At 44.4% G+C, this 57,671-nt stretch carries 41 protein-coding genes (1 of these 41 running past the window's edge); 15 read left to right on the forward strand and 26 right to left on the reverse strand.

Annotation, left to right across the window (positions count from 1 at the left end; genetic code table 11):
- Positions 1–552 precede the first annotated feature (552 nt).
- Together AC23P2_RS19740 and AC23P2_RS19745 are read left to right on the forward strand one after the other, a co-directional pair.
- The gene (locus AC23P2_RS19740) at positions 553–915 is read left to right on the forward strand and encodes a hypothetical protein (RefSeq protein ID WP_487774795.1); all 363 of its coding nucleotides are present in this window, start codon (positions 553–555) and stop codon (positions 913–915) included.
- A 130-nt stretch (positions 916–1,045) separates the two neighbouring features.
- A complete protein-coding gene (locus tag AC23P2_RS19745; protein WP_487774796.1) occupies positions 1,046–1,861 on the forward strand; it encodes an RpnC/YadD family protein in 816 nt (271 codons plus the stop codon).
- A gap of 506 nt (positions 1,862–2,367) precedes the next feature.
- On the opposite strand, the gene AC23P2_RS19750 is transcribed toward AC23P2_RS19745, so the two are convergent.
- Positions 2,368–5,805 (reverse strand): glycosyl hydrolase, encoded by a 3,438-nt coding sequence (locus AC23P2_RS19750; RefSeq protein WP_487774797.1) that lies wholly within the window; start codon positions 5,803–5,805, stop codon positions 2,368–2,370.
- A 206-nt stretch (positions 5,806–6,011) separates the two neighbouring features.
- Between AC23P2_RS19750 and AC23P2_RS19755 the strand changes: the two genes are divergently transcribed.
- The 3 genes from AC23P2_RS19755 (at position 6,012) to AC23P2_RS19765 (ending at position 8,638) form a co-directional block, all read left to right on the forward strand.
- Complete coding sequence (locus tag AC23P2_RS19755; protein WP_487774798.1) at positions 6,012–7,679, forward strand: 7TM diverse intracellular signaling domain-containing protein; 1,668 nt, start codon at positions 6,012–6,014, stop codon at positions 7,677–7,679.
- A gap of 112 nt (positions 7,680–7,791) precedes the next feature.
- On the forward strand, positions 7,792–8,154 hold the full coding sequence (locus AC23P2_RS19760; RefSeq protein WP_487774799.1) for a hypothetical protein: 363 nt from the start codon (positions 7,792–7,794) through the stop codon (positions 8,152–8,154).
- Between the two features lie 58 nt (positions 8,155–8,212).
- Positions 8,213–8,638, forward strand: coding sequence for a nuclear transport factor 2 family protein (locus tag AC23P2_RS19765; RefSeq protein WP_487774800.1), 426 nt, complete (start codon positions 8,213–8,215; stop codon positions 8,636–8,638).
- A 77-nt stretch (positions 8,639–8,715) separates the two neighbouring features.
- On the opposite strand, the gene AC23P2_RS19770 is transcribed toward AC23P2_RS19765, so the two are convergent.
- A complete protein-coding gene (locus AC23P2_RS19770; RefSeq protein ID WP_487774801.1) occupies positions 8,716–9,894 on the reverse strand; it encodes a hypothetical protein in 1,179 nt (392 codons plus the stop codon).
- A 131-nt stretch (positions 9,895–10,025) separates the two neighbouring features.
- On the opposite strand from AC23P2_RS19770, the gene AC23P2_RS19775 reads away from it, so the two are divergent.
- Positions 10,026–11,624, forward strand: coding sequence for a hypothetical protein (locus AC23P2_RS19775; protein ID WP_487774802.1), 1,599 nt, complete (start codon positions 10,026–10,028; stop codon positions 11,622–11,624).
- Between the two features lie 144 nt (positions 11,625–11,768).
- Here AC23P2_RS19775 and AC23P2_RS19780 read toward each other — a convergent pair whose 3' ends face one another.
- Positions 11,769–15,410, reverse strand: coding sequence for a family 78 glycoside hydrolase catalytic domain (locus AC23P2_RS19780; RefSeq protein WP_487774803.1), 3,642 nt, complete (start codon positions 15,408–15,410; stop codon positions 11,769–11,771).
- Positions 15,411–15,539: 129 nt separating this feature from the next.
- A complete protein-coding gene (locus AC23P2_RS19785; RefSeq protein WP_487774804.1) occupies positions 15,540–15,947 on the reverse strand; it encodes an EthD family reductase in 408 nt (135 codons plus the stop codon).
- A gap of 125 nt (positions 15,948–16,072) precedes the next feature.
- On the opposite strand from AC23P2_RS19785, the gene AC23P2_RS19790 reads away from it, so the two are divergent.
- The 3 genes from AC23P2_RS19790 to AC23P2_RS19800 all read left to right on the forward strand — a co-directional run bounded on the left by AC23P2_RS19790 (position 16,073) and on the right by AC23P2_RS19800 (position 17,799).
- On the forward strand, positions 16,073–16,939 hold the full coding sequence (locus tag AC23P2_RS19790) for a LysR family transcriptional regulator (RefSeq protein ID WP_487774805.1): 867 nt from the start codon (positions 16,073–16,075) through the stop codon (positions 16,937–16,939).
- A gap of 61 nt (positions 16,940–17,000) precedes the next feature.
- Positions 17,001–17,381 (forward strand): hypothetical protein, encoded by a 381-nt coding sequence (locus AC23P2_RS19795; protein WP_487774806.1) that lies wholly within the window; start codon positions 17,001–17,003, stop codon positions 17,379–17,381.
- A complete protein-coding gene (locus AC23P2_RS19800; RefSeq protein WP_487774807.1) occupies positions 17,374–17,799 on the forward strand; it encodes an HNH endonuclease in 426 nt (141 codons plus the stop codon). Before AC23P2_RS19795 ends, AC23P2_RS19800 begins: the two co-directional genes overlap by 8 nt.
- 17 nt (positions 17,800–17,816) lie before the next feature.
- Here AC23P2_RS19800 and AC23P2_RS19805 read toward each other — a convergent pair whose 3' ends face one another.
- The 4 genes from AC23P2_RS19805 to AC23P2_RS19820 all read right to left on the reverse strand — a co-directional run bounded on the left by AC23P2_RS19805 (position 17,817) and on the right by AC23P2_RS19820 (position 24,565).
- A complete protein-coding gene (locus tag AC23P2_RS19805) occupies positions 17,817–18,689 on the reverse strand; it encodes a metallophosphoesterase family protein (protein ID WP_487774808.1) in 873 nt (290 codons plus the stop codon).
- A gap of 107 nt (positions 18,690–18,796) precedes the next feature.
- Positions 18,797–20,923: a xanthine dehydrogenase family protein molybdopterin-binding subunit gene (locus tag AC23P2_RS19810; protein ID WP_487774809.1), complete on the reverse strand. Its 2,127-nt coding sequence runs from the start codon at positions 20,921–20,923 to the stop codon at positions 18,797–18,799.
- A gap of 13 nt (positions 20,924–20,936) precedes the next feature.
- The gene (locus AC23P2_RS19815) at positions 20,937–23,717 is read right to left on the reverse strand and encodes a DUF7133 domain-containing protein (RefSeq protein WP_487774810.1); all 2,781 of its coding nucleotides are present in this window, start codon (positions 23,715–23,717) and stop codon (positions 20,937–20,939) included.
- An 80-nt stretch (positions 23,718–23,797) separates the two neighbouring features.
- The gene (locus tag AC23P2_RS19820) at positions 23,798–24,565 is read right to left on the reverse strand and encodes an SDR family NAD(P)-dependent oxidoreductase (RefSeq protein WP_487774811.1); all 768 of its coding nucleotides are present in this window, start codon (positions 24,563–24,565) and stop codon (positions 23,798–23,800) included.
- Between the two features lie 24 nt (positions 24,566–24,589).
- Here AC23P2_RS19820 and AC23P2_RS19825 point away from each other — a divergent pair, with 24 nt between their 5' ends.
- Positions 24,590–25,195 (forward strand): Uma2 family endonuclease, encoded by a 606-nt coding sequence (locus AC23P2_RS19825; protein WP_487774812.1) that lies wholly within the window; start codon positions 24,590–24,592, stop codon positions 25,193–25,195.
- Here the strand turns inward: AC23P2_RS19825 and AC23P2_RS19830 are convergent.
- The gene (locus tag AC23P2_RS19830; protein ID WP_487774813.1) at positions 25,192–25,680 is read right to left on the reverse strand and encodes a cupin domain-containing protein; all 489 of its coding nucleotides are present in this window, start codon (positions 25,678–25,680) and stop codon (positions 25,192–25,194) included. The genes AC23P2_RS19825 and AC23P2_RS19830 overlap by 4 nt on opposite strands.
- Before the next feature lie 177 nt (positions 25,681–25,857).
- Positions 25,858–26,835 (reverse strand): ThuA domain-containing protein, encoded by a 978-nt coding sequence (locus AC23P2_RS19835; protein WP_487774814.1) that lies wholly within the window; start codon positions 26,833–26,835, stop codon positions 25,858–25,860.
- A gap of 175 nt (positions 26,836–27,010) precedes the next feature.
- Between AC23P2_RS19835 and AC23P2_RS19840 the strand changes: the two genes are divergently transcribed.
- Both AC23P2_RS19840 and AC23P2_RS19845 read left to right on the forward strand, forming a co-directional pair.
- The gene (locus tag AC23P2_RS19840; protein ID WP_487774815.1) at positions 27,011–27,592 is read left to right on the forward strand and encodes a hypothetical protein; all 582 of its coding nucleotides are present in this window, start codon (positions 27,011–27,013) and stop codon (positions 27,590–27,592) included.
- 47 nt (positions 27,593–27,639) lie between these two features.
- Positions 27,640–27,918: a DUF6958 family protein gene (locus AC23P2_RS19845; RefSeq protein WP_487774816.1), complete on the forward strand. Its 279-nt coding sequence runs from the start codon at positions 27,640–27,642 to the stop codon at positions 27,916–27,918.
- A gap of 53 nt (positions 27,919–27,971) precedes the next feature.
- Here the strand turns inward: AC23P2_RS19845 and kdgD are convergent, their stop codons facing one another.
- The 10 genes from kdgD to AC23P2_RS19895 form a co-directional block, all read right to left on the reverse strand.
- Entirely contained in the window at positions 27,972–28,877 is a 906-nt protein-coding gene (gene kdgD / locus AC23P2_RS19850) for a 5-dehydro-4-deoxyglucarate dehydratase (protein ID WP_487774817.1), read from the reverse strand.
- Between the two features lie 93 nt (positions 28,878–28,970).
- The gene (locus AC23P2_RS19855) at positions 28,971–30,284 is read right to left on the reverse strand and encodes an enolase C-terminal domain-like protein (protein WP_487774818.1); all 1,314 of its coding nucleotides are present in this window, start codon (positions 30,282–30,284) and stop codon (positions 28,971–28,973) included.
- A gap of 313 nt (positions 30,285–30,597) precedes the next feature.
- Positions 30,598–31,716, reverse strand: a complete 1,119-nt coding sequence (locus AC23P2_RS19860) for a mannonate dehydratase (RefSeq protein ID WP_487774819.1) — start codon at positions 31,714–31,716, stop codon at positions 30,598–30,600.
- Between the two features lie 21 nt (positions 31,717–31,737).
- Positions 31,738–33,168 carry a GntP family permease gene (locus tag AC23P2_RS19865; protein WP_487774820.1) on the reverse strand — a complete coding sequence of 477 codons (1,431 nt, stop codon included), beginning with the start codon at positions 33,166–33,168 and terminating at the stop codon, positions 31,738–31,740.
- Positions 33,169–33,345: 177 nt separating this feature from the next.
- Positions 33,346–34,896 (reverse strand): SusD/RagB family nutrient-binding outer membrane lipoprotein, encoded by a 1,551-nt coding sequence (locus AC23P2_RS19870; protein WP_487774821.1) that lies wholly within the window; start codon positions 34,894–34,896, stop codon positions 33,346–33,348.
- A 63-nt stretch (positions 34,897–34,959) separates the two neighbouring features.
- A complete protein-coding gene (locus tag AC23P2_RS19875; protein WP_487774945.1) occupies positions 34,960–38,049 on the reverse strand; it encodes a SusC/RagA family TonB-linked outer membrane protein in 3,090 nt (1,029 codons plus the stop codon).
- A 492-nt stretch (positions 38,050–38,541) separates the two neighbouring features.
- A complete protein-coding gene (locus AC23P2_RS19880) occupies positions 38,542–39,543 on the reverse strand; it encodes a FecR family protein (protein ID WP_487774822.1) in 1,002 nt (333 codons plus the stop codon).
- A 41-nt stretch (positions 39,544–39,584) separates the two neighbouring features.
- Positions 39,585–40,253, reverse strand: a complete 669-nt coding sequence (locus AC23P2_RS19885; protein ID WP_487774823.1) for an RNA polymerase sigma-70 factor — start codon at positions 40,251–40,253, stop codon at positions 39,585–39,587.
- Positions 40,254–40,484: 231 nt separating this feature from the next.
- Entirely contained in the window at positions 40,485–42,074 is a 1,590-nt protein-coding gene (gene garD / locus AC23P2_RS19890) for a galactarate dehydratase (protein WP_487774824.1), read from the reverse strand.
- A gap of 44 nt (positions 42,075–42,118) precedes the next feature.
- The gene (locus tag AC23P2_RS19895) at positions 42,119–43,558 is read right to left on the reverse strand and encodes a GntP family permease (protein ID WP_487774825.1); all 1,440 of its coding nucleotides are present in this window, start codon (positions 43,556–43,558) and stop codon (positions 42,119–42,121) included.
- 180 nt (positions 43,559–43,738) lie between these two features.
- Between AC23P2_RS19895 and AC23P2_RS19900 the strand changes: the two genes are divergently transcribed.
- On the forward strand, positions 43,739–45,121 hold the full coding sequence (locus tag AC23P2_RS19900) for an FAD-binding oxidoreductase (RefSeq protein WP_487774826.1): 1,383 nt from the start codon (positions 43,739–43,741) through the stop codon (positions 45,119–45,121).
- A 954-nt stretch (positions 45,122–46,075) separates the two neighbouring features.
- On the opposite strand, the gene tnpA is transcribed toward AC23P2_RS19900, so the two are convergent.
- From tnpA to AC23P2_RS19915, 3 genes are all read right to left on the reverse strand, one after another.
- On the reverse strand, positions 46,076–46,540 hold the full coding sequence (tnpA, locus tag AC23P2_RS19905) for an IS200/IS605 family transposase (protein ID WP_487774827.1): 465 nt from the start codon (positions 46,538–46,540) through the stop codon (positions 46,076–46,078).
- A 291-nt stretch (positions 46,541–46,831) separates the two neighbouring features.
- Positions 46,832–49,366 carry an ABC transporter permease gene (locus AC23P2_RS19910; protein WP_487774828.1) on the reverse strand — a complete coding sequence of 845 codons (2,535 nt, stop codon included), beginning with the start codon at positions 49,364–49,366 and terminating at the stop codon, positions 46,832–46,834.
- Positions 49,367–49,379: 13 nt separating this feature from the next.
- Positions 49,380–50,048 carry an ABC transporter ATP-binding protein gene (locus AC23P2_RS19915; protein ID WP_028526567.1) on the reverse strand — a complete coding sequence of 223 codons (669 nt, stop codon included), beginning with the start codon at positions 50,046–50,048 and terminating at the stop codon, positions 49,380–49,382.
- Positions 50,049–50,164: 116 nt separating this feature from the next.
- On the opposite strand from AC23P2_RS19915, the gene AC23P2_RS19920 reads away from it, so the two are divergent.
- Entirely contained in the window at positions 50,165–50,854 is a 690-nt protein-coding gene (locus AC23P2_RS19920) for an arylesterase (protein WP_487774829.1), read from the forward strand.
- On the opposite strand, the gene pbfA is transcribed toward AC23P2_RS19920, so the two are convergent.
- Positions 50,848–52,209, reverse strand: coding sequence for a (R)-1-hydroxy-2-aminoethylphosphonate ammonia-lyase (gene pbfA, locus AC23P2_RS19925; RefSeq protein ID WP_487774830.1), 1,362 nt, complete (start codon positions 52,207–52,209; stop codon positions 50,848–50,850). The genes AC23P2_RS19920 and pbfA overlap by 7 nt on opposite strands.
- A 106-nt stretch (positions 52,210–52,315) precedes the next feature.
- Here pbfA and AC23P2_RS19930 point away from each other — a divergent pair, with 106 nt between their 5' ends.
- On the forward strand, positions 52,316–54,085 hold the full coding sequence (locus tag AC23P2_RS19930; RefSeq protein ID WP_487774831.1) for an AMP-dependent synthetase/ligase: 1,770 nt from the start codon (positions 52,316–52,318) through the stop codon (positions 54,083–54,085).
- A gap of 68 nt (positions 54,086–54,153) precedes the next feature.
- Here AC23P2_RS19930 and AC23P2_RS19935 read toward each other — a convergent pair whose 3' ends face one another.
- Together AC23P2_RS19935 and AC23P2_RS19940 are read right to left on the reverse strand one after the other, a co-directional pair.
- Entirely contained in the window at positions 54,154–57,276 is a 3,123-nt protein-coding gene (locus tag AC23P2_RS19935) for a ligand-binding sensor domain-containing protein (protein ID WP_487774832.1), read from the reverse strand.
- Between the two features lie 71 nt (positions 57,277–57,347).
- Positions 57,348–57,671, reverse strand: partial view of a S66 peptidase family protein gene (locus tag AC23P2_RS19940; protein WP_487774833.1) — the 3' end only. Its footprint extends 585 nt past the window's final position; the window shows 324 of its 909 coding nt (coding positions 586–909); its start codon lies off the right edge, out of view; the stop codon is at positions 57,348–57,350.

The following is a 57,671-nucleotide window of genomic DNA, read 5'->3' on the forward strand; positions in this document are numbered from 1 at the left end:
GAATAGTTCTTGAAGGTGCTCGGGCTGCGTCCAAGTATCGAAATACTGCGCTCAAAACGGTGGATTAATTCTTGAAAACCAGGCACTTCTCTAGTGGCGCGATTGATAAGCGTATTCTCTCTCAGCTCATCTACATTCTTTTTTTGTCATGATCAATTTTAAGTTTAAATTAGACTCAAAATTAACCTTTTTAGCAAAATATAGCTACCGAAGGTTTTGTTCAACATGGGTTTGTGGCAAGTGGGGGCTGACGGAATTAATTGAACATTAGTAATTCTTTTGTACTTTTGTTTCGGCGGACGGAAACCTATTGAACATTTGTAAGTAACTCAACAGCAGCAATTTATATCGGCGGACGTTCGGGCGGACGAGTTTCAAAACCCCCACCTGACCACAAGCCCTGTACGTTGGGTGCTACCGCATGAAAAAAATAACCTCAACGGTCTTATCATATAATATAACAACAGGGAAGCCGAAAACTGTATATTGAGAGAGTAGGCACTTAAAATTAATATTTTACAAATGAAATATTAATTAAATTGGTTCTACATCTTGTTATTAGGCATTTTTTTTATTAGTTGTAATAGCAAGCCAAACTTTGTCGGGACATGGATTACAGAATACGATGACAACGGGCAAAAATTTACAGCTAGAGTTGAAATCATAGAAGTTGACAATTCAACATATGATGTAAAATTTTATATTAATGACAAAAAATATGAAAAAGCTTCTGGTTCCTACACATATAGTAAAGATGATGAAGGTAATCATCAATTGTTTAAAGCAGTAAAATATGATGGCTCTGACACATCCTTACAAGCTGCATCAGATATGGGTACTTACGGAGTATACTTAAAATGGTCTGACGGCAAATTATATAGTCCAGACAGTGGTGACTTCTTTGAAAGAAAATAAAATAAGCAAACAGACTATCTCTGCTGAGGGTATTTAACATCGTCCAATCTTGGTTAAAATACGTTTCAATTAACTTTTTGTTCGCAATAAATATAGCTTAAAAATCAATGGCTTTCAGTAACTTTGCTTCATGGAAGTAAAGAAGAAAAAACGCCAATCAAGCCAATACGACAAGATTTTCAAAGAGAATATCGAAGCCGTAATTTCGAGTATCATGCAAAATGTACTTGAAATTACGGCTGTTTCTATGGAAGAATTACCTGATGACATTCAACATACCAAAGAACGAAAACCTGATGTACTCAAAAAAGTAACCGATACCAAAGGGGACACTTTTGTACTTCAAATTGAGTTTCAAGTACGAGACGAGCTAAAAATGGTTTACCGAATGGCTGAATATTTCATCATGCTTGAAAGAAAATACGAGTTACCCGTAAAACAATTCGTCATTTTTCTTGGGTCGGACAATCCTAAAATGCCAACTGAACTTGACAGAGAACGACTAAAATTCAGCTATCCACTTGTTTCACTTTCGACACTTGACTATCATATTTTCCTCAACTCGGATAAACCCGAAGAAATCATCTTGGGGATTTTGGCTAACTTCAAAGGCGAAAACCCCGAAGATGCTCTAAAACAGATACTTGTGCGTATCAAGGAAACTAGCAAAGAAGAATTTTCGTTAAACAGATACTTTAATCAGTTGCGTGTATTGGCTCAACTTCGTAACTTAGAACTAAATTTAAAAAACGCTATGGACAGCATCGCAGAATACATCAAAGAGGAAAGAGACGTTCTTTATCTTCGTGGACAAGAGAACGAAAAAGCAAAGTTTGTTACATACCTCATTCGAGAAGGCAACAAAACTTTCGAGCAAATCGCAGATATTGCCGAGACTACGGTGGACTTTGTTAGAGCAGTTTATCAGAAACTCACTGGCAAATAGACATTTGGAGGACTTTTACTCGGGGACATTTGACTGGCGAACAAGAGTGGCAGCCACCAACATTGTATTTATGAAAAAGTGGCGAACGGAAGTAATTCAGCTTAGTACTATCTTAAACATTAGCCCTAAATTGGGCTTTTGTGCTTTCTAACTCACTTCTTCATAAATACCCGCCCGTTGTGCATAATATTATGACAAAAATTCAAACATTTATACAAGACATTCATTTACTTCCAACGGAGGTTTTGAATGAACTATTGACTAAACTCACTTTGCTTGAATTACCACCCCAAACTTTCTTACTAAATGAAGGTAAAACTTGCAAAGACATTTGGTTTATAGAAAAAGGCTTGGTAAGCCCCCGTTGTTCGGAGTGTTCAATAAGCCACTCCGAACCCAAAATAAACAGAGTGTTTGTAACACAGTAAGTGCCTAATCATCTTCTTTTATGCTTCCAAAAAAGCGGCTGGACACCACAACCGCTTTCGACTGGAAATAACCTTTGTTTACCTCACCTCCAACACCACAGGCCCCAGCAAACCCGAGTTTTTGGGCTTGGGAGCTCCGCCTAAGCGTATTCCCCCCGAGATTTTGAGGAGTTTTTTGTCGGCGGGGAGCTTGGCGTCGCCAGCTATGCGGTTGTCCCACTGGTTAGTTACTCTGATTTCAAGTTTATTTTTGCCCACTTTGGCCGCTTTGGAGATGTCAACTCGGTAGGGTGCTTTCCAAAGGGTATCAATCACGGTGCCGTTTACTACCACTTCGGCAATGTCCCTTACTTCGCCCAAATCCAGCCACAAAGAAGTATTGGGGGCGAGTTGCGTTTTCTTTAGTTCAAGCTCTTTACGATACGTTGCTGTTCCACTAAAAAACTGAACACCTTCGTCGGGATGTTCTGTCCACGACTTAAGTTCGGACATTGTCACTTGACTTGGCGCGCCCCAATTTTCAGGGAAAGACACAACCCAGCTACCAGTAATACGACTCCCTACCCCCAAATGAGGGATTTTTTTTGTCAGAATCAATTCTGGCTGCGTTGTTGTTTTTTCAAAGACCACAAAATACGACTCCCTCGGGTCTAAGTGTAGCTTAACGGTGGTCAGGCCATTGGCCATTTTGTACGAAACCGCTTCGGTAGTGCCTTTATCGGCCTTCCACAGTTCAGGGACTTTGCCCGTTACCCGAAACACAACCTCCAAATCTTCGGCTTGGTTTCGCATATTGAGCAAGAAATAATAGTCAGCCTCGGCCGTTTTTCGGTGCATCCACGACAAACGTGTATTGGTATGAGGCAAGGTATAATCAACGTCTTTTTTCAAATTGAGTTGCCCCAAAATCCCTTGCAGTGGCGCATTCCAAAACACCTTACCTTTTCCGTAAGGGCTTTGAAAAATAAACTTCCCGTCGGCCATCCCCCAAATTTCATTGGCTTTGGCCTCCACTTCTTTATCTACCGCAGGGAATCCCGCCAAACTTGGTGATTTTTCGGGTTTAGGACCAACTATCGTTGCCCCTTTTTTGAGTAACTCTTCGATTTTGGCCAAAACCGATGGCGTCATCGTGGTTCGTTCGGGCAACACCAATAGTTTATAACGCATACCACTTGGCAGCACCAATTCACCATTTTCGACCTCAAAACGTTGCAAAATCTCGGTATTCACAAAATCGTAATCATAACCCGCTGGGGCTTCGTTCCGTAGTTTTTCCCAATAAGGCACGGCAGCGGGAATGTCTTCTCCTAAATAGTAAGCAATGTCGGCTACAAAACGCCCTTCTTGCAGCAAAAACTGGGTACGTGTCAGGTAATCAACAAAAGGTTTGGCTTGCTCTGCCCACGTAATGTTGCGGTTAAAGTGCGTCCCTACCATCGTATTGCCAGGCTTGGTATCCAACGGCTGGTGCGCTGAAGTGTGAAATATTACTTGGTTGATGCCTTGGGTTAACCAATAATCGCCGATGTATTTTAGGTCCGCAGGGGCTTCGTAACCTCCTCCCGTCCAAGCTTCGGCGGCCACTACTTTTTTGCCATAAACATGTCCTGCCGAGGCAGCTTCGCGCACGTCCGACTGATGGGCATGGAGGCGGTCACTGGCCCCTGCGTAGGCTTTTTGCAACTCCAAATCCGCTGGCGACGTCCATTCTTTATCGGCGCCACTTCCTAAGCCTTGTGTCATTCCAAACTCGCCCATTGGTATGTCCACCGAACCTTTGTTGCGAAGGGCATCTTCGATGATAGGCATCGAAATCCCCGCTACTTCACCGTAGGTTTTAATACCCTTTTGATGCGCGTATTCGGTGATGGCAGCGTAGTGATTGTCCACCAATAATTCGGCAATTGTCAGTCGAAAATCCCACAAAAAACGGTCGCTCACTTCAGCGCTTTCTACCACAAAACCCGCCAACACAGGCAAATACTTGGTGGGGTCGTATCCGCGCCGTTTTTTAAACTCGGGCATCATGGTTTCTGTCCAGTTTTGGGCGTCGGCTTCGTAGCTATCCACCAAAAAATACTTCATGCTTTTTCCATACAACGGCCCCATCGCTTCGGCAATCGGGTTCGACCACTGATTGAGGTGCGACAACAAATGGGTTTTATTAAATTTATCGACTTCGTATCCCGTTGCTTCTGGCATGGCGGGGCCATTTTTCGCTCCCGTCTGCGATTGCCCAATGCGCAATATAGTCCAAGCCCCCTTGCCCCCAATGGGGGAATCATAAGACGGGGCTGTCCAATTTAGCGTACCATCGGGTTGCATAAAAGAGGTTATATCAAGTACTTCTTCACTTTTTATGACTGAATTTATACCAGTATTTGGTGTTTTGAGGCTTTCAAAGGCAAACATAGGCGCAAAAGCAGCTTTATCTTCCCAACGATGTACCCGCGCACCCGAATGAAAAATAGCTTCGGCAATGTCAAACGACTTAGGTGCGGTGGTTGGTCCACCAAAGCCACCCACATCGTCGGGGCCTCCGACGGTTGTCATGGTTGATCCTTTGATAAACACTACCCGAAAGTACTTGGCAGTCACCTCTGGAAACGAAAACGTCCGCACTGGCAAGGCCCGAATGTCGTGCTGCGGCCCAGGCAATGCCAATAAGGTTTTGTAGTTTTTTCCATCTTCGCTAAACTGTACGTACCCTGCCCGCATCGTACGGCTTGGAAACCTTGCGGGGTCTCCCAATGCCAACGAAAAAGAGCGTACTGTAAAGGGTTTTTCATATTCAAACTGCAAGTAAACCGACTCGTCCTGTTTGGGGGTTTCAATGGTAATTTTTGACGTTAAATCATCATCCAAGAGGGCATCAGGTGCCACGTTTTCGCCTTTGTGGTTGGTGATTTTGGGCGTAGCTACCGTTAGTTCTGCTTCGGGGGTTTTGTAGGCCAATACAATTTGGTCTTGGTAAAAAGGTTCCGATTTGCTGTTACCACCACCGAAGCTTGCCCCTTTGGGCAAATTCCGAATCGGCCCCGCAACCGTTGGGGGTAAAGGCAGCGGACTGCTCACTTTTTCACCTCCGCGAAGTTGGGTTTTACTCCACACTATTTTTTTCATGGCTTCCTGCGGTTTTACCCACGTCCCGCCCGTTTCGCTCCAGCCTGCGGCAGTTACCATGGTCATTTCCAAGCCCAAACGGTCGGCTTCGGCTGCGGTATGTTTGATAAGATCAAGCCATTCGGGTGTCATAAACTTCACCTTTTTTTCGATCGTTTGTCCGCCCCCAATCGACACATCAAATGCTTGAAAACCACCAATGCCGACGCGCTGCATCCATTCGAGGTCTTTGGTGATGCCTTCTCGGGTCACATTGCTCCCCACCCAGTGCCACCACACGACAGGTTTGGCCGATTTGGGTGGATTTTGAAAGTTTTGGCGTAATGTGGTTTGTGCCTTACTCCCGAAAGTAGCGATAGCCAATGCCGCGAATAGAAGTGTTTTTTTCATTCGACAGAAATTTTGTTGACAACTGATTATTACTTAATCCAAATGCTCTACTTTTTAAAATCTAAAAATAAATTCAATAAGTACCATCTCTATCCTACACCTACCTGCTATTGTCTCAAACAGAGAGAATAAAAGTCTTTTGCCATGTTGCTTGAAGAGGTTGTTTTTTTATTTAACTTGCTGTAACGCTCCTCAACCCTTTCGTCATGCGGTTCTTCCTTTTTTGGTTTGGTTTCTGTGCTTCGGTGTCGTTGTTTGCTCAACAACGTTTTATGTATCGTTGCTCGGAGGAACTGCAAAACATAGAACCCTTTACCTATTTTTTAATTGACTCGTCCAAAACGCTGACGTTTACTCAATTACGTCAACTGCCCGACAAGGTATTTACCCAGAACACCAAAAGTTTTCTCAATTTTGGTAATACTGAATACCCCATCTGGCTGCGAATTGACGTAGAAAATTCATCCAACGAAGCCTTGTTCTTGATTCAGGAACTACACGATGTGCGACTACTGGATGTATATCTTTTGGATGAAAACGACTCCTTACGGACTTGGAAAACGGGAGCAATGCGGCCTTTTGGAACGCACTTTTTAAAGCGAAGTAATACTGTTTTTGATTTGGGGAAATCACCCAAAAGGGTTTACCTCCGCATTCAGAATACCAGCGTGTATGTACCACTAAAAATGGGTACGATTCAGGCCGTTTCTAATTATTTACACAAATATGACTTGCTCTATGGTGCTATTTACGGCGTTTTGTTGGCGTTGATGTTCTACAATTTGTTTGTGTTTTTGGTCGTTCGCGACCGCGTATTTCTCTATTATTTCTTCTATATTCTAACCTCGGGTTACATCATTTTTAAGGCCGACAATCACCATCACGAGTTTATTTTCAAGCAAATCCCCAATTTTAGCTCTGATATAAATCTCTCTTCCCTTATTACGTTATTTTTTATTATTCTTTTTGCCAATGCTTACTTACGAATGAAAGAACTGACCCCCAAATTCTTTTGGGCGTTGGTGGTTTTGTGGTGTATTGGGCTTGTTTTGATGCCTTTTGAATGGCTCCCTTACCGTGGCTGGGTCAATGACATGTTTCAATTGTTGGTGATTTCTATCATGTTGGTGCTTTTAGGAGCGAGTATTTACATACATTTTTTAGGGTTCAAACACGCCCGTTACTTTGTGCTCGCGTTTGGGTTTTACATTTATGGGGTCGTCAATGTGTTGTTGGGTTTTATGGGAATTGTGTCGATGAACAATTTACGGTCGGCGTATATCTACCAAATTTGTTCGGTGCTGGAGGCCATTTTCTTTGCTTTTGCGGTAGCCTACCGATTTAATACCTACCGAAAAGAAGCCAAAGATGCGCAAGAAATTGCGTTGAAACGCTCGCAAGAACACGAAGCGCTGCTACAAAAAAATAGCCAGTTGCTGGCCGAAAAATTACAAATAGAACAAAACCTTCAAACGGTGTCGGCCAACAAAGACTTTAACCAGCTTCTTCAACAAATCAAATCGGATAGCCAACCGATTAAGAAAATTTCGATACCTACCGTGGAAGGAGTGATTTTGTTTCCCGAACAAGACATCAGTCGTTTGGAGGCCATGGGGAGTTATTGCACAATTTATTTGACCGACCATAAAAAAATTACCACTTCCAAACCCATGGCGCACTTTGAGCAGATGATTGACGAGCGACAGTTTATGCGGATTCACAAGTCTCACATCGTAAATCTCGACAACGTAACACGCTACATTCGGGGTGAAGGTGGGTCGGTAGAAATGAAAGATAAGTCGGTGGTACCCGTATCGCGACGAATGAAAAACGAACTTTTGCAGCGATTGGCCATCGAAACTCCCGCCGTTTAGAAAGTAGATGCCGCCGTTCAGAAAGTAGAATTGTTTTGAGGATAGCGAGGGCTGTACTTTTGGGTAAATCATTTACCACAATGCAAAAACCTCATCCTTAAACCTCAAAATTATGTCAAAATCGGCCAAAACCGTTTATTTTTTCAGTTTTTACCTTTTCTTGGTAGGGCTCGAACTTACGTTTATTCCCAACTTTTTTACCAAAACAGCGCAGCTCCCCGAAGCCCACGAACCCTACATTAGAGTAGTGGGGATTTTGGCCATTATCCTCGGCGTTTATTATTATCAATCCGCCAAAAACGAACTTACGCCCTTTCTCAAAACCACAATTGTCGGGCGGCTGATTTACTTTTTGGGAGCTGTTGGGTTGGTCGTTTCTCAAATTGCTCCGCCTGTGTTTATTGCCTTTGGTGTCGTGGATTTGCTGGGCGCTGTCTGGACGTGGCAAACGCTCAAAAGCGAAGGCAAAATGTAAGTGCAACCATTTCTACAACAAATACCTATTCACTAACTGTGCGTAAGCACTTACTCCCATGAAAAAGACCCTTTGTTTCTTATTTCTTGCCGTTGCGTTGACAACTTCCGTTTCGGCCCAAACTCCCATCGCGACCTTGTTTGAGGACATGAAAAAGGCGTTTGAAGCCAACCCCTCTAAAGCCATTCAAGAACAAGCGGTGGAGGATTACGTGCTCGTTTCGGGTACGGGCTACATTGCCAACAAACAACAGATTGTCAATTTGTTTAAAGACGTCAGTAAAGTCGAGGCTCGATTTCAAGACCTTAAACTCCGCCAATTTGGCAACCTCATCATTGCTACTGGTCGCGAGTTTTCGGTGAGGCACTATTCCAACGGTTCTCCCGACTTATCCACCGATTATTTGGTGACTTACGTGTATGAAATCAAAGACGGGAAATTGCTCTATGTAAGCGGACAGCACACAGTTCCTGCAGCTAAGTGATAGGCTCTCAATAGTCATCAAAGAAAAAACCTCACTAATGCTTTGTCTAGTGAGGTTGTTTCTCGTTAAAGGCTTATCTAAAACACGTATGAAAGCGTGAAGCTTGGCGATAGTCCGCTCGATAAATTTACTGATAAACTTTCTTGAGATGCAAAAGGTGAGTTGTATTGAATGGCTAAACCCGCCAATTCGGCCTCCACTAAAAAGCGGTTGCTAATCAAGTAAGCCAGTCCAACTGATGAGCCTAGCTGATAGGTGTTAGTGTGGAAAGTGCTATTTGTAGAACTTCCTTTTTGGGTTGAGTTAAAACGCATAAAATTGAGTGAACTTTCGATGTAAGGCGTAAAGCGGCTATTGGCTAAGTAGCGCTTCACAAAGATACCACCCGAGTATTGCGCTTCGGTTCTGATGAAATTCCCTGATACATTGACATATTCTTCGTTGTCTTTTGCAAAACCAACACTTGCTCGGACTCCAACCACCGTTTTGTCTTTTACAAACTTCCCAACTTTTACCCCAAAACGGTAATTACTTTCCTTGTTTCGTACTCGGTAATTATTTCCAAGGATATTATTATCTTTTTGCTGCAATGACGACAAGCCCATGTCTAGTCCAGCAACCCAATTGCCGTTTTGTAACGTAGAAAAGGTTGCTTCTTCTATCCGAAATGACGTAGGACGTACCCAGTAAAGTAGCCCCAAGGATGCACCTGTAAAGTTAATGGGAAATGAGTTAGAGCTAGTGGCTAATTGAAGTGCCCAGTGGCTATCCATAAAATAAGTAGCCCCCGCCTTGAATATAGGATATGCCGAAACACTAGAAGATTTTGAAGTTAACAATGTTGTTGTGCTACTTTTGCTTTCGTTATTTATAAAACCTAGTGAAACATTAATTCCTCCTCCAACAAAACCACGCCATTGATTTTTTCCAAAAAAGTAAGCTCCTGAGGTACCTATTCCAAAACTTGAATTGGTCATTCGGAAGCGATTATCATCAGCTCTACCAACAATATTTCGGCTGAAAACTATGTTTTCACTGGCGTTGATTTCCCAAAGGACATTATCTCTTACAAATTTTCCATACTGAAGCCCTAAGCCCACAGCCGTATTTCGCCATTTTGAGTTGTAATTCGATTTTTTCAGCGTCGTTCCAAAACTTGTTGAGAAATTTCCTGCAATAAACGAATTGCCTTTTTCAGTTTGGCCACACACTTGAAGAGCCGCGAAAATGAGTAAAAATACGTAAGCGTTTTTCATGACATTGTTTTTTTGAGTGAATAACTATACTCAAAACGCCGTTGTCACTACTTTATTGGTGAAACTAGTTGCTAAATAATGTTAAAATTCGTTGGTTATCTGCTTTTATCATTATTCCTAACACCTGCTCCATGTTTCGCTATTTTTACCTCCTCCTTTTTCTTTTTGGGTCGCTCACAAATCGGGCGCAAAACAATGAACAAGCCTATTTTGACCAAGCCTTGTCCAACGGCAAAGTGGCGAACGAAGCCTACCAACGAAGTCATCGTTTTTTGCAAGGTTGGCTTACCAAAGCTGACCCCGCGACGGGGCTGATTCCGCGTAACCTAACCCAAAGTACGTGTATTTGGAACGCTTGGGACGCTGCCGCCGACAATTATCCGTTTATGGTCATGACCGCTTCCATGCTCGACAAACCTCTTTTTGAGGGTAAAATGCGCGAAATGTTAGCCACCGAAACGCGCCTTACTTCGCGCGTTGGGCGGCTTCCCGATACGTATTCTTTTTGCAAAAAAGTTTTCGAAAATGTCGAAATTGATACAAGTCAAATTGTGTTTGGCAGTGCCGAGTACATGAAAGACGGACTTATCCCCCTCACCGAATGGCTAGGGCCAAGCCCATGGTCTGAGCGAATGTTGGGTATTTTGGAAGATCTTGACAAAATCGTGGACGTGCCGACTCAAATCAAAGGTAATTTCTTTGGCAACAGCGCCGTGGTGGAAGTCGGGGGTGATTTGCTGCAAGTATTAGCGCGGGTGTATTGGCTCACCAAAAACCCCAAGTGGCTGGCGTGGGGTGTCCAAATCGGTGATTATTACTTGAGCGAGGCCCATTTACCTACGCGTGCATTGCCGCGCCTTCGCTTACGTGACCACGGCTGCGAAATCGTATCAGGTTTGGTGGAAATGTACGCCGTAGTGTCGGTGGTAAATCCCGCTAAAAAGAAGCAATGGCAACCGTACATCCACGAAATGTTGGATACTATTTTGGCCAAAGGACGAAATGAGCACGGATTATTTTACGATGAAGTTAATCCTCTGACGGGTGAAGTGATTCAAAAACGGATTGCTGATAATTTTGGCTATACCCTCAATGCCTTTTACACGGTGTATTTGATGGATAAAAAAGCGGCTTACCGCGACGCTACTTTAAAAGCACTCAGCGCCCTCAATGCCAATTACCGCAACCACGACTGGGAATCGGGCAGCGCGGATGGCTACGCGGATGCCATTGAAGGAACGTTGAATTTGTATTTACGCGAGCCCATTGCAAGTACCAAAGAATGGCTCGATAGTGAAATCAAAGTGTTGTGGAATTTTCAAAAGCCTGACGGCATCATTGAGGGCTGGCACGGCGATGGCAATTTTGCCCGCACGTCGCTAATGTATGCCCTTTGGAAAACGGCGGGCACGCAACTTTCAGACTGGAATCAAGAAGTGATTTATGGTGCTGTGACCGAAAACAATGCCGTTTATATCACGCTCAAATCGTCCAAAGCTTGGTCGGGGAAATTGGTTTTTGGTGGACAATGGCACAAACAAAACTTGCGTTTGCCGTTTGATTATCCCCGCATCAATCAGTTTCAGGAATGGTTTCCGATTGAAGCCAACAAAAGCTACGAATTGACGATTGACGGAAAAACTCTCAAAGTAAAAGGCTCGGTTCTGCTGGCAGGCTACCCCCTCCAACTCAAACCCCAACAAACAATTCAGGTGCGATGTAAGCGTTGATGAACTATTTAATCGCTTCGGAGAAGCGCAACCTTTGTAGGTGCAACATTTGTAGAAAGGTTTTGAAAAATCCAAAATCGCTTCGGAGAAGCGCAACCTTTGTAAGGGTTACGCTTCTCCGAAGCGACATAAACTTCTTTGTATCTATTGTTCTGTTACCACAAACACATAACTCCCTGATGTTAAAGGAAGTAGCACCTCCCCATTTTCAAGCTTTGCCCCTTTCCATTGGGCAATACTTTTGCCACTTTCGGTGATTTGGTTCAGGCTTTTGGCAGGAAGATGCAACGTCGCGGTCGTATTGGCAGGCACCGTACATTGGTAACTGAATTTGGTTTTTCCAGTTTCCAATCCACCAGTAACCAATCTCCATTCACTCGAAATCCGTCCATACATGGTATCCACATAGCCTTTGGCAAACGTAATGCGTTTGTCGGGGTCAGGAGTTGGTTTGAGCACAAAGGCTTTGAAAGCCGCGTTGTCGGGATGACGCTGGATTCCCAACGAATAGTTGTACATCCACGAAGCCACTGCCCCAAACGAATAGTGGTTAAAAGAGTTCATGCTGTTATTTCCTCCAAAACCATTTTCGACGGTGTAGCTGTTCAAACGCTCCCAGATAGAAGTTGCGCCATTGACCACCGAGTACAACCACGACGGATAGTCTTTTTGTTGCACCAACCGATACGCATTGGCATGATTTCCATTGTCAGAAAGCGCCTCAGAGATAGAAGCTGTCCCAATAAAACCTGTCATTAGTGAATACGCAGGACGCTCAATCCCGCCGTCGTCTTTATTTTTACGCTCAATGGTTTCATTCAAGTACTTGATAGCAAACGGCTTATTTTCTTCATCAAACATCCCCAACGCCAACGGAATAGCGTACGATGCTTGGGTATCCATCAGCACACCTTTGTCCGATTTTGTTTCGGCTGATTGTGGTCCTGGAGGCCCCATGCGCGCCGCTACAACGCCTGATTTGACGGTACGATGGGTAGTTTTATCAATATAAACCTCATTGATGGTCTTTTTGATTTCTAACTGACGTTTTGTAAACTGCCCAGCCTCGTCGGTTTTACCCAAAATTGTGGCCACTTTACTCATAATTTCCAAGTCGTACGCGAAGTAAGACATCCAGAAAAGGGTATTGTCGTTTTTATTGTTTTCGGGACTTAACCAGTCACCCAGTGGGCCTTCGTTCAAAATCCCCGTGGCTTTATCCACCTTGGTTTCCAAGAAATTGATGTACTTTTTCATGGCGTCGTAGTGTTCTCGCAATAGTTGCACGTCACCATATTGTCGGTACGTTTCCCACGCGACAGTGATGCCTGCACTCCCCCACAACGTTCCACCAAAACCTCCCCCCACTGGCGCGACGTCAGTAAAACGGCCATTTTCGGGTTGAATGTCACGCATGGCTAAAAGGTGTCGGCGTAAAAATGGATTGGCTTGCGCCAAATAAGTAGCGCTTTTGGCAAACACCGAAATATCACCACTCCAGCCCATGCGTTCGTTTCGAGCGGGGGTGTCGGTGGGTATCGACAAGAAATTACTGCGCAGTGACCACGTAATGTTTTGCCAAAGCTTGTTTACCAGTTCGTTAGACGTAGTATAACTCGACGAAATGTCCATGACCGAACTAATAACCAAGCCTTTGACGTCAGACACAGGAATGGCTTGATCGATGCCCGTAATTTCCAAATAACGGTAGCCGTGGAAAGTGAAACGGGGCTGAATCACTTCGTCACCCCCTTTCAAAATATACAAATCTTGGGTCAAAGCCGCGCGAATGTTCTCCATCATCACCATGCCTTCGTTGCCTTTATAGTCGGGCAAATTGGGGTATTTCATTTCGGCATAGCGCAAGGTTATTATCTGCCCTTTTCGTCCATTTTTGATAGTAATTTGGGGGACACCCACCATGTTTTGCGTCATGTCATAGACAAATACTTTGGGGCGAACTTCCTCCACACTTTTGGCCGTAAGGGTTTTGACAATGGTCGCATTTTCCCCCATCTGACCAAGAATTTTGAAATCATCATATTCCAACGATGACTTTCGACCCAGTACATCGGTAACGGTACCCTTAAACGCTGTTCCGTCCAACGGCACAACTACTGCCGATTTCCAAGCAGCATCGTTGTACTCTGCCGTCGCCCAGCCATTCACTGCTGCCTCTTTATTGGCATCATATACTTCGCCCTGAAAAAATGATCCGTAGCGAATGGGGCCATCGCCAAAAAACTTCCACTCGGTAGGATTTGACGTCACCACTTGCTCTGAACCATCGGCGTAGGTGATGACCAATTTACTCAACAACGACTGACGGTCGCCGAAGAAATTCCAGTTTTCGCCACTGTACGTGATATTACCACTCCACCAGCCTTCACTTAACCACGCCCCAATGGCATTCTTTTTACCAGATTTTATACCAGACGTAACATCGTACGTTTGGTACATGTGGGTTTTGTTGTACTGCGTAAGACCTGGGTTAAAATAATCGTTAGAAACGCGGCTTCCGTTGAGAAAAAGTTCGTAAATCCCACGGGCAGTGACATATAAACGCGCCTTAGCGATGGGTTTCAAGTGGGTTGTAAAAGTCGTACGAAGCATAGGTGCGGCATTTCGGCTAGGATCGGCCGTGACTAAGCCCCCACTTACTACGTAGTTTCCGTTGTCAACTTTTACATTTGCCGCCGCAAAAATTCCCGCGTAGGGTTGTTTTTGAAGGTTTTCCGCAAAAATTGGATTGGAAGGAAAACGATAATTCCGAACCGTTACGCCCGAAAATAAGGCTTTTTGTCCGTTAGGAACGCGAAAACCAATGTCGGCGAGCATCGGAAAGCTGATGTAATTGTTACCGCTTCCAACGGGATTAAGATTGAGCCCCCGAGGACCAAAGCGCCCACCACCACCTGCGGGTGCTGCTTTGTCTTTTAGCTTGTTGGCATCTTTGTTTCCATCCACATAAAACTCAAACAAACCGAAGTTGCATTCCACAAAAAGCTGATGTTTTTCATACTTATTGGCCGTATTGATCAACGCCTGCGGGATGTCAAAACTTTTAAATGGAACATCCAACTTATCTTCTTTGGTATAGCCTACTCGATAGATATTCAACTTAGCCAAACCATCTGGGGCATCGCTAACGTTGGAAATATCTAACTCTAAAGCCACATAACTTTCGTCTTTTCCTTTGGTCACCCCCATGAGGTTTAGCTCTTTGGTCATCAAACGTCGGTCGTTAGCACCAAAAACAAAGGCTGCTTTGGTCGTATTGCTGGCTTTATCGAGCTGAAGGCCATACTCAAATTTAAACACCGACAAGTAATGCGAATACAACACCATATCATCTTCGCTTCCGCCTATCCAATCTGCCCCCGACCAAGCCGAAATCGTAGGGTTCATTAAGCCTGTTTCAAACCACGAACTACTCGTGTTTGCTTTTCCTGTATTGTCCCAAACAGTCAATTTCCACTGGTAACGCGTGGTAGGTTGCAGGGTACTCCCTGCGTACTCAATCCCATGTGACAGGTCAGAAGCCACCTTTTTAGTATCCCAAACCACCTGATTTTTGGCATTGGAAACCACAATCTGATAAGCACTTTGGCTGTAACCTCGCTTGGCATCAAGGGCCTTCATTTGCCAAGAAAACTGCGGAATGGGGGTGTCAATTCCCAACGGCGTGGCTTGGTAGTTGACTTGGAGTTGGTTTAGTGCGACGGTTGCCCACACCTTTACTCCCCACAAAAGTAAAACACAAGCGGTAAAAAATAGTCTTTTCATTTTTGAACTTTGGTTTAGACATGCTACTGCATTTCTTTTAATTATTCAAAAATATATTGACATTATACCGCTCGTATCCTGTGCTTCCCCGCTATTGTCTCAAGTAGGGGCAATAAAAGCTGGCGATGGTTACTTCACCACTTCACTCACCAAAATGATGGGAGCGACATTGGTATAATTGGCAAAATCTGCCCGAATGGCGTCACGGTTTGGCGCAATGGCTGCTTGATAGTCACTAAGGCTTTTGACGTAAAAAGAACCAATCGCCATGTAGGGCAGTGGTTGGTTTGGCAAGCCGCTCGCAAGCCCTTTTTCAATGGTATATTTTACCAAATTTGCCCCTAAATACCCCGCCACCATTGGCATGTGTTTCGTTTCGTAATATTCCATGTTAAAGATTTTTCCTTCGGCGTAAGGGTACATCACCGAGATTTTAATTAAACCTTTTTCAGCAGCATCTTTGTTTTGCTCGTCTTGGCTAAACGCTGCGACAGAAGAAAGTAAAAGAACAATTGACAGAAGTAGTTTAAGCTTCATGGCTAAGAGTGATTTAAGTGTTAACTGATTGATTTAAAACAATTTCGCACAAATATCTAAAGAGGTTTTATATTTGCAAAACGCTATTTTTCGATAAAAACAATCGAAAAAACCGATTTAGAAACATGGAACTAAGACAACTCAAGTACTTTTTAAAAGCCAAAGAGCTCTTGAACTTTACAGAAGCAGCCAAAGCACTGAATATCAGCCAAAGCACTCTTTCACAACAAATTAAACAATTAGAAGATGAGTTAAACGTGCCTTTGTTCAACCGTATTGGCAAACGAATCACGCTTACCGAAGCAGGAAGCCTGTTTGCAGAATATGCGTTACAGAGTATCAATCGAGCCAACGAAGGGTTGTTACTCTTACAAGATTTGAAAAACTTGAACACGGGTAAAATCACCATCGGAGTAATCTATTCGATGCGGATTCTTTTTGCCAAAACCCTGATAGAGTTTGCCCAACAGTACCCAAACATTAAAATTCAAGTAGTATTCGGTACAACCAAAGATCTGCTCGATAAGCTCAATTCGCACCAATTTGATTTTGTCTTGATATTTCACGAAAAGCCCAACGAGCCTCACCTCAAATACCAACCAATTTTGACCTCTAATATGGTTTTGGTTACGGCTAAAAAATCACCGTTGGCCTCAAAAAAAACTATCCCGCTCAATGAAGTAGCTACACTCCCGTTGGCGCTCCCTTTCAGCGGCTATAGTACGATACAGTTTTTTGAGGAAGTGTTCAGTCAAAAAAAATTAGAACCCAATATCTGCATGGAAATCAACGATATACCTACGTTGTTTGAAATTGTCAAAACAGGATTTTGGCATACTATTCTAAGCGATACCAGCGTAAACGACCCCGAAGTAGTGGGTATTCCCATTGAAGGCGAAAATATGAGGCGAACCATCATGATTATCTCCCTCAAAGAAGCCTACGAAAAGCAGGCAGTAAAAAAGCTGTATAAATTGCTGAGGGGGAGTTGAAGAATGTTTTCCTTTTACGTTATTTTCTTTTTTTTTAGTAAAAAAATCAACCTTCATAGGCATGAATTCTTCCCTCTCAGCGCTTTTTCACGAGGCAGAGCGATTAGATAATCGGTCTTTAGATACTCTTATTGCCAATATAATTTCATTAAGAGTCCAACGCGAAACGTCTGATTATCAAAAAACAGAAGCTTTTTTATTGAAAAAAATAAATAAAAGCCTCTCCATTGACCAAATCGAACGCTTTAAGATCCTCAATCAGAAGCGTTTAGATGAAACTATTTCTTCGCAAGAATATTCTGAACTTCTCGTTCTACTCGATAAAATTGAAAAACTGAACGTCAATCGCCTCAAACACTTAACCTCCCTTGCTCTACTGCGAAGAGTGACTGTCCGCGACTTAATGAAACAATTGGGAATTTCGAACTCACTCAATGGCTAAGTCATATATTTCGTCGAGCACCAAACAAGCTATTTTTGCAAGAGCTCAGGGATATTGTGAGTATTGTAAAAGCCCTGCTGATTTTACCACGGAACCGTTTTCTATCAAGCATATCCAGCCACAATCTAAAAATGGCTCCAACGATTTTCTAAATTTAGCACTGGCCTGTCTCGGATGCAATATTTACAAGTCTGACAAAACTACGTTTATTGACCCTGTTTCGTTACAAATTTCCGACTTATTCAATCCACGTACAATGACTTGGGAAGAACATTTTATCTGGGATGAAAAATTCACGTCTATCGTTGGAAAAATGGCTATTGGGCGTGCTACAATCGAAGCCCTGCATTTGAATCGTCGCCCTTTAAGAAACCTTAGACGCGCTCTAATTGCCATAGAAGAACACCCCCCTAAATAAGCTTCCCTTCACACATACTAATCTTTATCCTCATAAGATATAAACTCATAAGTAGCTTCAGAACCAGACACATTGAATCTCAAAAAGCCCCTTGAACCGTGTGTATTACCCCGCCATGATGGTCGGCCAGCGATGGAGCCACCAGTGATGTAGTGGGTTTTTCCCGCTATATTTAAGTCCTCAAACCAGTGAATGTGTCCCTGAAGAACAAACTTGAGGTTATGATCTTTAAAAAGGGTTAAGACTTCGTTACGATTAGCGACTGGGGGCTGGGAAAGATAACCGTTTTGAGGAGGATACAAATCATGGTAAGTTGTAACCAACGGAATATGGGCGACCACCACCACGGGGGTTTCGGGTTTCACAGTACTGAGGTCACTTTTTAACCATTTTAATTGACCTTCATCCACTCTACCTATGTACTTGTAATTATCTACATCCAGCACGTTTAAGACAATAAAATGCCATCCTTTGTGGTCAAATGAATAGTAGGGATTACCCAAATACCGTTTAAACATTCCCAGTTTGTAGTCAGGGTGCGATGAATTCTCTGGACTTTCCTCATATATCCCAAAGAGATCGTGGTTTCCTACGCAATTGTAAACTGGCACTTTAAATCTGCGAGTCTGAGTGATATAGTAGGTGAAAAGAGAATCTCCTTTTGCACGATTCCCCCGCATAATGTCAAAAATCTGGTCTCCTCCCGAAAGTACAAAGTCAGGTTTTATTTTCTCTATTCGCTGCACTACTTTATTGAATGCATTTTCTACGACAGGGTCAGGGCGTAGGTGCATATCCGTCATAAAGACGAAGGAAAAGTTATCGTTTTGAGCCAAAACAGTTTCTATACACAGGCTGAAAAACAAAACAAGTAGAAGGTGCTTTATCATGAAAATACGATTTTTAAAGGTATAACTGACAAAAGCACTGTTCGGGCTATGGGGCTGGGTGAAGTAATTGTAAAGATACATCACACCTACAATGGTAATAAAACCCATCACACCATTTTCCCAAACCTCACTCCCTTCATCGCCTCTTCCTTCACAAAAGGCTGATTGTAAAGGCGTTTGCCTGTGGCTTTAAAGAAAGCATTGGCAAAAGCGGCGGCGGCGGGTGGCAGGGCGGGTTCACCTAAGCCCGTTGGGTTGATGGCACTATCGACAAAATGGACGTCCACATCAAAAATTTCGTTCATCCGTATCAGGCGGTACGTATCAAAGTTTTTTTGGTCGGGAATACCGTTTTGCAGCGTTACCTCTCCGTACATGGCGTGGCCAATCCCGTCGAGGATTCCCCCTTTTACTTGCTGGTAAGCGCCGCTTAGGTTGACAACTATCCCACAATCAACGGCCGCGATTATTTTCTTTAGGACTATCCGCCCTTTACTTTTCTCTATTTCAGCTACTTGGGCAATGTATGAACCGTGCGAAAAGTAGGCGCTAAAACCTTGAAAAACTCCTTTCTTTTTCCCCCAATTTGATTTTTCTGCTACCAATTTTATCACCCCCTTCATCCGCTCGATGTCATATTTCACGGCTCCAACGGGTGTTTTTTGGGCTTTGTCGAGGTATTCCAAACGATATTCGATGGAGTCGCGTTTGGCAGCGGTCGCGATTTCGTCAAAAAACGATTGCTCCGCAAACCCCAAAAAATTCTCAGAAGGCGCTCGCCACGGACTGACGGTTACGGGAGATTTGTGGTCAACGGAATCGACTAGAAAATGAGGAACGGCCCCCGCAGGAAAGTGGTCGGGGCGCGTGCTGTTGCCCGAATTAACGCCCACGCCGCGCATTCGGTAGCCTATCCAATGGCCATCAGCGTCCAATGCCGCCTCAAAACGATAGCGCATGGCAGGTCGGTACTGCCCACCTCGCATGTCGTCTTCGCGGGTCCACATCAGCTTGACGGGTGCTTTGACCAAACTCGACAATTCAGCCGCTTCCATTGAATAGTCAGAACGCTGTCGGCGGCCAAAACCACCGCCCATGCGCGTCATTTCCAAGGTAACTTTCTCAATATCAACACCCAACAGTTTGGCCACATTTTTTCGGGTGTCTTCGGGCAATTGGGCAGGGCCAATCAGCTCAACGCCATCTTCTCGCACGTGCGCAAAAAAATTCATCGGCTCCATACAAGCATGAGATAGAAACGGAGCTTGGTATTCGCGCTCAATAACCTTGGCCGCCGTTTTTAGAGTGGCTTCCACCTCTCCATCTCTACGCGATGGTTTTACGTCTGATTTTTCCAACAACTGTTTCATAATGCGGTCGTGGTCGGCCGTGCTTTCAACCGCTTCGTCGGGCTCGTAGGTTACCTTGAGTGCCTTTCGGGCGTTCATTACCTGCCACGTGGACTTACCCAAAACCGCTACTTTATTTTTAAAAACAATCACCTCTACGATACCAGGCATGGCTTTCGCTTCGGCGATTTCAGCAGTTTTTATTTTTGTCCCAAACGGCGGGCGTTCAATCATGGCCAACAACATTCCCTGGCGATAAATGTCTAAGCCATAGATCGGTTTTCCCGTAATGATGTCCGCGTTATCAACGTTGTGAATGGGTTTACCAACCAGTTTATAGTCTTTTTTCTCTTTAAACTTTACCTCCGTCGGTACGGGTAAGGCGGCGGCTTCGGTGGCTAATTCACCATAATTAAATTTGCGGCCAGATTCTTTATGCCATACCCAGCCGTTGTCCGTCGTCAACGTATGAGGAGTTACTTTCCAACGTTTGGCAGCGGCATCTATGAGCATTTGTCGAGCCGTAGCCCCTGCTTTGCGAAGGCGGTCCCACGAGTGTTGCATCGCTCCGCTCCCCGCCGTGGCTTGACGGTTGAATTTTTTAGTATCCAAATGGGCTTGAACAATTTTTACGTTCTTCCAATCGGCGTCCAGTTCTTCGGCCACAATCATCGGAAAAGCCGTTTTGATGTTCTGACCTACTTCTGGATTCGGGGCAAAAATGGTGATGACATTGTCGGGAGAAATGGAAAGGTAACTGTTGAAAGTAACCTCCGCAGGCAACGAATTTGCCAACGAATCATTTGCCCGAAAACTCAATAAAATACCCCCTCCTATCATGGTGGAAGCCTTTATAAAACCCCTACGATTTAACTTATTAGACATGGTGTGTTATTTTTTAATTTTGACCAAAAACCTTCAGTTGTCGCATTGACCATGGAACCTCGTCGCTGTCTTGGGCCAAATCTTCGTTTAGTTTTAAGCGTAAAAATTTGGTTTTAACGTTCCCCAAAGAGACCACGTTTTCTCCTTCTTTTCCCTTCAACTGCGCCAAGGATTCCTTCCAATTTGTCCCATCAGACGACGTCTCAATGGTATATACCCTTGGGTAAGACTGAACCATCGGAGGTGGGGTTTGGGGAGCTTTGGGGTTGCGCTGCCAGCCTTTTTTGATACTGGCAGGTGCCACAAATTGCAGTTCGGTCAAGTTCATTTCCTTAGGGAACTCAATTTGGTACCACATTCCCTTGGACTGACGACCGCCCGTGGTCCAACCTTCGTAGGTAAAGGCACTTTGAGGAGAAACATTTCCCCCAATACGGGTCGAAGTCGTGTGGCTCGCCGTTATTTTCCAACCTTCTTGTGGCTGCAATTCATGCGGCACTGTTTTTATCAATTTATCGTACGGATACATCCCTTTTTGGTCGCCCGTTTTAGCCCGAATGCTCGCTACTTGCTGCGGCGTCACCATCGAAGCGTCGTTAGACAACCCATTTCGGATGTATGAAATGACATCAGCGACCCATTCGTCCGAATGTTCTTTCATCGAAGTCATCATTCCTCCAGCGTAGGTTTTTCCTTCAATCGCCCCTTCCATTCCGTGCAAAACTACCCGAACAGCGTACTCGGGATGCGACTGAATACGGGCCGAACCTGCCAACGCGGGAGCAATCAACTTACCACCGCCTGCGGGCGTTCCTTGTCCATTATTTCCGTGACATTGCGAACATAACTCATTATAAATCATTGAACCTCTATCCAAAGATGCCTGCTGTTCTTTGTTCATCGCCCCCCCACCAAACGGTCCCATGTTTCTGGATTTAGGGGGTTCGATGATTTGTGAACCTACCAGTTTTACGCCCGCTGCATTGTTCTTTTCCATGGCGGCTTTGATACCGCTTTCCATGTTTGGCAACTTCAAAAATTTAGCCGTCATCATAGCTTGAATCACCACGTTGTCGTCGGGGTCGTTGAGTAAATTGGCATAAGTCGTTTCCAAACTTTTTTCGCCTGCTTTGTAAAGCGTTTCACTCGCTCGAATGGCCTGAATACGGACACGCGGATTGAGGTCTTGCATCAACTTTTGCACAACACTTGTTTTCAACGCCCCCAATCCCTCCAACGACCACAACGCGTGAAAGCGAGCGACGGAGCTCTTGCTAGTCAGCGCCATAGAAGTCAAGGCTGGAACCACCGAAAGGTCTTTTTTGAGTACGATTAACTGTTGAGCAGCATCCCGACGCCAGCCGTTGGGGTGTTCAAGATGCTTTACTAAGGCCGCCGCATTTTCATTCAACATTTTAGGGGGCGTCTTATCTCGTTCCTTTCCATCGTAGGTAATGCGCCAAATTCGACCTAGTCCTACCACTTTATCCAGTTGATATTGCTCAATTTTGGTACGGAGGTACGTTCCTTTTTGGGTCCATTGTCCTTCCTGAATGATACCGTGGTACATATCCACAATGTACATCGTTCCGTCGGGAGCGGTGGCCATGTCAACAGGACGAAAAAGTGGGTCGGTAGAGCGTAAAAACTCTGATTTTTGGTCTTGAAATACGTTGTGAAGTGTGGTTAATCCTTCCGAAACAACAGGATTAATTTGGCGAACAATCCGCGCAACGGGCTCACCATAAAAATACTGTCCTTTGAGGTTTTCGGGCAAGCGGTCGCCACGATACACGTCATTTCCAGCCGCTCCCGTCACCCGATTCAACGAACCATCGGGCTGACGTACTTCGTCCATCCCTCCCTGCATATCAGCTAGTTTGACGGGCGCACCCCAAGGTACATCAAAGCCTTTGGCAAATTCGTTGGGAACATCAAAATTCCCATAATGAATCGGGAACTGAAAATACGAAGGCAAGCCACTAGCCCCACCTTGGAACCACAATTTCCCGTCATCGTCGTGCGTTACTCCCCATTGTGCACGATTAAATCCTGTTTTTTCACGAATCACCCCGTTAGGCGTTTCCCGTACCCGAAAAGCATTGACGGTACTGTACAACCAGTTGTCCATGCCATAGTACATAAATGCTTGCTGGTGTTCAACGTTTCCAGAACGTCCGTATTTGGTGGTAAAAAGTTCTTTTTTGTCGGCCTTACCATCGCCGTTGGTATCGGTATATTTATACACGTTATCAGCATCCGATTCCATGGTTAAAATGCAATCTTTGCCGTAGGGCAATACGAAACGCGGGAAGATTAAATTGTCCAAAAAAGTCGTTCCTGACTCATACACGCCGTCGTTGTTTTTGTCTTCCCAACGAGAAATGCGACTGGTAGGTTCTAGCTCATTTTTTGAATCGGCGTCCAACATATACGAGCGCAGTTCCAAGACATACATACGTCCGTTGCCATCGAAAGCTATCGCTCCAGGCTGCTGAATCGCAGGTTCGGTCAAAACAGGCTCAATGCGGTACCCTGGCGGCAGCAAAAACCGACTTTGCTCGTCGGCCACTTGAAGCGGTCTAACGGGCACTTTGGGCTCTAAATCAATCCCTTTCCAATCTTCGCTTTCAGGATCTACCCCCGCAGGTAGCTTTACTTTGGTCAAGGTATCCGATTGATTTTTGTACACTTTTTGCAGCGATTCGTTAGGGGGGGCAGAGACCATGAAAGAGCAAAAAGCAAGTGCTAAGGAGGCACTTATCAAGCCTATTTTTAACGTAGAGGTTTGCATACAACTTTGGGTTTTTCAAGTTGTATGTACAAGCCTAAATTGGTTAAAATCTACTAATTAGAGACCTAGGGATGATATTTCTACGCAAACGCTCCCCCATCAACCGCCATACAATGACCCGTAATAAAGCTGGCCTGCTCAGAACACAACCACAGTGCTACATCAGCCACTTCTTCGGGTTGACCCATGCGCTTCATTCGTTGAAAATTAATCGCTTGTTGGAGAGCTTCGGGGTTTTCGGCCAACTTACGTCGTCCGTGCATAATCATCGGTGTTTCAATGGCCGTTGGGCAAATGGCATTGATTCGGATATTTTTGGTCGCATACTCAATTGCTGCCGTTTTTACCAACCCGTTGACCCCATGCTTGGAAGCAGCATAGGGCGAATTTTCGGGTTGTCCCACCAAACCAGCCGCCGACGAGACGCAGACGATGTTTCCGCCGCCTTGTTTGACCATTTGTTCTAACTGAAATTTGACACAATACCACGTCCCTATCAGATTGATTTGGATTTGTTGAAGCCACTCCTCTTCGGGGTATTCGTGGACAGGTTTTGAGATTTTTCCCGCAATACCTGCACAATTGACGGCATAATCAATCCTTCCAAACGACGCCACCGCTGTCTCAATCAAGTTGGCAACCTCTTCCCTTACGCCTATGTTGCAGTGGAGCGCCCTTACCCCCGATGGGGGAATTATTTTGTGTAGATGAGTGAGCGTTTCGGACAAATCGCCTATGTCTGCCAATACCACTTTAGCGCCTTCTTGGGCAAATTTAAGGGCAGTTGCACGACCTATCCCCGACGCAGCTCCCGTTACGATTGCTACTTTGTTTTCAAATCGTTTCATTTATTTTTGTAAAAATTTAAAGCTATGAGTCAAATTACGAGCCTTTCCCAACTAGACCTAACCCACGAAAGTTATACGTACGCCGACTATCTTTCGTGGAAGTTTGAACAAGCTGTAGAACTTATCAAAGGAAAGATATTTCCGATGTCTGGACCAAGTCGTAGGCATCAGGGACTTTCAAGAGAAATTAATGGCATTTTTTACAACCATTTTAAAAATCACCGTTGTAAGTTTTATGCCGCTCCTTTTGACGTTCGTTTGTACGATAAACGCAAAGTAGCCAAAGGCGATAAAAACGTCTATAGCGTAGTTCAACCTGACATTTGCATTATTTGTGATTTAGATAAACTTGATGATAAAGGATGTGTAGGTGCCCCCGATTTGGTGATTGAGATTCTTTCTCCTGGCAACTCCTCAAAAGAAATGAAGCTCAAAAAAGAACTTTACGAGGAAAATGGCGTCAGAGAGTACCTGATTATTGACCCCGAACACGAAAATGCCTTTCAATTTCACCTTACCGAAGCAGAAATATATAGCCCAGCCACAATTTACGTGGACGATGAAGTGTTGACGAGCGTCATTTTCCCCGATTTAAAGCTCGATTTAAAAGAAATCTTCAGCGCATCCTAATGAATCATGCACTCCTCAAGTGCTTGGTTATTAACTTCAAACGGCTTTGCTTCAATAAGTACAAAAACAATGCGACAACGTTCATTGCTGCTTGGGTTGCGCCATTTGTGGATGGTGCCACGCTGCACAATAATACCTCCCGCCTCCACCGTGGTGACCACCTGATTGTCTAATTCAAGTTCGATTTTTCCGCTTATGACGATGCCATAATCAATGCTACTGGTTCGATGAAAAGGCGACGAAGCCAACGGAAGCATATCCACCACACGAATCACCGAACCGCCTTTGAGGGTTGTTCCTGCATCTCGCAATCGCCCGTCGGTATTGTCGTTGCAATCAGCAGGGACGGTCTGGGTCGTCCAAACAGTAGCCATGGCGGCATCGCCCGTGGGAATAATCACGGTTTCAAGGGATTCATCAGAAACAAAAATAGCCGTACCGTCTTCGGTATGGCCTGTTACGACGCGTCGAATGGGATTAGTCATCTGTTTTGTAAAAAACTAGGTTAGTTTCTCACAAAAGTATATTTCTTTTTTGGGAAGGTGCTATGCAAAAAGCGGCAGGAAATTGACAAAATCAGGCAATATTACCTTACCTGATTTTCTATTTTTAAGCGTTGAGCAGCGCTTTTGTCGCTCCTCAACGCTTGCTTTTAGTACTTTTTATTCCACAAATTTACGCTGACTTACAGCCGTTTCCGTAGGAAAATCGGCAGGAATTGGAATATCAACTTTGCCCGTTGCTGCCCACTGTGCACCGCGCTGAAGAGAAATAATAAAACCCACGCACTCTACCGAATAGTCAACGTGGCCGAGCGGCGTATGAAAAATGCGGCCTTTACCCTGTTTTATGGTCATTAGCATCGGTTCGTGGCGATCAGTACCACGGTTGTCTTTAGGAGAAAATGCCGTCGCTAATACCTCCATATTTTCAGCAGGGCCACGTAGGCGGTCGTACATTTCATCTTTGGAGTGCATCCAATTCAGCGGCATTCCCTTCGTAATGGGGTGTTTTGAATTGCGAACCGTAATCAAAAACTCCTTTTGAGCGCCGTGCGACCCCGCTCTACCTGGACTAGTATCACGCACTAATTTCCCCTCTTTATCATAATATACAAACGGGCCGTCTTTTTCGGTGCGGTCGCCCCAGCCACCCAAACCAATCATGCGGTTGTAGGCAGGCCACATTGGAAACGAATTATCAGCCGCATGTACCACCACTAGCCCGCCTCCATTATTAATGTATTTTTCAAAATCGGCTTGCGTACCATCCGACCAAGGAGCTGCATTCCAACCAAAATTACAAATCACCACGTCGTACTTGAAAAAATCAGGGTGATAAGCCGAGTCCATTCGTGGCTTGGGCAACGATTGGGTTCTAGGCAGCCCTTTGATGGGGTACTTAGCTTCTAAATCGCCCCCATTCCAAGTATAATAGGTTCGCTGTACGTCCACGGTAAATTTACCCGTTTCCTCCAAGTAACGCTTCATCATGTAGGTGATTTTAGGCCATTGTTCGTGGTTATTTTGACCATCAATGATTAGTGCCTTTAACACTTTTTTTGAGGGATTAGCAACCGAAATATGGCTAGCACAGATGCCTATCACTAACGCGAGGAGCAAAAAACTGAGTTTCTTCATTGGTTTTTCTTGGGTTTAAAGTACATCTTACCTTTAGGTATGTAAAGCAAAAATGATGTTCTTCCTATCTATTGTTTTGAGATTGATTTTTGAAAACCTCCCCAAAGCTCTGAAACTTTCGGGGGGTTGGTGTTATCTTTGAGAAAACAACTTTCATGATGTAAACCTGCTTTTTATGAAAACCTTTCTTCACTTCTTTTTATTGACTTTTACACTAAACATTTTTGGGCAAGAAAAACCCTATTTTTATCAAATCCCCGAAGCACCTACGCATTACACTCCCGAAAACGTGGCGGCTCGACTAGTAGATGGGCTCGGATTTCGTTATTATTGGGCTACAGAAGGGCTTCGTGATGTTGACCTCAACTACCAACCTACCAAAGAAGCAAGAACCTCTCTTCAAACCCTCGAACATATTTTGGATTTGACCGCATTCGTCAACAATGCAGTCCAGCAACGTACGACGACGAGTATGGTCAAACCAGGACAGATGACATTTGAGGAGATTAGGGCACAAACGTTGGAAAATTTAAAAGAAGCAAGTCTCACCCTTCGCACTTCTGGTGCTGACTTAAATAACTTTAAAATGAAAGTCAAACTCTCAAAATCGGCCAGTGAATATCCATTTTGGGACCTTATCAACGGCCCTATTTCCGATGCGCTTTGGCACGTAGGTCAAGTGGTTAGCCTCCGAAGAGCCTCTGGCAACCCCTTTCCTGAAGGCGTAAGCTTGTTGCAAGGGAAAAAGATAAAGTGAGGGCTTTGTTTATGTTCGTTTACCCCACTAATCGACTACCCAAGATTATGAAAGAAGAAACCATTCAGACGCTTCATCCAAAAGCAGGAAAAATCAACAAGAAAATTTCATTGGAAAAATACAACTTCATCCGAAAGAACTTGCTGTTAATTTTGGAGACATATGAGCTTACCCACACCGAACTCATGGAAAAATTGTACGAACAGATAAAAGATGATTTTGTGGGTGGCGTGCAGTGGTACGGGGAAACCGTTAAACTTGATTTGGAAGCAAGAGGAATAATTTTCAGAACAAAGTCAAAACCCGAAAAATATACATTAAGGTAGGACTCTGACGTTTTACCCTCCCGAAAGTTTTAGAACTTTCGGGAGGGTGGATTTTAGCTATTTGCTTTTATGATTTTTTCGAGTTCGGCGTAATCCGCGTCGGTAGGCATTGACAACGGCGGCCGCACATTACCTGCGCTTTTACCGATAATTTTTGCTCCAGCTTTGATTAAGCTCACCGCATAGCCATTTTTCTTACTGCGCAAACGCACCAACGGAATGTAGAAATTTTTGGTGATTTCGGCAACCGTCTCGGTATCGCCCGCGCGTAGGCTATGGTAGAACTTATTAGCCAATTCAGGCACAAAATTGAACGCTGCCGACGAATACGTATTGACCCCAATCGACAAATAGGCTTCGGCAATGATTTCTGCCGTGGGCACTCCCCCAATGTACGACAATCGCTTTCCTACGGTTTTGATGGTGTCGTTTAGGTCTTGCATATTTCCCGTCCCATCTTTCAAACCAATAAAATTTGGGCAAGCATCTGCCAGTTTTTTAATGTAATCGGCCGACAAAACCCCGTTGCCACGGTTGTAATAAATGACGGGCAAAGTCGTATTCTGAATAATCGTTTTGGCGTACTCAAACACCCCATCTTGCGGGCATTCGGTGAGGTACGGTGGGAAGAGCAACAGCGCATTGATACCCGCTTTTTCGGCCATTTTCGCAAAAGCAATGGCCTCGGGAATGCTGCGACCAACGCTCGAAATGACGGGTACGCGTTCGGCTACGACCTTCGCCGAAAGGTTGACAATTTGCTCATATTCTGCCGCCGATAGCGAGAAAAACTCCCCCGTTCCTCCTGCCACAAACACCGACGAAACATCGTGGCTTACAAACCATTCGAGGCGGTCAGCGTAAGTTTCGGCGTTAAATTTTCCATTTTCGTCAAAATCAGTAATGGGAAAAGAAAGAAGCCCGTCTTCGAGCGATGATTTTATTTTTGAAAGTTCCATATTTTTTAGTGATGAGTGATTAGTTATAAGCGATGAGTTGTTCGTGAGTTTGATAGAGAAGATACACTTATCTCTCACAACTCATCTCTCTATTTACCAACGTGTTGCCATAAATTTCCAGCCAGGTACTACTTTTTGCATTTCGATTTCGTCGTCACGTTTGGTAAGGCCACATTTGAGGTAGTTTTCGTGCAATTTTGCCAAGGCCGCTTTGTCCAACTCTACCCCCAAGCCTGGGCCTTCGGGAACCGCGACAGAACCTTCTTCAAACTTCAAACGGCCGCCCACCACAATTTCATCCGACTGCCAAGGATAGTGGGTATCTAGGGCATAACGTAAGTTGGGAATCGCGGCTCCTAAGTGTACCATTGCGGCCAATGAAACCCCCAAATGAGAATTGGAGTGCATCGACAAATCGCGCCCGAAGGTTTCGCAAACGCTGGTGAGTTTCATAGATTCGTGCAAACCGCCCCAAAAATGGTGATCGCTCAGAATGATGTCTTCCGAACCTAACTCAATTGCTCTGGGAATATCACCAAACGAAGTCGTACACATGTTGGTTGCCAACGGAGTTTTGAGTGCTTTCCGAACCGTCGCCATGTTTTGCTGACCTCGGCAGGGGTCTTCCAAATACTCCAATACGCCTTCCATTTCTTTTCCGTACTGAATGGAAGTTTCTACCGTCCAAAGGGCATTCGGGTCTAAACGCAAAGGCACATCGGGGCCAAAAGCTTTGTGCAAGGCCAAAATAGCATCTACTTCTTGACGCGGCTCAAACACGCCCCCTTTGAGCTTAATCGACTTAAAACCAAACTCTTTGCACATGGCATGTGCTTGGACAACAATCTCTTCGGGGTTCAAGGCGCTTGCCTGACGAGCCGCCGCCCAACCCGTGGCGTTGGGGTCGGTGCCAAACGCAAGTTCACCTCCTGCTCCTTCGTATTTATAAAATAAATAAGCGGAAAACGGCACTGCATCGCGCCGACGCCCGCCTAACAAATCGACGATGGGGCGGTTGATGATTTTACCGATAATGTCCAAACACGCCACTTCAATGGAACTAAAAACGTGTACAACTGTACGTTGGTCCCAAGGGGTAAACCCACGGTCGGCAGGTTTTTCTGTGCCAAATTCGGCCTGAAGAATATCTTTGATTTTATTGAGTTGAAACGGGTCTTGGCCAATGATTAGGCGCTTGCTACGCTCCAACGCCTTGTCGATGTCGATATTGCCAGGGATTTCACTGATTCCTACGATGTTGTCGTCGGTGATAAGTTCCACCACCGTTCGCAGCGCATAAGGCGCATGAAGCCCCGCCGCATTGAGCAAAGGCGGGTCCACCACCGCAATGGGGGTAATGTTAAATTCTTTAATTCTTGGTCCTCGGGAGGGCAAGCTGATAGCCATAAGTAAGTTGAATAAATTGGTAAAAAATAAGATAGAGAAAGTTAATTACCTTTTAAAGGAGTTCGGGGGCTCAATCTTACGTTTTTGCGAAACTTTTTATAAATCTTTTGGGCGTCAGAGACGCGCTAAGCCATTTTGCGCCCCGAATCTCAGTTTGGTGCGAGTTCTTTTGGGCGTCGGAGACGCTAAGCCTTTTGCGCCCCGAATGGATTTCGGGGCGAGCGCGATTGGTGCGAGTTCTTTTGGGCGTCAGAGACGCTAGGCCATTTTGCGCCCCGAATAGATTTCGGGGCGAGCGCGAGCGCGAGTGCTTTTAGGCGGTTTCGCTGGCAACTACTTGCAATAAACCTTTGATGTAACCATAGCAAAACGCAAAAGCTTCTTGGGTGCTGTTTGCGGCATGGTGGTGCGGTACGTGGTCGGGCATGACCATCCCCGAATAACCTACATCGCGTAACGCTCTAACGACCTTAACAAAATCCATGTCACCGTTGTCGGGATATACTTCTTGGAAATTATTGAAACTTCCTTTGATGTTGCGAAGGTGAACGTTAAAAATCTGGTTTCGCTCCCCTACCCATTTGATGATGGGATAGATTTCGTTTTTGGGGTCTTTTAATCCCTCAGCAATAGAGCCAATACAAAAGTTAAAACCGTGGTATTCGTTGTCGTACAATTTGGCAAAACGCTGAATCCCTTTAAATACGTCTGGGCTGTTCCAACGCATCACGCCACGGTAAGCTGCTGGCACTGGTGGGTCGGCGATGTGGTTGGCGAGTTTAACTTTGTACTCTTTGGCGACGGGTAACAAACGGTCGAGCAAATACGTAATTCGCTCAAAAATTTGGTCGATTGATACATCACCTGCTACCGTTTTGGGGTCATTTCTTTTCAATGCTTCTTCGTAGTTCCAAACGCTATATTCAGCATTTCCGCGTTTTGGGTCGATGTATTTTCCCGTCCGTAACACGGGCAAAATCGTCGTATTATAGTTCAATACTTTAATCCCTGATTTGCCCGCCACTTGAATCATTTGTTGTAAATACTCAATCTCACGGTCGCGTTCAGGGCTTTTTCCCAACATAATATTGGGGTAAATTACGCGGTCTATTCCTGCCGAACTCAAGGGATAATGGTACGCGTCCAAACTAATGCCGTACTTTTCGCAGGCTTCTTTTTTTGCCAACGAATCTTCCAAATCCCAGCCTTTGCCAGGAATTACTTTCGGTGAACCACCATCAATATTAAAGATACCGTGACGGGCTTTGAACTCAAGGTTTTCAACACTCGTCCCGCCCGATTGACAGCCTGCTTTCATCAATACTTTTTTAGGAGGCGTAACAAGCGACGCCGCATGGGACTTTTCGACTCCTGTTACCGAAGCACTTACCGAACCTACGGCAACTGCTTTGAGAAAATTACTACGTTTCATCTTATTTTAAACGGTTATTTTTTATACCAATGGAAACAAAGCCGCTCCTATCATAATGACAACAAGACCAGTAAGACCCATCACTACCAGCAACGGCGAAATGGTTTTGAGGGCTTCTTTTTCTGTAAGGTTGCTCAATTTACAGATAATCCAAAAACCAGCATCATTCATCCAAGGCACTAATTTTGAGCCACATCCAATCGCTAACCCTAGATAAACAGGGTGAAACGATAGATTAGCGCTGCTGGCCATTCCTGACAAAATACCCGAGGCTGTAATCAACGCCACCGTAGCCGAACCTTGGGCAGTTCGTACGACGGCCGCAATAAAAAATGCCATTGGAATAAGTGCCATTTGGTATTCTTTGGTCATATCAGCAATACGGCTACTGATGCCCGTTTGCTGCAACATTCCCCCAAACGCACCGCCCGCCGCCGTAATCAAAATAATACCCCCGCCACTCATCAAAGCCGATTGTACAAAAGGCGTTAGTCCGTCTTTTTTAGTCTCTTTTTTCTGACTTGCCAACACCCACAGTGCAATGATTCCTCCCGTGAGAATGGCAATGTTTTTATCACCAAAAAATTTCACCAATGCTACCAACAAGGGCGAGACTTCGCTTGATTTAAAAAATGCACTAAAAGCCGTATCAAGACAAATAAAAAACAAGGGCACAGCTACTGGCAAAAGCGAAACACCCAATGAAGGGAGCTGTTTGGTTTCTTTGGCCGCAATCGACTTCATGTCTTCTAGTTTTGCATCCAATGAGTCTCGGAGTTCAATTGGCCATTTTTTATTGGCCCAAAGGGCAAAAAAGTAGCCCGAGGTAATGGTAAAAAGCCCCACGATGACGCCCGTCACCATCATCAAACCCATCGGAATGTGCATTTCGCCAATCAGAAACAGCGGGCCAGGTGCAGGCGGCACCAGCGAGTTGGCCATTGCCGCGCCCGCCATGATGCACAACACCAACAACAGGTAATTTTTACCAATGCGGAGGGTCATGGCTTTGGCGAGGGGCACCATTAGAAACAAAACCGTGTCAAAGAAGACGGGGATGCCAAGGAAAAAACTGCTTAGTAAGAAAGCAATGGGTGCTTTTTCGATGCCCGTTAGGCGGAGAATCGAGCGAATGATACGCTCAGCCGCGCCGCTTTCTAACATACATTTCCCAATAATTGCGGCCATTGCTATCAGAATGCCAATTTTGGCGCAGGTATTTCCAAACTCGGTGGCAATGCGCTCACCTACGCTTTTTTTGGCCATCGACAAAGCCGCAGCGGGAGCCGTTCCCTTGGACAAAGCGTATTGCTCAATGACTTCGGGTGGTGTCAACATCGCAACGGCCAAGGCACCTAACAACAGTGCCAAAAATGGATGTAGCTTAACGCCAATGATTCCGCCCACCACAATCAACACGCCCACCGACAAGATAAATAAGGGATCAGACATTCAGGGTTTATAGGTTTAGGTTTCTACTTTTTTCTAGACTTGGCAAGTCTCTTTATCTTAATTTCTAGACTTGCCAAGTCTTTTTTTCTACTTTCATCAGACTTGGCAAGTCTTTTTATCTTAATTTCTAGACTTGCCAAGTCTTTTTTTCTACTTTCATCAGACTTGGCAAGTCTATTATTTTTTGTCCCACCAGATGCGGGTATCTAACAAGTTAGGGCCTTGGCGGTCAATTGCCTTTTGAACATTCACTTTATTGACGTTCAACTCGGCATCAGTATAGGTCAAACGGCGAATAAATGGCTCGGTTTTAAGGTCTTTTCCTGGATACGTATTAGGTGTTAATACAGGGTAATCGCTTCTTCGGAAATTTGCCCACGATTCGGGGCCATTCAGAAACGTTGCTACCCAATACTGGGTATTGATTTGTTCCAACTCTTTTCCAACCGCTAACGGATTCGCTTTCACGTAGGTATCTATCGCCGCGTCGGTAATGGCCGTATTTGTACCGTAACTGGCATACTGCTGCATATTGGCCTTTATGCCGTTAGCGTAAAGCGTAGCGGCATCACCCGTTGTCCATTTCCGATACACTGCCTCTGCCAACAACAATTGGGTTTGGGCATAAGTCACCAAAAAGCTAGGAGCCGTTAACCCGCCCATACGCGTACGATCCAATTGGCTATAATCCCACAAACTTGCCAGTTTTTTTGCAGCTACGGCAGTACTTATTGTTGTGTTGTCGTAGCCTTGAGGAGCCCCAACCTGAACCGCAGACGTACGATTGGCCCGCGACTCCACCTGCTGAGCACCGCTGGTTGCACCCACGTAGCGTACTGCAATCGAGGCCAAACGAGGGTCATTGTTTTTATTCAAATACTCCACAAAATCTTCGGAAAGGTAAAAGAACGCCGACTGCCCTCCGTTGAGTTGTGAACCGATGGGATTGGTAAAACTCGCATTGTGACGAATAATCGCATTGTCAGCGTTGGATTGCATTACCCCGCCCGTCACTGCCTTGGCAACGTATTCTGCCGCTTTTGCGGGGTTTACTTTTGATAAACGCATGGCCGCTCTCAACAAAAGTGAATAGCCCAATCGTTTCCATTTGGTGACGTCGCCATCATACAACAAATCGGTAGTTGCTCTTGGTTTTGAAGCATCCAACGCCGCCGAAGCGCCGTCTAGTTCGCTTAAAATCGCCATATACACCGACTCTTGGGTGTCGTATATAGGCGTTGAAATTCCTTCCAAATAGTTTCGTCCTGCTTGGGTATAAGGAATATCACCGTAGGTATCCGTCAAAATCATGAACGAATATGCCTGCCAAATCCGAATCATGTTGTAGAGGTTTGCCCGCGCGGGAACATCTTTGGTTTTAGCAAGGGCGTCTGTTAGTTCTTTGATGTTGGTTTGGTAGTACGTATTCCAGTTGCCCGACGCAACCCCACGGTTGTCTTGGTTAAAATTAGCCGCCGACCCTTGTCCGCTAAAAGGCGTAATCATCTGCTTGACGATGGTCGTTTCGTAACTCAAGTTCCCGTAGGCAGGTGCCGTGTTGACGATAGCGGTATTTAGTTGATAACCAGGGTCAACAGCCGTGAGGGCAATAGGATTTACGTTCATCTCATCAAATCCTTTATCGCAGCCAACCAAGCCCCCCACTCCAACAACGATTGTCGTCCAAAAAGGGAGCGAACCAGCTATTTTTTTGAATATATTCTTCATTGTTTGTTTCTTTTTAAAGTGTTTTCGAAAACGTTCTATTCGTTCCTTCGGGAGTCAAAAGGATTAAAACTTCACGTTTAAATTAAAACCAATGTTTCTGGTAATGGGTAGTCCCGTAGCTTCGAGGCCCACGAGGTTATCCGACGGAAATCCAAACTGCTCTGGGTGGATGTTGGGCACCCATTTTTTGATGACTGCTACGTTGTTGGCAACGGCATTGAGACGGATTCCTTTGACAAAACGGCGGTTGGCAGGCAATAATTTACTCAAATCGTACCCCAATGAAATCTGGCGTAGCTGCCAAAGACCTGCGTTATAAACAAACTCTTCGGCAATGTTTTGCGAGCGTACCGTTTCGTAATAAGCCTGAACAACCGACTTGGTTTTGTTTACTTCCCCATTCGGATTTACGCCGTCTCCAATCACAAAATTCTCCGCCCGTCCTACCAACGTGGCCTTGTGCAAACCATGACGCCACGCGTTGTGGTTGGTGCCCGAAATCATCTTATGACCCAATTTAAAGTCAATCAAAAACGACAACTCTACCCCTTTGAAGTTCAAACTATTGGTGATTCCACCCACCCAAAGTGGCAAGGCGCTTCCAAACGGAATTTGGGTAGCGGTACGAAGTGGGCGGCCATTTCCTGCGTCAAATACTTGGCGGCCTTGGGCGTCGCGGAGGTAACCAAATCCGAACAATTGCCCCATCGGTTGTCCTACCACTTGGCGCAACTCTCCCGTAAATTCTCCTGTACCAACGGTAATCATGTTATCGCTCACGCCGCTTCCTAAATCCAACACCTTGGTTTTGTTGTACGCTGCGTTCAGAATAAGGCTCCAAGTGAGGTCTTCACGCCGAATGGGGTTGAGAGTCACCAACATTTCGACACCTCGGTTTTGGCTCTGGCCTACGTTGATAAGTTGTGTTAAGTACCCACCTGCATTGGAGGTCTGCGCCCGCAAAATTTGGTCAGAAGACAGTTTATCGTAGTAAGTAAAATCAAGTCCTAAGAAATTGTTGAACAACTTCAACTCCAACCCAAATTCCTTCTCTGAGACGCGCATGGGGCGTAAGTTAGGGTTCGGAACAGTACTGCCACTGATTGTCCCCAAAGGCTGAGCCACCCCCGTTGGAGAGGGAAACTGCTGCGCATTGATGCTGTAAAAAAGGTTATTAGCATAAGGTGACACGTCGGTATCACTACCCACTTCGGCGTAGGCAGCCCTGATTTTCCCGAAATTAATCCAAGTGGGCAGCTTCGTCGCAAAGGCTTGTGAAAACACAAAACTTGCCGTGACCGATGGGTACAAAATGCTTCTGTTGGCTGGCGATAAAGTGGAAAACCAATCGTTGCGTACGGTTCCGTTCAAAAACAAATAATCTTTATACGACACCTCAGCCGACGCATAAAGGGAATTCACTTGACGCTCAGAGAAATCGTAAGTGGCATCACGCAAACGACCGTTTCCAACGGTATATAGATTTCTGGTATAAAAATCTTGCACAAACACATTGTGACGGCTGATTCGGCGGTACATTTGGTTGCCTCCCACGTTTACGTTCATCCCAATGACCCCAAACGTACGATTAGCGCCCAACAAGAAATCGGCATTGAGTTCGCGTACACTACGCGCATCTTGTACGAATTGCCCGTTCACAAAACCTGCGGGGGCGGCGGGCTGTCGCTGCGTACCTGTGGGCAGGTTGTAATCTTGCTCTCTCGAATAATAATCCTGCCCTACTCGACCTTGCAAAAATAACCAATCCGTAAAATTATAGCGGGCTGTTAAATTACCGAAAACACGGTCGTTATGAATATTATCAAAGCGTTTGAGGGCAAAATAAGGGTTGGTACGGTTCGTAAATCGCGACCAAACCACTTCGTTTCCGTTGGCATCTTCGGCATATTTTTCCAACAAATCCAGCGGCATCGAATTTGCCATGTTGAAAATAATCACGGGACTATAATCTTGTTCGGCAATGTTGGGTGGATTTTTACGGTACTCATTTGAATAGTTAATATTTCCCGAAACCGTCAATTTTTTTGCAAACGTTTGGGTAAAACCAAGGTTGATAGTCCGACGGTGATAACCCGAATTTCGGAGAATGGTTCGGTTATCTAAGTTAGATACCGAAAGGCTAAATCCTCCATTTTCACCTCCCGAAGATAGCGTCATGGTGTTGGTCCAAGTATATCCTTTTTGGTAAAACTGTGAAATTTGGTTTCGCTGTGGCTCATACGGAACGGTAATGTTATCGAATAAAACTTGCGTCATTCCAGGCTGAAATTTTTCTCCAAAACTCCATTGTCCCGACGTAGGAAAGGCAGCCGTTGGGCGCAGGCCGTTTTCGCCCTGACCGTATTCGTACTGATAATCAGTGTAATCCAAGGGTGTTTCGGACGTAAAATTGGAATTATATGTCAGAGAAACGCCCGAGTCCGAACCACGATTTTTGGTCGTAATCATAATGACGCCGTCTTTGGCACGAGAACCGTACAAGGCCGAAGCCGCCGCGCCCTTCAGAACCGTCATCGACTCAATGTCGTCGGGGTTGATACTACTCAAGCCATCGCCACCGTCGGAGGTACGGTTGCTTCCTTTTTCAGAAACATCACCGCGCGCACCGTTGTTGGTATTGTCGATGGGCACGCCATTGACCACAATCAAAGGTGAATTATTTCCCCCAAACGACGATTGACCGCGAATACGGATTTTGCTCGTACCAGCGGGACCAGACCCCAAAGATGTGATATTTACCCCCGCCATTTTACCCTGCAACGCATTCATAAAATTGGCCGTACGGTTGACCGTCATTTCGTCTGTTCCTACCGTTGCGGTCGCATAACCCACACTTTTAGCTTGTTTTTTTATCCCCAAGGCCGTCACAACTACCTCACCCAACGACTTACTTTCGGGTACCAGCGAAATGCTGATTGCCGTTTGAGTACCTACGATGACCTCCTTGCTTTCGTATCCGACGTAGCTAAAGACCAGCACCGCCGCATTGTTGGGCACTTCTACTTGAAAAGCCCCATCAACGTTGGTGGTAGTACCGCGTTGCGTTCCTTTAATGAGGACACTTACTCCTGGCAAACCTACGCCCTTTTCGTCGGCCACTTTTCCTTTGATGAGTTCGGCCAGTATCTCCATTTTTTCTACAGCTCTCACCACCGAAACCTCCGTCATCAAGGGCTTTTCGGGAAGCTGAGGGGTAATGATGCTTTCTTGAAATCGGGCGTCAGCTTCCGCCGTTTTTTTAGGTTTTTTAGCATCTAAAATCACATAAGCCCCCTCTTTTACCTTCTTGAAGTTCAGACCCGAAACTTTCAGGACTTTTTCTAAATTCGACTCCAACGTGGCTTTGTAATCAACAAGTTCGGCAGGCACTACAAGGCCATCCACAAGCCCACCTTCAAAAAGAATATCAACGCGATAATAACTTTTAAGTTGGCTCAAAACTCCTTTTAATTTTTGAGTTTCAGGCGCCGTTTTTTGTTCGGGTCTTGGCGCAAGTTTATACGCTTTGGCATACACCTGCTGCGACCAACTTGGCCGCCCAAAGAGCAATAAGGCAAGTAGTAAACTACCTACCCAACTTGATTTTTGTAGGTTTGTCTTCATTATAACACAGGTTTGGGTCTATTATTTATCAGTAAGAAGTACAGTATCACCCACTTTGGTGATTTGGAGGTTAAATATTTCGGAAACGATTTCAAGCAATTCGTCGGCATTATTGGCCCGAAACGACCCCACAAGCGTCCGTTGAGCCAAAGAATCGTCGGCAATAATTACTTTTAAACCGTAATTATCCGCCATAATTCGGACAAATTCTTCCAAGGTTGTATCGTCAAACACAAAGCGATGTTCTTTCCATGCCGTGTGTTTTTCGGGTTGATCCGTGATTTCTTTTTTGAGGTGATTACTTTGGTCAAACGTCACCAATTCTCCAGGCTTCATCATCAGTTCTTTTTGCGTTTTTCCTACTTGGTAGCGCAACTGAACTTTGCCTTTGTTCAGCACCACTTTAGCTTCTTTGCGACGGGCATAAACCGAAAATTCTGTTCCCAAAACAACTACCTCCACCCCTTTTTCCGTTTTTACCACAAATCGTTGGTTATCAACTGTATGCGTGACCGTAAAATTAGCTTCTCCCGCCAACCTAACTTGGCGCGTTTTTTTACCAAAGCCGAAGCGAGGAACTTCCAAAGATGAATTGGCATTGAGTGTTACTTGGGTGCCATCGCTAAGGGTAATTGTTTGGGTTTCACCAAATTCGGTGCGGTGAGTTCTAAACAAAAACGCATCTTGATATATCCATCCACTTACTAAAACACTGATTATTGAAGCTGCAATGGCCCACCATTTCCATGAAAAACGGCTGATTTCTTTCTCTTCTGATTCGGATAAAATCGACCAATCTGGGTTTTCATCAACTTGATTAGCCAACTGATTAAAACGGTCTAAACCAGCAGTTATATCGGTACTATACTGCGGATTTTGACACTCATATTCAACCAACCATTTGTAAAACAGCTCTTCGTTTTCAGGTTTTTTAACCCAATCATCAATCATTCGTTTTTGTAAGGCCGACGCGCGCCCCGACAAATAATTAAATATAATTTCTTTTGTAATGTCTATTTTCATTGACGTAGGTAGTAAAAACCTCACAAACGTGATAGTTTTGGTTAAAAAACAAGACCCAACACGACTAAAACTTCAGAAAGTAACCACTTTTCTTTGAGTAGTGCTCGAATGTACTGATTGGCCCGATGAAGTTGTACATCCACTGTTTTCACTGAAAGATTCAGCTCATCCGCAATTTCTTGGTACTTTTTCCCTTCAAATTTTCGCATCAAATAAATTTTACGCCGCTCAATGGGCAATTTATTTACAGCCTCTTCTACATCGTGGTACAGTTCTTCAAACTGACTGATGTGATCAGGCTGGTGTTCGTCGAGGGTGGGTTTTTGGGCAGCTTCGAGCAGGTCTGCTTTACGGTTCAAATCCCAACGGAGGTGGTTATACGCTTTATTACGAACGGCCCGAAATAGGTAAAAGCGATAAGAGGAAGTAATGTCGCTAAACGTTTTGTTGGCATACAACTGAAAAAAGATTTCGGAGACAAGGTCTTCGGCCGTTTCTCGCGAACCAACGTACTTCACCGCGTGGGTACAGAGGGGTTGATAATAGCGTTTGTAGAGCAAAGCCATTCCTTCCCGTGCATTGGTTTCAAATGTTTTTCGGATAAACAATTCGTCATCAAACTCCACAACTTTTTTATCGTCGGAAGAAGATAATGGTGTGGTAATAGGAGTACCCTTGGTTTCAATATAATTATTGTTGACCTGCTTCATCGTGCTATGGTGTACTTTCTCTAAAGACAAGTTCGCACGAATACTTCCTTACACGAATTGAAAAATATTTTTATTTTTTTGAATTTTATTTAGAATAAGAGGATTCCTCTCGCTAGAGACGAGGTTTTGAGAAACCTCAAGCGTTGGATATGAGTATCCAACGGCACGCCATTGAGTGCTTTCAGATTCTCATATCCAACGGCACGAGAATGGGTACTTTCCAACGACAGGCTAGGTCAAAGGCCCAGGGTTAAATAGTACCAAGTCATTGTATAGACCCAATTTATCAGTCGCTACTTTTTTGGTTCCACTCGCCACTTCCAAAATCAAGTGGAACAACTCCCAACCCATTTCCTCAATGGTTTTTTCGCCAAAAGCAACAGGGCCCGCGTCGAAATCAATCAAATCGTGCCAACGGTTGGCGAGTTTTGAGTTAGAACTTACTTTTATCACAGGCACCATGTTTAGCCCGTAGGGAGTGCCGCGCCCCGTGATGAATACGTGCATGTTCATTCCTGCGGCCAATTGCAGCGTGCCGCAAGCGAAATCAGAAGCGGGCGTTGCTACAAAATTTAGTCCTTTCTTACGTACTTTTTCTCCAGGAGAAACCACATCCACAATCGGGCTTGTCCCCGACTTTGCGACCGAACCCAATGCTTTTTCGACAATGTTACTTAGTCCTCCGCCTTTATTTCCTGGCGTTGTATTGGCACTTCGGTCGGCTTGGCCTTGGTAGAGGTAATTGTCGTACCAAGCCATTTTGTCTTTTAGTTTTTGGGCAACTCCTTCATTGGCCGCCCGTGGTACCAACAGATGTATGGCATCGCGGACTTCAGTCACTTCAGAGAAAAACACCGTCCCGCCTGCTTTCACAATCAAATCAGCGGCAAAACCCGACACGGGGTTGCCAGTCAAGCCCGAAAAAGCATCGCTTCCACCACATTGCATCCCCACCACCAAATCGGCTACCGAACATCGGGTACGTTGGCGTTGGTTGAGTTTTTGAAGGTGAGTTTCTGCCAACTCCATGATTCCGTCCACCATTTCATAAAACCCTTCAAAACGTTCATCTTGGAGGTAGAGAATGGACAGCCCCCCGTCCCCCGATGGGGACGCTATTTTTTCGGGTCTAAGTTTCTCACAACCAAGGCCAATAATCATCACTTCGCCGCCAAAGTTGGGATTTTGCGCAATGTTTTTAATGGTTCGAATCGGTACAATTGCCCCAGGAGCATCAATCGCAATGCCACATCCATAACTGTGGTTAAAGGCCACCACATTATCGACATTAGGATAAAGCGGCAACAATTCTTTTCGTATTTTATTTTCGATAAAATTGGTGATACCTGCCACACATTGTACGCTCGTGGTAATTGCCAATACGTTTTTTGTACCTACACTACCGTCAGCATTTCGGTAGCCCATAAAAGAAGCCCCCTTTAATTGCGCTTTCAATTCCTCATCATCCTCTACAGGCGGAAGAACTGGTTTATATTCAATATCTTCCAATTTGGGAGGTTCGGGTAAACTGATATTTCCCTCATTTACCCAACTTCCTTTCTCTATGGTTCGGGTGGCATAGCCGATTACCTGCCCATAACGGCGTACTTCATCGCCCATTTTAAGGGTTTGGAGCGCCACTTTATGTCCCATCGGAATCTCCTCGACTAAAACAGTTGTGCCTAGCACAATACTCCCTCGTTTCAGCCCCGATGGAGTTGCTACGATGGCTACATTGTCGTTGGGGGCGGTTTTGATTGCTAGCCCCCTAGCCCCCAACGGGGGAATTTGATTGCTAGAATGTATATTATTTGACTTCATTTGGTAAACATCCTTTTAATAATCCCTAATTGGTAGCCAAAGGCTTACACCATTGGCCATATCCAAGCCGCTATCATTGTCAAAACTACCCCTGCCAGTCCCATCAGGCTTTGCATGGGCGCGATAGTTTTGAGGGCTTCTTGTTCGGTCAGGTTAGACGTTTTACACATAATCCAGAACCCTGCGTCATTCATCCACGGAATCAATTTGGCTCCACTTCCGATGGCCAAACACAAATAGACTGGATGAAATCCTAAATTAGCATTTTGGGCCATTCCTGCCAATATCCCTGAAGCTGTAATCAACGCCACCGTTGCTGAGCCTTGGGCAGTGCGCACCACGGCCGTAATTAAAAAAGCCAACGGGATAAGCGCCATTTGATAATCTTTGGTCATGTCGGCAATACGCTGACTAATACCCGTTTGCTGCAACATTCCGCCAAAAGCACCGCCTGCGGCTGTAATCAAAATAATACCTCCGCCACTCATCAAAGCCGTTTGGGTAAAAGCCGTAAGTTTGTCTTTGGTTGTTTTTTTCTGGCCTGCCAATACATAAAGCGCAAAACAAGCACCCATAAAAATCGCTATATTTTTATCTCCACAAAACATAAGTACGTCCATAAACCCCTGGCTAAAAGGTGATAAATTTTCGTGTGGAATTTTAAATGCCTCCACCGCCGAGCGCACACAAATAGTTACCAATGGAAACACCGCAGGAAGCAGCGCCCACCCCAAAGCAGGGAGTTCTTTGTCATCTTTATTGGCAATGGCAGCAATATCTTCCAAACGGGCATCGGGCGCATCACGCAACGGAATATCGTATTTCTTGTTGAGGGATAGCGCAATAAGGTAACCTACTGTAATGGTACAAAGGCCCAGCAAAGTGCCGCAAACCATCATTAGCCCAATGGGTACGTTTAACGCACCAATGAGAAATAACGGCCCTGGCGATGGAGGAACGTAAGAGTTGGCCATCACAGCACCCGCAATGACCGACAACGCCAGCAAGAGATAGTTTTTGCCCAAACGCATTCCCATCGCTTTGGCCAAAGGCATCATTAAAAAAATAACTGTATCAACAAAAACGGGAATCGTCAAAAAGAAACTGCTCAGAATAAATCCAACGGGCGCATTTTTTACGCCTGTTACTTTTAGCATGGCACGAATGATTTTTTCGGCCGCACCGCTATCCAGCATCGACTTGCCGATGATGGCTGCCATCGCTATCAAAATACCTATTTTAGCGCAGGTATTCCCAAATTCGGTGGCAATGCGTTCTCCTACGCTTTTATGCGCTTGTTTCAACGCCTCAGCGGCAGACATTCCTTTGGCCAAATAAAATTGTTCAATCGCCGCCTCAGGTGTAAGCAAAGCCACCACCAACGCCGCCGATAAAAGTGCCAAAAAGGGATGCAATTTAAAACCGATAATTCCTCCGACGACAATCACAACGCCTACGAGCAAGATGAGTACAGGATCTAACATGTTAATTAAGTTAAGGATAGCAACACTACTAACATTTATAAAATTATACAAAGAATAATTTGTATTTTTTCACGCAATCGTTATCGGGAACATTGTCAACGTAACCTCTTTTTTATACCTATAGTAAGTAAAAACATTTGGGGTTTCTACTTTAAAAAATCACGAAACCAACCTTTCCTCATGACTTCAATCGTTGACCTCCTTATTCAAGCAGTTGGAAAAGACGCCATTTTAACCCAAATCGAAGCCGCCGAACGCCCCGCAAGCCGTTGGTTATCGACCGACAATCTTTCGTGCAAAGCATTAGCGCGTCCCATTACTACCGACGATGTGGCTACAATCCTTCGACTTTGTAATGAACATAACCAAACTGTAGTGCCGCACGGTGGTTTAACAAACGTGGTCGGCGGCGTGACCACTACCCCCGATGACATTGCACTGAGTCTCGAACGAATGAATGTCATTGAGGAAATTGACCTTCAAAACAAAACAGTTACGGTACAAGCGGGAGTGGTTTTACACGATTTACAAAAGGCTGTTGCTGAGGCAGGTTTATTGTTTCCGCTGGACTTAGGAGCCAAAGGAAGTTGTATGATTGGCGGCAATATCTCAACGAATGCAGGAGGCTTACAAGCCATTCGTTACGGGGTTATGCGTCAGCTTGTCTTGGGCTTGGAAGTGGTTTTGGCCGACGGTACAGTTATTTCTTCCATGAATAAAATGCTCAAAAATAACGCAGGCTACGACCTCAAACACCTCTTTATTGGCTCAGAGGGAACGTTAGGTATCGTTACGAAAGCCATTTTAAAATTAGAAGATGCCCCCAAAAGCAAAAATACGGCGCTTATTGGCCTTTCCAGCTTCGACAAAGCAATCGCATTTTTACAAACCGCCAAGCGTGAATTAGCCAATAAACTCACCACTTTCGAAATCATCTGGCAAGATTATTATCGATTGATGACCTCCCCTCCATCTAGTTTTACCCCTCCTCTTCCTCAAAATTACCCTTATTATGTGTTGATGGAAGCATTAGGCCAAAATCAAAAAGCAGACGAAGTTCATTTTCAAAATTTATTGGAACAATCGCTCGAAACGGGCCTTATAGAAGACGCCACTTTGGCACAATCTCAACAAGAACTGGACTGGTTTTGGGGAATACGCGAAAAAGTGGATTTTGTGTTTCAAGTCCATCAACCTGTCTTTTTGTTTGATGTGAGTTTGCCCATCACTGACATGGAACACTACATTCACACCGTCATCCACGACCTTAAAGTGGTGTGGCCACAAGTTCATTTTTACAGCTTTGGTCACATGGGCGACGGGAATTTGCACTTGTTTGTAAGCTGCGGAGAAAATACCCCCGAAACGCGCCACCGCGTGGAAGAAATCGTGTTTCTACCCCTTCAAAAAATTGGTGGTTCGATTACGGCCGAACACGGTATAGGGCTTGAAAAAAAACCGTGGCTTCACCTCAGCCGTAAACCTGAGGAACTAGCACTTATGCGTACCATTAAACAAGCACTCGACCCTAAAGGCATTTTGAACCCTGGGAAAGTGGTTTAATTTTACGAGGGTTGCGCTTCTCCGAAGCAATTTAGGTTTCGGAGAAACAAAACGTTTGTAACCATCATACATTCACATTCATCATAATCGTTTCGGAGAAACAAAACGTTTGTAACCATCAAAATCATTCACATTCATCATAATCGTTTCGGAGAAACAAAACGTTTGTAGCCATCAAAATCATTCACATTCATCATAATCGTTTCGGAGAAACAAAACGTTTGTAGCCATCAGAATCATTCACATTCACCATGATGGTTTCGGAGAAACAAAACGTTTGTAACCATCAAAATCATTCACATTCACCATGATGGTTTCGGAGAAACAAAACGTTTGTAACCATCAAAATCATTCACATTCATCATAATCGTTTCGGAGAAACAAAACGTTTGTAGCCATCAGAATCATTCACATTCACCATAATCGTTTCGGAGAAACAAAACGTTTGTAGCCATCAAAATCATTCACATTCATCATAATCGTTTCGGAGAAACAAAACGTTTGTAACCATCATACATGCACATTCATCATAATCGTTTCGGAGAAACAAAACGTTTGTAGCCATCAAAATTATTCACATTCATCATAATGGTTTCGGAGAAACAAAACGTCTGTAGCCATCAAAATCATTCACATTCACCATGATGGTTTCGGAGAAACAAAACGTTTGTAGCCATCAAAATCATTCACATTCATCATAATGGTTTCGGAGAAACAAAACGTTTGTAACCATCATACATGCACATTCATCATAATGGTTTCGGAGAAACAAAACGTTTGTAGCCATCAAAATCATTCACATTCATCATAATGGTTTCGGAGAAACAAAACGTTTGTAGCCATCAAAATCATTCACATTCATCATAATGGTTTCGGAGAAACAAAACGTTTGTAACCATCAAAATCATTCACATTCATCATAATGGTTTCGGAGAAACAAAACGTTTGTAACCTTTATTCGCCAACCCAATCAAAAAATTGTTTTTTTCCAATTTCGATTCCGAAGTCCTCACACATTTTAAGAAACTCCGCTTGAAAGGTCTTTTTTTGATGATGTACTTTTTGGTTCAAAATGTATTGACAAACCGTGTTCAGCTGAGAGCGGCTATGCGAAAATATACCATAACCGTTTTGCCAATCGAATTTGTGGGGACACAAGCCTTCTCCGTTGATAAAAGTATTCGTCTGATTTTTAATTTCTTTCACCAAATCTGAAACATTTTCAGCAGGTTTCAGGCCAATAAAAAGGTGAATATGGTCGGGCATACCGCCAATTGCTAACATTTTATTCCCGCGATTTTGCACAACCCCTGTTATGTACTTATACAGCCGTTCTTCCCAAGAGGGATGAATCAGTGCTTCTCGCCGCTTGGGCGAAAAAACGATATGAAGGTATATTTGTGAAAAGACATCCGCCATATTTTTATCATTTTGATTAAAAATGTTACGCTTCTACGAAGCTTGGACGTCATTTTCCCTCTTTTGTTACAAGTTCTACAAACGTTTTGCTTCTACAAACGTTTTGCTTCTCCGAAGCAGAGGTTTACTTCATTACAAATGTTACGCTTCTACAAACGTTTTGCTTCTCCGAAGCTTCTACAAACGTTTTGCTTCTCCGAAGCAGGCTCACTTCATTACGAATGTTACGCTTCTACAAACGTTTTGCTTCTCCGAAGCAATGTAGATTTCTGAGAAACAAAACCTTTTTACCTACACGTCCTGTCTCAGCACTTCCAAAGGAGAACGAGACAGAATGCCCCAGCTGTTGGCAAGGCCAATAAAAACTGTCAATAAAGTAACCGTCAAAAACACCACTCCAACAGGCCAAAGCACGGGGCTGAAGGTCATTTCAAAACTTAATGTAGCCAGGGCCCAACTACCTGCTAACGCTAATAAAATTCCCGTAAAGGCCGCTAATGTCCCCAAAAACAGGTATTCTAACGCCGTAATAATCAATATTTGGCGGCGACTTGCGCCTAATGTACGCAGCAAAATACTTTCTTGAATCCGTTGGTATTTGGAAATCAGCACCGAAGCAATTAACACAATCAGCCCTGTTAGTATGCTGAATCCTGCCATAAAACGAATTACAAAGCCAATTTTGGTTGAAATATCGTCTAAAACCGTCAATATCAAGCCTAAATCAACCATCGACACGTTGGGAAACTGGCGCACCATAGTTTGCTGAAACTGCGCCGACACCGTCGTATTGGGCACATGGGTAAGCAATACGTGGAATTGTGGGGCTTCTTCTAGCACACCTTTCGGAAAAAGTACTAAGAAATTGGTTTGTACCCCCGCCCAATCCACGTCACGTACACTTGCCACAACGGTAGTGAGCATCATTCCTTGCACATTAAACAAAAGCGTATCTCCGATGTTGATGGAATTGCGTTCGGCGTAACCATCTTCCAACGAAATAGGCACGGGTAGGCTCATATCTTTAACTTCGCTCACCCATTTTCCCTTCACAATTTTCTCAGTCGAAATAAGCGAATCACGGAATGTTACGCGGTATTCTCGACTAAACAATCCACGCCAACGCTTATTGGTTGTATCTTTCAGCGCTTCGGTAGAAGTTTGCCCGTTGAGTTGTTCCAAGCGCATCGTAACAATCGGAACATCTTGCAAAATCGGCAGCTTTTGGTTTTTAACCAGCTCCGTTATTGCTTGTTTTTGAGGCGTTTGAATGTCAAAAAGCACCATATTAGGCTGATCCCCATCGGTTGATAGCTTGATTCGATCAAGTAACAAGTTTTGGACAAACAAAAGGGTACAAATAAACATGGTACCAAGGCCAATCGATACCATTAAAATAGCGGTTTGGTTATTGGGGCGGTACAAATTGGCCAATCCTTGCCGACTCAAGTAGCTCCATGAAGAAGGAAAAAATCGACGCACTAACCACATCAAAAGCGTAGCCATTCCAAGTAAAAGTAAAAATGCAAAAGTGACCCCCGCTGTAAATGCCACCGCATCGGTCCAACGCTTCATTTGCAGCCACGTAAAGCCAAACACAAATGCCAGTATCAACGCATACACCAGCCATTTGAGTGGGTCTTTACCCAAGCCCGATTGCTCGTACGATGCCCGTAACACATTAAGAGGCGAAATTTTACGAATTGAAATAAGCGACAAAAGTGCAAACAAGTTGGAAATAATTACGCCTAATAACACCCCTTGGCCGATTGCCGTGAATGAAAGCGAGGTGGCTAATTCGAAGGGTAAAAAATCTTTGAGAACAATCGGTAAAAATTGCTGAATCCCTGCTCCCAACGCTGCTCCCAATAGAGAACCTAACAGGCCAATCCCCGAAATTTGAATGAGGTAAATCAAAAAAGCCTGCGACGCTTTCACGCCCAAGCAACGAAGAATGGCAATGGAATTGATTTTTTCTCGGATATAAATGTGTATCGCACTTGCGACACCCACACAACCCAATAGCAACGCAATGAACCCCACCAAACTCAAAAACCGGGTTAAATCGCGAAACGAGCGACCTGTGTCTTCCTTTTGACTTTCGACGGTTCGGAAATTGTAATTTTCGGTTTCGAGCTTTGGTTCAATTTTCTTTACTAAAGCCTCGATATTGGTCTTTGGAGCAAATTTGTAATAGTAACGATATACAATCCGACTCCCTTTTTGTGCCAATTTCGTTTGTTCCAAAAACGCCATCGGAATATACACTGAGGGGGCGACAGTAGCAGCAATTCCAGTTTGGCCTGGCGCTTTTTTGAGAATTCCCGCAATTTTAAAGGTCATTTCACCCACTTTGATAGAATCTCCTACTTGGGCTTGGTATTGCAGCATTAAGGTTTGGTCAACCAAGGCAGCTTGTTGGGTACGAAAGTCTTTTTCGGCAGTGAGTGGCTCAGTTTCAAGGGTTCCATAGTAAGGAAAATCGCCTTCTAAAGCCCGAATTTGCGCCAAACGTGTTCCACTATTTTTGGGAAAATAAATCATCGAAGCAAAACTCATTTCCTTCGACTTTTGCCCTTTTAGCGAATCCATCAGGGCCTGCATTTTATCATTTGGTGGCTGATTATCGGATAATTCCAAGTCCGCCCCTAATAATTCAGCCGCCTGACTGTCAATATTTTCGCGCAAATTATACCCTAATGAATAAATGGCCACTAACGCCGCAATACCCAAAACGATGGAGGAAACAAACAGCAACAATCTCGAATAATTTCGCCGACTATCGCGCCAAGCCATTTTTAAAAGCCAACTGATATTTTTATTCATGCTTTGTTGCTGATTAACCATTTACTTTTCCCCCTTTAATTCGGATAACTCGCTGTGTTTTAGCGGCTAATTCTAAGTTGTGCGTCACCAGAATCAACGTCGTACCTGCTTCTTTGTTGAGGTCAAATAGTAGCTTCTCAACCTTTTCACTTGTTTCGGCGTCAAGGTTGCCCGTAGGTTCGTCGGCAAACAAAATTTGAGGCTGGTTAGAAAATGCCCTTGCCAACGATACCCGCTGCTGTTCGCCACCACTGAGTTGTGTAGGATAGTGATGCCCCCGTTCGGCCAACCCAACTTTATCCAACAAATCCATCGCCCGACTTTTAATATTCTTTTCTCCCCGAAGTTCGAGGGGAACCATGACATTTTCGAGCGCCGTGAGGGTAGGTAACAGCTGAAAGTTTTGAAAAATAAAGCCGACGTACCGATTACGAACATCAGCGAGTTGGTCTTCATTGAGGTTGTTAAGGCGGATTCCGTTTAGTTCGACACTTCCCGATGTAGCACGATCTAGGCCCGCACACAGCCCCAACAACGTGGTTTTTCCACTCCCAGATGGGCCTACGATGGAGAGGGTAGCCCCCGCCTCTATCGAAAAATTAATATCATCAAGTACCTTGAGCTCACGGTTTCCGCTGCGATATACCTTCGCTACGTGTTCAAGTTGCAGTATATTTGCCATATTATTAGGTTTCACACAACGCTACTGCTTCGTACAGTAGGAATACTTTCTCTGTCAGAAACTTATGCGGCGTTGCGTGGGTTTATGTTTCGATGGTTTCCTAATCAAAATACAATATGCTTAAAATAGTTTCGCGTTTATCACTTTATTTTTCTGCCCTGGTACTTCTGGCCTGCAACACGAGCGAGAAAACGAGCACTGAGCAATCAAAAACTACTGACACTACGACGGTTGCTGCTTCCCAAAAGGAAGTAAAAAACATCCTAATTTTTGGCAATAGCCTCACTGCTGGTTATGGACTCGAACCTGCACAAGCGTACCCTTCTGTGCTCCAAAATCGCATAGATTCTTTAAAATTACCCTATAAAATTGTGAATGCAGGTTTGAGCGGAGAAACCACTTCGGGCGGAAACAGTCGTTTGGATTGGGTGCTAAAAAACAAAGTCGATATTTTTATTTTAGAATTAGGTGGGAACGATGGACTGCGCGGTATTCCTGTGACTGAAACGCGTAAAAATCTCCAAGCGATGATTGATAAAGTGAAGACAAAATATCCAGAAGCAAAAATTATTTTGGCAGGAATGCAAGTACCTCCTAGCATGGGTAAAAAATACGGCGAAGAGTTTAAGGTGATTTATCCCGAATTGGCCAAAAAGAACAACGTTGGGCTGATTCCTTTTTTACTCGAAAAAGTAGGTGGAGAAGTCAAACTTAACCAAAAAGACGGTATTCACCCCAACGAAGCTGGGGCGAAAATCGTAGCTCAGAATGTTTGGGAAGTATTGCAACCTATGCTTGGTCAATAAGCCACTTGCTCCAGCCGAATGGCGGCTTCGATGGTTTCAAGGATAAAATCGCACTGGTCTTGGGTCAAAATAAGCGACGGACGAAGGGTGATTACATTTCCTTCGATGGTTTTGAAAGCCAAGCCCCGCTCCATGCAACGGTACATGATGCGTTCGGCGGCTTCGTAGGCTCGCTCTTTGGTTTTTGGGTCTTTTACTAGGTCAATACCAATGTGAAAACCTCTGCCCGCAACATTGCCGATAATAGGGTATTTTTCTTGCATTGCCCGAAATGCCGCCATCAAATACTCACCTTTTTCGGCGGCATTATTGACTAAATTGTGTTCTTCGATGTACTCGATTTCGGCCAAACCTGCTGCGGCACACAACGGATTTTTTTCGTGGGTAAAATGCCCAATAGACAGGTGTTGCAAGGTATTGTAAGCCGATTTGGTGACGATTCCCGCAAACGGCAACATTCCTCCCCCCAATGATTTACCCAACACCAACACATCGGGCGTAACAAAATGCTCACTGGCAAACATTTTACCTGTGCGCCCAAAGCCTTCTATAATTTCGTCAAAAATCAAGAATATACCCTCACTGTCACACAGGTTACGCACTTCTTGCCAATAATTTTTAGAAGGAACAACGGGTGTTGAAGAAATGGGTTCGGCCACGATGGCCGCAATATCAGGCTCGTTGCGAATGAGAAGTTTGATTTGTCGTAAATATTCTTCGTCGATGGCATCTTGGTCGGTCCAATTCCACGGATTTCGGTAGTAATTGGGAAACTCAACGTGCAGCGCCCCTGGCACCATAGGGCCATTCCCTTTTGTAAAATGCGCTTGTCCGCTTACACTTGCCGCCTGATACCCCGTTCCGTGGTACGCATCCCAAAACGAAATTGTTTTCCATTTACCCGTAATTTGTTTTGCCAACATCACCGCCATTTCGATGGCCTCGGAGCCTCCTGGGCAAAAAAGAACCTTATCGAGCCCTTCGGGCGTAATTTCGGTTAGTTTTTTTGCCAATTGGATGGCTGGAATATTGGTATAACGACGCGGCGTAAAGGCCAACGCTTCCTGCATCTGCCGCATCATCGCCTCCACTATCTTTGGGTTATTAAAACCTGCATTATGAACCCCATTACCGTGCATGTCTAAGTATTTTTTTCCACTCAAATCATAGATATACGCCCCTTCCGTTCGAGACAAAACGTTCATAACGGGGGTAGAAAGCGCTTGATGCAGAAAATACTTGGCATCCTCTTCCAGCCAAAAATGGGTATTTGCATCGAGTGTTTCATAAAATAATTGGCGTTGTTGGGAGCTATTAATGTCGCCTTGATCTTCTGAAATGGTATTTTTCGACATGATTATAAAGGTGTTATCGGGTTGTGTTTTCAAATATAGGTTGTTTCTTTTTGCAACATTGATTGCTTCTTTTTTATTTTACTCAGCTAAACCCGATGTTACCACTATGCTATCTTCTACTACTCGTATATTCGACATTCTTGAATACGCCATTCGACCTCAAAACAAAGCCAATGTCCTAGCCTATAAACGTAAAGGCGAATGGCTGACGTTTTCGGCCGAGGATATTCTTCAACAAATCGACAAGATGAGTTTGGGACTGATTGGCCTTGGAGTGAACGTCGGTGACCGAATAGCCATCGTATCTGATGGTCGCCCTGAGTGGAATATTTTAGATTTTGCCATCCAACAAATAGGAGCCATTTCGGTACCTATTTATCCTACCCTCACGCTCGACGATTTTCAATTTATTTTTCATGAATCGGATGTAAAATTTGTGTTTGTAGGCGACGCCAGCCTTTTTCGCAAACTCCTTGACATTGTTGCCACTGCGCCTAGCATTGAGGAAATGTACACCTTTGATTCCGTAAAAAGTGCTAAAAATTGGTTAGAGGTTCAAGTCCAAGCCAGCGAAGACCACCGAAGCGAACTGGATAAACGCAAAGCCAATGTCCAACCAGATGACCTCTTGAGTATCATTTATACCTCAGGCACTACAGGCAACCCCAAAGGAGTAATGCTCACCCACCAAAATCTCATCAGCAACGTCATTGAAGGGTGTAAATTGATTGCGTTCGGTACTGAGGCGCGGGCGTTGAGTTTTTTACCCCTCAATCACGTCTTTGAGCGCATGGTACAATACGTGTATTTGCGAGCAGGTATCTCGATTTACTATGCCGAAAACGTAGCCACCATTGCCGAAAATCTCAAAGAAGTGCGCCCCACGGTACTTTCTACTGTGCCACGTTTGTTGGAAAAAGTGTATGATAAAATTATCGCTAAAGGCTACGAACAACCTCGCATTCAGCGAAATATATTTCTTTGGGCGCTTGATTTAGGTTTGAAGTATGACCCAAATAAGTCCATGGTGTTTTTGTACAATGCTCAACTAAAATTAGCCCGCAAACTGGTTTTTAGCAAATGGCAAGAAGGGCTAGGGGGAAAATTAGAAATGATTGTAGCGGGCGCAGCCGCTACGCCTCCGCGCATTGCACGGGTGTTTTGGGCTGCAGGTATTCCCGTTTGCGAGGGATATGGCCTGACTGAGACCTCGCCTGTTATTTCGTTTAATCGGCTTTTTCCTCAGCCCGAAGTTCGCATTGGAACGGTAGGACTGGTGATTGACGGCGTAGAAGTAAAATTGGCTGACGATGGAGAAATTTTGGTCAAGGGACCCAATGTTATGAAAGGTTATTATTTAAAACCAGAACTCACCGCTGAAGTTATTGATGCAAACGGCTGGTTTCATACTGGCGACATCGGGGAATGGATAGATGGCCGTTTTTTAAAAATCACCGACCGTAAAAAAGAGATTTTCAAAACTTCCGCAGGAAAATACGTGGCTCCTCAAGCGGTAGAGGCCAAACTCAAAGAATCGTTTTTTGTTGAACAAGCGGTGGTAATGGGCGATGGACAAAAATACGCAGCCGCCTTGATTGTCCCGTCGTTTGAAGCCATCAAAGAATTTTGTCGGGTGGAAAACATCACCTATACCAACGACGAAGAAATCATCAAAAATGAAAAAGTAGTGGCCAAACTTCGCGCGGAAATTGAAACCGAAAATCGGGAATTAGCGCCTTACGAACGCATTAAAAAATACCACCTATTATCAAGTCCTCTTTCGGTTGAAAATGGGGAACTAACCCCCACGCTCAAGCCAAAGCGCCGTATAATTCAGGAAAAATACAAAGCGGAAATTACGGGGTTGTTTGAGTAGGATATTTTAACAATCATGTAAGAAACCCAAGGACATAAGCAACTATAAATCAACCAAGTATCTCAGGCTTATTGGATTTCTCTAAAAGATTCCAACCATTTTCGAAGTGATTCGATGACTTGTTTTACATCCAAAAGCGACAATTCTGGGCGTTTTTGGGTCGTAGGGATTTGAATAAACACGGCATTGCCCTCCCCTACTTTTGGCGTCCAAACAATGTGTCCATGCAAAACAGCCACCCTCGATTCGATATTTCCAATGCCAAGCCCTTGCTTTGCCTTGGCATAATCAAATCCTTTGCCATCGTCAAAATAATCAAAATGAATAATATCTTCATCTTGATGCGCACGAATGGTAATTTTCTTACAATCAGCGTGTTTCAGGCTATTGTTCATTAATTCTTGGGTGATTCGGTACAGCCCCGTTTCAATATCGTTAGGCAAGCGCTCGGGCAAGCGAGAAGTATCCATTTCTACGCCCACAACTCCCGATTGGCTAATTTTTCGAACCAATTCTTCAATAGCCGCTGCATAGCCGTATTGTTCCAACACCCTCGGACTTAGCTCGCGCAGCATTCGTCGAATGTCCACAATAGAGTCATTGATTATCTCCAACGTTTTCGCCTTTATTTCTTGACTTTCAGGTTTTTTTGACAAATATTTTGTCATCGTGGACGCATAAAGCTTGAGTGTCGCAAGTCTTGCTCCCACCTCATCGTGCAGGTCTTGGGCTATCTGTTTACGTTCCTGTTCCTGCGCATCCAAAGCAATGCGCAGTCTTTCTTGTTCCTTTTCTTTCAAGCGAACCAGTCGGTTTTTCCCTGCCACAAAAGCTACATAACCAAACAAACCCGTACAAACAAAATAGAACCACCACGTTTGCCAAAACGGAGGTTGTATCCGAATAAAAAGCTTCTTTTCGTCATCACTCCACAGCCCATCACGGTTGGAGGCCATCACCCGAAAAACATATCGACCTGGTGCGAGGTTTGCATAACGCACATAATTTTTACTTCCACTTCGCACCCAATCATCATCTTGACCCTCCAGCCGATATTTGTATTCATTTCGGCCATTACTGTAAAAGTCAATAGCCGCAAATTCCAACGAAAAAGTATTTTGGGAATATGGTAAAGAAACGGCATCGGTTTCGTTGATTTGTTTTTCCAATGGGTAGGGGGCTTCATTTACACTGAAATTGTACAAATGAACACTAGGCTTAAAGGACAATTTTCGCATTCGTTCGGGATAAAAACTGTTAAAACCTTTTACCCCACCAAAAAATATCTCCCCTTCACTGGTCTCTAAAAACGCATTCCCGTTATACTCGTATCCCTGAATGCCATCAGCTAGATCAAAATTTCGGAACTGGTTTGTCTGTTGATCAAAGTGCGAAATACCGTGATTTGTACTGAGCCACAAGTCTCTTTTCTTGTCGATAATTATCCCATAAATATACGAATTGGCTAAGCCATTACGGTCGTTATAAAAGCGATAAATCCTATTTTTGGGATTCAGTTCGAGCAGCCCTTTCTCAGTACCAACCCAAAGCTTCCCACGAATCGTATCTTCTCGTATTACATTGATATTGAAGTATTTCATTCCATAATACACTTGCTTCCATTGGTTGTTTCGGTAACGGTAACCGTACAACCCATCAAAATAAGACGACACCCAAATGGTACTATCTTTGGATTGAAATACCGAAAATACATTTCGATTTTTCAGCATGGGTGGGCGCGAAAAAGTTGCCTTTTGGACATTAAAAATCCACGGCCCTTGCGGAGTTCCAAGTAAAAATAAGCTGTCAGAAAGTTCAGTAATATTTCGTGTATAGTTGTTTCGGGAGGGGTTTTTATCAAACTGAAAAAGCGTAAACTTTTCTGCCTTTGGGTCAAAATACATGATGCCACCGTACGTACCCAACCACATCCGATTATGGCTGTCCCGAAGCAACGACTTTATAAAATTTAACGAAGGAATCGTTGGCATGGCAGCCTTCGTCAAGTATCGCTTGATGATCGTGCGATTTTTGGGATGATACACGTTTATACTACCTTCGGTGCCTACCCACACGTTTCCATCGGGACTTTGGGCAAAACACCGAACCGAAAAATTATCCAAACGTCTTTCTTCTGGTGCATCGGGGCTATGGGTTACTTTTTTCAAAATCGATGCGTTTGGGATGATTTTCAAAAGCCCATCGGGGTCGACGTTCGCCCAAATAATGCCTCTACTGTCAACGTAAATTCGGGTAATCTCGTAATTATCTAATTTTCTGGGCGTTACCAATGGCAACGATAAAGGTTGCAGGGTCAATTTGGCGGGGTTCAAAATCCAAAAACCATTTCGTTGGGTTCCAATCCACAATTTGTGGTTGATGCCTTCAGCAATGCTATACACTGCCCCAATCGGCTGTCCTTCCGCCGAATTATTAAAAAACTGAAAAGTTGTATAAGTATTGTCAATACAAATAACGCCGTTCAACGACCCCAGCCAAACCGTATTTTTGGCATCTACGTACAAACAAATGATATTAAGTGGGGTTCCAAGTTCGTTTTTGGGAGATTGGCTAAAATAGTAATGGTATTTTTTTTCTTTGATATTATACCTCACCACCCCTTTATCACCCACCATCCAAACATCCCCCGCAGGTGTTCGCGTGGTCCAATCAATGTAGTCAAAATCCTGAGAAATAAATACCTCTGGCGCAATCACCCGATGGGTCTTGGTTTTGAAATGATAAGCCAACATGCCTTCACCTTCTCTGATATACCAAAGCTCATCCTGATCGGCATAAAACGGAGCGGTTCGTTTTTTGATACCAGCATGTTTTTTGTCAACAATGAGGGTAAAATGCTCCGTCGAGCGCTCGTAGCAGTTTAATCCTTCTTCGGTACCTAGCCAAATATTCCCACGGCGATCTTCAACAATGCCCGCAATATTTACCCCATGAAGCGTGTAGGGGTTGTTTGGGTCGGGTTTATATACCTTAAACGAATGTCCGTCGTAACGATTCAAACCATCTTGCGTACCAAACCACATAAAACCCCGTGAGTCTTTGAGCATGTGATAAGGCGAACCTTGTGATAGCCCTTTTTCTACCCCAATATGTTCCACACGATAATCCTGCGCAAACAAGCATAGGCTTACCAACTGAATTCCTAAAAAGAAGAGGAATAATCTGTACACTTACCTTGGAGTTTAGGCCATAACTTTCTCTACCAAAAGGCAGAGACAAGGCAAGTTACAGAAAAATATACTTAGGAGTCAAAACACAAGAGAGTATTTTCGGGCGTTACTTCCAGCAGTGCATGTCGTCCGACTACCATCGCACGATTATCAGGGACGTGGCCAACTGGAAAATCAAAAGCGATTGGGTAATTAAATTCTTGTACGTATTCACTGATAATTTCGAAGTGGTTTTTACCAAAAGAGGCAGATTCATTGTCTTTGAGGTCAGTAAATTGCCCCACAACAATGCCCGACAGCTGATCCAGTTTGCGCGCTCGTTTCAATTGAACCATCATACGATCGAGGTTGTAATAGTATTCTTCTACGTCTTCGATAAATAAAATTTTGCCGCG

It is taken from the genome of Runella sp. R0.1_18 (genome assembly GCF_057652155.1).

Bases quoted from the DNA above. Each gene is read 5' to 3' on its own strand.
- AC23P2_RS19745 (WP_487774796.1), top strand. From the start codon at position 1,046: ATGGAAGTAAAGAAGAAAAAACGCCAATCAAGCCAATACGACAAGATT.
- AC23P2_RS19750 (WP_487774797.1), bottom strand. From the start codon at position 5,805: ATGAAAAAAACACTTCTATTCGCGGCATTGGCTATCGCTACTTTCGGG.
- AC23P2_RS19755 (WP_487774798.1), top strand. From the start codon at position 6,012: ATGCGGTTCTTCCTTTTTTGGTTTGGTTTCTGTGCTTCGGTGTCGTTG.
- AC23P2_RS19760 (WP_487774799.1), top strand. From the start codon at position 7,792: ATGTCAAAATCGGCCAAAACCGTTTATTTTTTCAGTTTTTACCTTTTC.
- AC23P2_RS19765 (WP_487774800.1), top strand. From the start codon at position 8,213: ATGAAAAAGACCCTTTGTTTCTTATTTCTTGCCGTTGCGTTGACAACT.
- AC23P2_RS19770 (WP_487774801.1), bottom strand. From the start codon at position 9,894: ATGAAAAACGCTTACGTATTTTTACTCATTTTCGCGGCTCTTCAAGTG.
- AC23P2_RS19775 (WP_487774802.1), top strand. From the start codon at position 10,026: ATGTTTCGCTATTTTTACCTCCTCCTTTTTCTTTTTGGGTCGCTCACA.
- AC23P2_RS19780 (WP_487774803.1), bottom strand. From the start codon at position 15,410: ATGAAAAGACTATTTTTTACCGCTTGTGTTTTACTTTTGTGGGGAGTA.
- AC23P2_RS19785 (WP_487774804.1), bottom strand. From the start codon at position 15,947: ATGAAGCTTAAACTACTTCTGTCAATTGTTCTTTTACTTTCTTCTGTC.
- AC23P2_RS19790 (WP_487774805.1), top strand. From the start codon at position 16,073: ATGGAACTAAGACAACTCAAGTACTTTTTAAAAGCCAAAGAGCTCTTG.
- AC23P2_RS19795 (WP_487774806.1), top strand. From the start codon at position 17,001: ATGAATTCTTCCCTCTCAGCGCTTTTTCACGAGGCAGAGCGATTAGAT.
- AC23P2_RS19800 (WP_487774807.1), top strand. From the start codon at position 17,374: ATGGCTAAGTCATATATTTCGTCGAGCACCAAACAAGCTATTTTTGCA.
- AC23P2_RS19805 (WP_487774808.1), bottom strand. From the start codon at position 18,689: ATGATAAAGCACCTTCTACTTGTTTTGTTTTTCAGCCTGTGTATAGAA.
- AC23P2_RS19810 (WP_487774809.1), bottom strand. From the start codon at position 20,923: ATGTCTAATAAGTTAAATCGTAGGGGTTTTATAAAGGCTTCCACCATG.
- AC23P2_RS19815 (WP_487774810.1), bottom strand. From the start codon at position 23,717: ATGCAAACCTCTACGTTAAAAATAGGCTTGATAAGTGCCTCCTTAGCA.
- AC23P2_RS19820 (WP_487774811.1), bottom strand. From the start codon at position 24,565: ATGAAACGATTTGAAAACAAAGTAGCAATCGTAACGGGAGCTGCGTCG.
- AC23P2_RS19825 (WP_487774812.1), top strand. From the start codon at position 24,590: ATGAGTCAAATTACGAGCCTTTCCCAACTAGACCTAACCCACGAAAGT.
- AC23P2_RS19830 (WP_487774813.1), bottom strand. From the start codon at position 25,680: ATGACTAATCCCATTCGACGCGTCGTAACAGGCCATACCGAAGACGGT.
- AC23P2_RS19835 (WP_487774814.1), bottom strand. From the start codon at position 26,835: ATGAAGAAACTCAGTTTTTTGCTCCTCGCGTTAGTGATAGGCATCTGT.
- AC23P2_RS19840 (WP_487774815.1), top strand. From the start codon at position 27,011: ATGAAAACCTTTCTTCACTTCTTTTTATTGACTTTTACACTAAACATT.
- AC23P2_RS19845 (WP_487774816.1), top strand. From the start codon at position 27,640: ATGAAAGAAGAAACCATTCAGACGCTTCATCCAAAAGCAGGAAAAATC.
- kdgD (WP_487774817.1), bottom strand. From the start codon at position 28,877: ATGGAACTTTCAAAAATAAAATCATCGCTCGAAGACGGGCTTCTTTCT.
- AC23P2_RS19855 (WP_487774818.1), bottom strand. From the start codon at position 30,284: ATGGCTATCAGCTTGCCCTCCCGAGGACCAAGAATTAAAGAATTTAAC.
- AC23P2_RS19860 (WP_487774819.1), bottom strand. From the start codon at position 31,716: ATGAAACGTAGTAATTTTCTCAAAGCAGTTGCCGTAGGTTCGGTAAGT.
- AC23P2_RS19865 (WP_487774820.1), bottom strand. From the start codon at position 33,168: ATGTCTGATCCCTTATTTATCTTGTCGGTGGGCGTGTTGATTGTGGTG.
- AC23P2_RS19870 (WP_487774821.1), bottom strand. From the start codon at position 34,896: ATGAAGAATATATTCAAAAAAATAGCTGGTTCGCTCCCTTTTTGGACG.
- AC23P2_RS19875 (WP_487774945.1), bottom strand. From the start codon at position 38,049: ATGGAGATACTGGCCGAACTCATCAAAGGAAAAGTGGCCGACGAAAAG.
- AC23P2_RS19880 (WP_487774822.1), bottom strand. From the start codon at position 39,543: ATGAAAATAGACATTACAAAAGAAATTATATTTAATTATTTGTCGGGG.
- AC23P2_RS19885 (WP_487774823.1), bottom strand. From the start codon at position 40,253: ATGAAGCAGGTCAACAATAATTATATTGAAACCAAGGGTACTCCTATT.
- garD (WP_487774824.1), bottom strand. From the start codon at position 42,074: ATGAAGTCAAATAATATACATTCTAGCAATCAAATTCCCCCGTTGGGG.
- AC23P2_RS19895 (WP_487774825.1), bottom strand. From the start codon at position 43,558: ATGTTAGATCCTGTACTCATCTTGCTCGTAGGCGTTGTGATTGTCGTC.
- AC23P2_RS19900 (WP_487774826.1), top strand. From the start codon at position 43,739: ATGACTTCAATCGTTGACCTCCTTATTCAAGCAGTTGGAAAAGACGCC.
- tnpA (WP_487774827.1), bottom strand. From the start codon at position 46,540: ATGGCGGATGTCTTTTCACAAATATACCTTCATATCGTTTTTTCGCCC.
- AC23P2_RS19910 (WP_487774828.1), bottom strand. From the start codon at position 49,366: ATGAATAAAAATATCAGTTGGCTTTTAAAAATGGCTTGGCGCGATAGT.
- AC23P2_RS19915 (WP_028526567.1), bottom strand. From the start codon at position 50,048: ATGGCAAATATACTGCAACTTGAACACGTAGCGAAGGTATATCGCAGC.
- AC23P2_RS19920 (WP_487774829.1), top strand. From the start codon at position 50,165: ATGCTTAAAATAGTTTCGCGTTTATCACTTTATTTTTCTGCCCTGGTA.
- pbfA (WP_487774830.1), bottom strand. From the start codon at position 52,209: ATGTCGAAAAATACCATTTCAGAAGATCAAGGCGACATTAATAGCTCC.
- AC23P2_RS19930 (WP_487774831.1), top strand. From the start codon at position 52,316: ATGCTATCTTCTACTACTCGTATATTCGACATTCTTGAATACGCCATT.